This is a genomic window from Flavobacterium myungsuense (assembly GCF_042677265.1).
GTDB lineage: Bacteria > Bacteroidota > Bacteroidia > Flavobacteriales > Flavobacteriaceae > Flavobacterium > Flavobacterium myungsuense.
Window position 1 is genome coordinate 1 of record NZ_JBHTIZ010000026.1, and the last position, 57671, is coordinate 57671.

45 protein-coding genes and 1 tRNA gene (1 of these 46 running past the window's edge) are annotated in these 57671 nt (G+C 32.9%); 28 read left to right on the forward strand and 18 right to left on the reverse strand.

Annotated elements, in window-relative coordinates; translation table 11 throughout:
• Positions 1-190 precede the first annotated feature (190 nt).
• A complete protein-coding gene (locus ACFQ0S_RS10250; RefSeq protein WP_379757198.1) occupies positions 191-394 on the forward strand; it encodes a hypothetical protein in 204 nt (67 codons plus the stop codon).
• A 94-nt stretch (positions 395-488) separates the two neighbouring features.
• Here the strand turns inward: ACFQ0S_RS10250 and ACFQ0S_RS10255 are convergent, their stop codons facing one another.
• Positions 489-2087, reverse strand: coding sequence for a L,D-transpeptidase family protein (locus ACFQ0S_RS10255; protein ID WP_379757906.1), 1599 nt, complete (start codon positions 2085-2087; stop codon positions 489-491).
• Positions 2088-2323: 236 nt separating this feature from the next.
• Here ACFQ0S_RS10255 and ACFQ0S_RS10260 point away from each other — a divergent pair, with 236 nt between their 5' ends.
• The gene (locus tag ACFQ0S_RS10260) at positions 2324-2911 is read left to right on the forward strand and encodes a hypothetical protein (RefSeq protein ID WP_379757202.1); all 588 of its coding nucleotides are present in this window, start codon (positions 2324-2326) and stop codon (positions 2909-2911) included.
• On the forward strand, positions 2908-6267 hold the full coding sequence (gene mfd, locus ACFQ0S_RS10265; RefSeq protein WP_379757205.1) for a transcription-repair coupling factor: 3360 nt from the start codon (positions 2908-2910) through the stop codon (positions 6265-6267). The genes ACFQ0S_RS10260 and mfd overlap by 4 nt, the downstream gene beginning before the upstream one ends.
• A gap of 46 nt (positions 6268-6313) precedes the next feature.
• Here the strand turns inward: mfd and ACFQ0S_RS10270 are convergent, their stop codons facing one another.
• The 6 genes from ACFQ0S_RS10270 to ACFQ0S_RS10295 all read right to left on the reverse strand — a co-directional run bounded on the left by ACFQ0S_RS10270 (position 6314) and on the right by ACFQ0S_RS10295 (position 14906).
• On the reverse strand, positions 6314-6928 hold the full coding sequence (locus ACFQ0S_RS10270; RefSeq protein ID WP_379757208.1) for a transposase: 615 nt from the start codon (positions 6926-6928) through the stop codon (positions 6314-6316).
• A 61-nt stretch (positions 6929-6989) separates the two neighbouring features.
• The gene (locus ACFQ0S_RS10275) at positions 6990-9173 is read right to left on the reverse strand and encodes a M12 family metallo-peptidase (protein WP_379757211.1); all 2184 of its coding nucleotides are present in this window, start codon (positions 9171-9173) and stop codon (positions 6990-6992) included.
• Between the two features lie 110 nt (positions 9174-9283).
• The gene (locus tag ACFQ0S_RS10280) at positions 9284-10216 is read right to left on the reverse strand and encodes a lamin tail domain-containing protein (RefSeq protein WP_379757214.1); all 933 of its coding nucleotides are present in this window, start codon (positions 10214-10216) and stop codon (positions 9284-9286) included.
• Between the two features lie 110 nt (positions 10217-10326).
• Entirely contained in the window at positions 10327-10662 is a 336-nt protein-coding gene (locus ACFQ0S_RS10285) for a T9SS type A sorting domain-containing protein (RefSeq protein ID WP_379757217.1), read from the reverse strand.
• A gap of 109 nt (positions 10663-10771) precedes the next feature.
• Positions 10772-11968, reverse strand: coding sequence for a hypothetical protein (locus ACFQ0S_RS10290; RefSeq protein WP_379757220.1), 1197 nt, complete (start codon positions 11966-11968; stop codon positions 10772-10774).
• Between the two features lie 148 nt (positions 11969-12116).
• Positions 12117-14906, reverse strand: a complete 2790-nt coding sequence (locus ACFQ0S_RS10295) for a TonB-dependent receptor (RefSeq protein WP_379757226.1) — start codon at positions 14904-14906, stop codon at positions 12117-12119.
• A gap of 181 nt (positions 14907-15087) precedes the next feature.
• Here ACFQ0S_RS10295 and ACFQ0S_RS10300 point away from each other — a divergent pair, with 181 nt between their 5' ends.
• Positions 15088-15774, forward strand: a complete 687-nt coding sequence (locus ACFQ0S_RS10300; protein ID WP_379757229.1) for a response regulator transcription factor — start codon at positions 15088-15090, stop codon at positions 15772-15774.
• Positions 15775-16818 (forward strand): sensor histidine kinase, encoded by a 1044-nt coding sequence (locus tag ACFQ0S_RS10305; RefSeq protein ID WP_379757232.1) that lies wholly within the window; start codon positions 15775-15777, stop codon positions 16816-16818.
• On the opposite strand, the gene ACFQ0S_RS10310 is transcribed toward ACFQ0S_RS10305, so the two are convergent.
• Entirely contained in the window at positions 16783-17862 is a 1080-nt protein-coding gene (locus ACFQ0S_RS10310; RefSeq protein ID WP_379757235.1) for a glycosyltransferase, read from the reverse strand. The genes ACFQ0S_RS10305 and ACFQ0S_RS10310 overlap by 36 nt on opposite strands.
• Before the next feature lie 93 nt (positions 17863-17955).
• Here ACFQ0S_RS10310 and trmB point away from each other — a divergent pair, with 93 nt between their 5' ends.
• The 3 genes from trmB to ACFQ0S_RS10325 are packed head-to-tail and all read left to right on the forward strand — an operon-like array spanning position 17956 to position 19594.
• A complete protein-coding gene (gene trmB / locus ACFQ0S_RS10315) occupies positions 17956-18630 on the forward strand; it encodes a tRNA (guanosine(46)-N7)-methyltransferase TrmB (RefSeq protein ID WP_379757238.1) in 675 nt (224 codons plus the stop codon).
• 1 nt (position 18631) lies between these two features.
• Positions 18632-19264, forward strand: a complete 633-nt coding sequence (locus ACFQ0S_RS10320) for a LysE family transporter (protein ID WP_379757241.1) — start codon at positions 18632-18634, stop codon at positions 19262-19264.
• A gap of 6 nt (positions 19265-19270) precedes the next feature.
• Positions 19271-19594: an MGMT family protein gene (locus ACFQ0S_RS10325; protein ID WP_379757244.1), complete on the forward strand. Its 324-nt coding sequence runs from the start codon at positions 19271-19273 to the stop codon at positions 19592-19594.
• A gap of 5 nt (positions 19595-19599) precedes the next feature.
• Here the strand turns inward: ACFQ0S_RS10325 and ACFQ0S_RS10330 are convergent, their stop codons facing one another.
• Positions 19600-21114: a thioredoxin-like domain-containing protein gene (locus tag ACFQ0S_RS10330; protein ID WP_379757246.1), complete on the reverse strand. Its 1515-nt coding sequence runs from the start codon at positions 21112-21114 to the stop codon at positions 19600-19602.
• A 183-nt stretch (positions 21115-21297) separates the two neighbouring features.
• On the opposite strand from ACFQ0S_RS10330, the gene ACFQ0S_RS10335 reads away from it, so the two are divergent.
• The 13 genes from ACFQ0S_RS10335 to ACFQ0S_RS10395 all read left to right on the forward strand — a co-directional run bounded on the left by ACFQ0S_RS10335 (position 21298) and on the right by ACFQ0S_RS10395 (position 40848).
• Positions 21298-22446, forward strand: a complete 1149-nt coding sequence (locus tag ACFQ0S_RS10335; protein ID WP_379757249.1) for an Mrp/NBP35 family ATP-binding protein — start codon at positions 21298-21300, stop codon at positions 22444-22446.
• Positions 22447-22508: 62 nt separating this feature from the next.
• Positions 22509-22748 carry a NifU family protein gene (locus ACFQ0S_RS10340; protein ID WP_151106824.1) on the forward strand — a complete coding sequence of 80 codons (240 nt, stop codon included), beginning with the start codon at positions 22509-22511 and terminating at the stop codon, positions 22746-22748.
• Between the two features lie 68 nt (positions 22749-22816).
• Complete coding sequence (locus tag ACFQ0S_RS10345; RefSeq protein WP_379757252.1) at positions 22817-23134, forward strand: ferredoxin; 318 nt, start codon at positions 22817-22819, stop codon at positions 23132-23134.
• Positions 23135-23391: 257 nt separating this feature from the next.
• Positions 23392-27588 (forward strand): hybrid sensor histidine kinase/response regulator transcription factor, encoded by a 4197-nt coding sequence (locus ACFQ0S_RS10350; RefSeq protein ID WP_379819091.1) that lies wholly within the window; start codon positions 23392-23394, stop codon positions 27586-27588.
• Between the two features lie 188 nt (positions 27589-27776).
• Complete coding sequence (locus tag ACFQ0S_RS10355; protein WP_379757258.1) at positions 27777-30857, forward strand: SusC/RagA family TonB-linked outer membrane protein; 3081 nt, start codon at positions 27777-27779, stop codon at positions 30855-30857.
• A gap of 93 nt (positions 30858-30950) precedes the next feature.
• Positions 30951-32423, forward strand: coding sequence for a RagB/SusD family nutrient uptake outer membrane protein (locus tag ACFQ0S_RS10360; protein WP_379757261.1), 1473 nt, complete (start codon positions 30951-30953; stop codon positions 32421-32423).
• Between the two features lie 38 nt (positions 32424-32461).
• Entirely contained in the window at positions 32462-33550 is a 1089-nt protein-coding gene (locus tag ACFQ0S_RS10365) for a LamG domain-containing protein (protein WP_379757264.1), read from the forward strand.
• A 189-nt stretch (positions 33551-33739) separates the two neighbouring features.
• Positions 33740-35023 carry a hypothetical protein gene (locus tag ACFQ0S_RS10370; protein WP_379757267.1) on the forward strand — a complete coding sequence of 428 codons (1284 nt, stop codon included), beginning with the start codon at positions 33740-33742 and terminating at the stop codon, positions 35021-35023.
• Between the two features lie 11 nt (positions 35024-35034).
• Entirely contained in the window at positions 35035-36093 is a 1059-nt protein-coding gene (locus tag ACFQ0S_RS10375; protein WP_379757270.1) for a glycoside hydrolase family 130 protein, read from the forward strand.
• Positions 36093-37382: an MFS transporter gene (locus ACFQ0S_RS10380; RefSeq protein ID WP_379757272.1), complete on the forward strand. Its 1290-nt coding sequence runs from the start codon at positions 36093-36095 to the stop codon at positions 37380-37382. Before ACFQ0S_RS10375 ends, ACFQ0S_RS10380 begins: the two co-directional genes overlap by 1 nt.
• Before the next feature lie 107 nt (positions 37383-37489).
• Entirely contained in the window at positions 37490-39208 is a 1719-nt protein-coding gene (locus ACFQ0S_RS10385; RefSeq protein WP_379757275.1) for a hypothetical protein, read from the forward strand.
• A 12-nt stretch (positions 39209-39220) separates the two neighbouring features.
• Complete coding sequence (locus ACFQ0S_RS10390; RefSeq protein WP_379757278.1) at positions 39221-39556, forward strand: alpha-amylase family glycosyl hydrolase; 336 nt, start codon at positions 39221-39223, stop codon at positions 39554-39556.
• A complete protein-coding gene (locus tag ACFQ0S_RS10395; RefSeq protein WP_379757281.1) occupies positions 39553-40848 on the forward strand; it encodes an alpha-amylase family glycosyl hydrolase in 1296 nt (431 codons plus the stop codon). The genes ACFQ0S_RS10390 and ACFQ0S_RS10395 overlap by 4 nt, the downstream gene beginning before the upstream one ends.
• 432 nt (positions 40849-41280) lie before the next feature.
• Here the strand turns inward: ACFQ0S_RS10395 and ACFQ0S_RS10400 are convergent.
• From ACFQ0S_RS10400 to ACFQ0S_RS10415, 4 genes are all read right to left on the reverse strand, one after another.
• Positions 41281-41365: transfer RNA gene (locus tag ACFQ0S_RS10400), tRNA-Ser, on the reverse strand.
• A gap of 62 nt (positions 41366-41427) precedes the next feature.
• On the reverse strand, positions 41428-42456 hold the full coding sequence (locus ACFQ0S_RS10405) for an asparaginase (protein ID WP_379757284.1): 1029 nt from the start codon (positions 42454-42456) through the stop codon (positions 41428-41430).
• Entirely contained in the window at positions 42446-43582 is a 1137-nt protein-coding gene (locus ACFQ0S_RS10410) for a 1-acyl-sn-glycerol-3-phosphate acyltransferase (protein ID WP_379757287.1), read from the reverse strand. The genes ACFQ0S_RS10405 and ACFQ0S_RS10410 overlap by 11 nt, the downstream gene beginning before the upstream one ends.
• Before the next feature lie 67 nt (positions 43583-43649).
• The gene (locus ACFQ0S_RS10415) at positions 43650-44417 is read right to left on the reverse strand and encodes a TatD family hydrolase (RefSeq protein ID WP_379757290.1); all 768 of its coding nucleotides are present in this window, start codon (positions 44415-44417) and stop codon (positions 43650-43652) included.
• A gap of 99 nt (positions 44418-44516) precedes the next feature.
• Here ACFQ0S_RS10415 and ACFQ0S_RS10420 point away from each other — a divergent pair, with 99 nt between their 5' ends.
• Positions 44517-44954 (forward strand): retropepsin-like aspartic protease, encoded by a 438-nt coding sequence (locus ACFQ0S_RS10420; protein WP_379757293.1) that lies wholly within the window; start codon positions 44517-44519, stop codon positions 44952-44954.
• A 52-nt stretch (positions 44955-45006) separates the two neighbouring features.
• Here the strand turns inward: ACFQ0S_RS10420 and odhB are convergent, their stop codons facing one another.
• Together odhB and ACFQ0S_RS10430 are read right to left on the reverse strand one after the other, a co-directional pair.
• Positions 45007-46233, reverse strand: a complete 1227-nt coding sequence (odhB, locus tag ACFQ0S_RS10425) for a 2-oxoglutarate dehydrogenase complex dihydrolipoyllysine-residue succinyltransferase (protein ID WP_379757296.1) — start codon at positions 46231-46233, stop codon at positions 45007-45009.
• A 72-nt stretch (positions 46234-46305) separates the two neighbouring features.
• Positions 46306-49077, reverse strand: a complete 2772-nt coding sequence (locus tag ACFQ0S_RS10430) for a 2-oxoglutarate dehydrogenase E1 component (protein ID WP_379757299.1) — start codon at positions 49075-49077, stop codon at positions 46306-46308.
• Between the two features lie 116 nt (positions 49078-49193).
• Here ACFQ0S_RS10430 and ACFQ0S_RS10435 point away from each other — a divergent pair, with 116 nt between their 5' ends.
• Entirely contained in the window at positions 49194-49742 is a 549-nt protein-coding gene (locus tag ACFQ0S_RS10435) for a hypothetical protein (RefSeq protein WP_379757302.1), read from the forward strand.
• Here ACFQ0S_RS10435 and ACFQ0S_RS10440 read toward each other — a convergent pair.
• Positions 49739-49981: a helix-turn-helix domain-containing protein gene (locus ACFQ0S_RS10440; RefSeq protein ID WP_379757305.1), complete on the reverse strand. Its 243-nt coding sequence runs from the start codon at positions 49979-49981 to the stop codon at positions 49739-49741. The genes ACFQ0S_RS10435 and ACFQ0S_RS10440 overlap by 4 nt on opposite strands.
• A gap of 169 nt (positions 49982-50150) precedes the next feature.
• Between ACFQ0S_RS10440 and ACFQ0S_RS10445 the strand changes: the two genes are divergently transcribed.
• Positions 50151-51149 carry a LamG-like jellyroll fold domain-containing protein gene (locus ACFQ0S_RS10445; protein WP_379757308.1) on the forward strand — a complete coding sequence of 333 codons (999 nt, stop codon included), beginning with the start codon at positions 50151-50153 and terminating at the stop codon, positions 51147-51149.
• Between the two features lie 70 nt (positions 51150-51219).
• Here ACFQ0S_RS10445 and ACFQ0S_RS10450 read toward each other — a convergent pair whose 3' ends face one another.
• Positions 51220-51570 (reverse strand): hypothetical protein, encoded by a 351-nt coding sequence (locus tag ACFQ0S_RS10450; RefSeq protein WP_379757311.1) that lies wholly within the window; start codon positions 51568-51570, stop codon positions 51220-51222.
• Between the two features lie 27 nt (positions 51571-51597).
• Positions 51598-52572, reverse strand: coding sequence for a polyprenyl synthetase family protein (locus ACFQ0S_RS10455; RefSeq protein WP_379757314.1), 975 nt, complete (start codon positions 52570-52572; stop codon positions 51598-51600).
• Between the two features lie 159 nt (positions 52573-52731).
• Here ACFQ0S_RS10455 and ACFQ0S_RS10460 point away from each other — a divergent pair, with 159 nt between their 5' ends.
• The 4 genes from ACFQ0S_RS10460 to ACFQ0S_RS10475 form a co-directional block, all read left to right on the forward strand.
• Positions 52732-53328: a TetR/AcrR family transcriptional regulator gene (locus tag ACFQ0S_RS10460; RefSeq protein WP_379757317.1), complete on the forward strand. Its 597-nt coding sequence runs from the start codon at positions 52732-52734 to the stop codon at positions 53326-53328.
• 6 nt (positions 53329-53334) lie between these two features.
• Positions 53335-54687, forward strand: coding sequence for a TolC family protein (locus tag ACFQ0S_RS10465; protein WP_379757320.1), 1353 nt, complete (start codon positions 53335-53337; stop codon positions 54685-54687).
• A 12-nt stretch (positions 54688-54699) separates the two neighbouring features.
• Positions 54700-55839 (forward strand): efflux RND transporter periplasmic adaptor subunit, encoded by a 1140-nt coding sequence (locus tag ACFQ0S_RS10470; protein ID WP_379757323.1) that lies wholly within the window; start codon positions 54700-54702, stop codon positions 55837-55839.
• An 85-nt stretch (positions 55840-55924) separates the two neighbouring features.
• On the forward strand, positions 55925-57671 hold the 5' portion of the coding sequence (locus ACFQ0S_RS10475) for an efflux RND transporter permease subunit (protein WP_379757325.1). The gene runs 1715 nt beyond the window's last position; the window shows 1747 of its 3462 coding nt (coding positions 1-1747); its start codon is at positions 55925-55927; the stop codon falls past the right edge of the window.

Sequence of the window (57671 nt, forward strand, 5' to 3'; positions counted from 1 at the left end):
CTTTAGGATTAAGAATTATATTTGTATAACTATAGTAGGATTTATTTATTAACCTGTATAGTTATTTTAGGACGGGTCATAGTTTCTACGTTACTATAGTAACTGAGAAGATGCTCCGTAGATACCCCGTAGATAAAGCGTACATAGTGGGTATATGTTAAAATAGTAAATAACCCTAAAAAAGGAAAATATGAAAGAACAACAAACTCAAAAAAAATTAATCATCAGAAACGGTGATATTCAAATTATTTTAGAAGTGTCAGAAAGACAAGCCCGAAATAAAATACGTCAAATCCGCCACTACTTTAAAAAAGAAAAACATCAAGTAATAACGGTTAATGAATTCTGTGATTATGTCGGTTTACAATATGAGGATGTAGTTTCAAGGATATAATAAATAAAATACAGGTAAGTAGAGGATGTGGCAGAAATTACAAAAGATAAATCCATAGAGAGGCTTCAAAGAATCAAATTTGTGAGTCTAACAACTATTTCTCAAAGATTAATTCTGCCAAGCGTTCATCTCTATGATATATATCGTCATAAAAATGAATCACACCCTCGCTGTCTACCCAAGCGGTAAAATAGCCAATATAAACTGGAATCTTATTTTTAAGCGTATACCAAGTTTCTTTTCCTTTGTTCATGGCGGCATCAATCTTTTCTGGGCTCCAATCTTTATCATCTTTCAAGAGGAGATTTGCCAGTTCCTTAGGTTTTTCAATTCGAATACAGCCATGACTAAAGGCTCTCTTTTCTTCATTAAACAAACTCTTTGAAGGCGTGTCGTGCAAATAAATATTATTGTTGTTAGGAAACAAAAACTTTACCAATCCCAAGGAATTTTTAGGTCCCGGCTTTTGTCGGATTGCACCATTATTCCATTCCATATTATGCTCGGCTAAATAGTTTTTATTTTTAGCCATGGCAGGAGCAATCTCCTTTTTTATGATGCTTTTGGGCACGTTCCAATACGGACTAAACACGACATACTGCATCATCCCGCTAAAAACTACTGTCTGGTTGAGTGCTTTTCCCACCACAACATTCGACACCAAGACGGGTTTGTTGTCTTTGAAATACGTAAACCGAAACGAAGGAATATTAATACCAATATATTCTTTAGCTTTAGTAATATCGCTAGGAATCCACCTACAGCGCTCCATATTGACTATGATGGTTTTAATGCGATGGGCAATGGGAACATTCATTGTCGCTATATTTTTAGCCGTAATGATAGTATTTGGAATAGCACCGTTTCGCTTTTTAAATTTAATGATGCCCGCTTTCAAAGCATCGTCATACAAAGCACTTTTAGAATTCACGGCAAGATCGCCCACATCAAATAAATGTTGTCTAATTTGCACAATGGTTTTAGAACTGTCGCCGGGCGTAAAGGTTTTGAAAGTGGTATCCAACTCAATCGCACTCCATCCTCCTTTTTTCTCCATATCGCGGTAGTGCTTCAACACTTCTTTAAGGCGATAATATTGCCCTAGTACTTCTCTCTCATCTTTGTTAATCAAGGAAGGATTAGCCAACAACGAATCTAAATAGCTGATGTAAGATTGTTTTTTTCGAGGCAAATGCCATCCTAGTGCTGTAGTCTGTTTTGCATCCAAACCCTGATAAACCTTATTGGCATAAAAAAAGTACAACGACGAAAGCAGCAACTCGGTTGCTATAGTAGGCTCTTGAAGTGCATCTTCGTTCTGGAAAACAGCCTCCAATTCTGCCTTATAAGGTACAGCCGCTTGAACCCCTTCAGAGGCAATATTGGTAATTTTATTGTATAATAAATTTCCCATTTCGTTAATACCCTCTTTATCAAACCATATGTAATGATATTGATGCTTTTTGTATAAGGCTTCAACACTTGGTTGAAACGCTTTGAGATGGGGATGTTTTACAAAAAAGGGCGCCACTAAGGTACTGTCAAAATACACCTCACTGCTTTCTTTTTGAAACCCTTGAGAACTAGTATTTATTGCTCCTAATTCTTTTTCTCGGTTCCCATTTTTACAGGAACTATTGGCAAACGAAAAACCAAAAGCCGCAACGATAAATAGTAAAATAAACTTTCTCATACTCAAAACCCTTTACACTATGTTTTGTATAAAATTACAAAAAAGGAAAAGTAAATACCCGAATTAAATGTTATATAATTACTTGGTGTAAATAGTATCTTTAATCCTTTGAAGACTTAAGAGGTTCGGGAGCAATTATAAATCAGGAAACGAATGGAAAATAAAACAATTAACGTTAGATTGACTTTTAAACTTTCGTTTTACCTTTGTACCTTTGCAAACTAAACCAAGCTTGGATGAAACTTTATTATTCCTATATTCTTTTTTCAATTCTTATACTTGTTTCTTGCAATGACAATGCCGAGAGACGAGAGATTGAAAACCTTAAAGATGCCGAAAAGAAAGAAGTTATATTTAAGACCATTAATAAAGGTTGGAATTTTTCAAACCCTTCAGTATCGCCATCAGTCCAAGCTACAGTAAATACATGGAGCGAATGGCGATCGTTTTTAAATGAATTGAATCTAAAACCTAAAAGTTCTATTGGAGCGTTTCAGAAAAAAGCGAAAACTTTATCTAAAAAAGTGATGGAGTTAAATACCAACATTCCTTACACCTTTAACAAACCTGAAATCAAGAGTAGAATTTCGGTATTGACTACTAAAATCAACTCCATCAATTTATTCATTAATTTAGATGATATTCCTGCACAGAAAGTAGTGACCTTAGTTTCAGAAGTAAATGAAGAATTGGTTTCGTTGACCCAACAAATGGAAGAAATTATCAGAAAAAGTGCTATTCCTATAGAAGAAGGCGAATCAGACATGATACGAATGCTAGATACTACTAGAGCAATTCCTAATAAAATTGTACCGCAACCTTGAGTAAATCAGCCTTATTAAACACCTACGACAATTCGCCAAAAGTCAAGCAAATTGTTGATAGCTTACACAGTATGGAGCAAAAAATCCACTTAAACGGATTGGTTGGTTCGTCGCTCTCGTTTATAATTCAGTCGGTTTTTAAAAAAATAGAGTCTCCTTTTTTAGTTATACTCAATGACAAAGAAGAAGCTGCCTATTATTTGAACGATTTAGAACAATTAATAGGCGAAAAAGACGTCTTGTTTTATCCGGGTTCGTATCGTCGTCCGTACCAAATTGAAGATACCGATAACGCCAATGTTTTGCTTCGTTCTGAAGTCTTAAACCGAATAAATTCTCGCAAAAAACCAGCAATTATAGTTTCCTATCCCGAAGCGCTTTTTGAAAAAGTAGTCACCAAAAAGGAGCTGGATAAAAACACTTTGAAAGTAACGGTTGGCGACAAAATATCAATAGAGTTTATCAATGAAGTCTTATTTGAATACGAATTCAAGCGTGTCGATTTTATTACGGAACCCGGAGAATTCTCTGTTCGTGGCGGAATCATAGATGTCTTCTCGTTCTCCAATGACAATCCCTACCGAATTGAGTTTTTTGGAAATGAAGTCGACAGCATTAGAAGTTTTGATGTAGAAACACAACTTTCTATCGAAAAACAAAATAAAATCGCGATAATTCCCAATGTCGAGAACACCTTTTTTCAGGAAAATAGGGAAAGTTTTCTAGATTATATTGACAGTAAAACGATTATTTGCATTCAAAACACCGAATTACTTTTGTCTAAATTAGATAAACTATTTAGCAAAGCAGAGGAAATTTATAAAAACCTGAACGCGACTATAAAACATGTTTCGCCAGAACAATTGTTTGTAAACCAAACCGAGTTTATAAAAAAAGCCTTAGATTTTTCGATTGTAGAGATGGGTTCAAAAGCTGTTTTTAAAACCAAAAAAACATTCGAATTTCATATTCTCCCCCAACCTTCATTCAATAAACAATTCGATTTGCTATTGAATAATTTAAATGACAATCATTTTAACGGGTACAAAAATTATTTGTTTTGTTCTAATGATGCACAGGCAAAACGATTTCATGATATTTTTGAATCATTAGACGAAGCCAATCACGAAAGCATTCGCAAGCAATACCAAACCATAACCTTACCCATATACCAGGGTTTTGTTGACGAGGAAAACCAAATTGCGTGCTACACTGATCATCAAATTTTTGAGCGCTACCACAAATTTAGCATCAAAAATGGCTATTCTAAGAAGCAAACTATTACACTTAAAGAACTCACGACGCTTTCTGTCGGCGACTATGTTACCCACATCGACCACGGAATAGGCCGTTTTGGCGGTTTACAAAAAATACAAGTAGAAGGCAAAACCCAAGAAGCCATTAAACTCGTCTATGCCGATAATGATATCGTGTATGTGAGTATTCACTCGCTGTACAAAATTTCTAAATACAACGGAAAAGACGGTGCGCCTCCTAAAATATACAAACTCGGCTCGAATGCGTGGAAAGTTTTAAAACAAAAAACCAAAGCCAGAGTCAAACATATAGCGTTCAACCTGATTCAATTGTATGCCAAGCGCCGATTGGAAAAAGGATTTCGATATGCCCCTGATAGTTATTTGCAAGCCGAATTAGAAAGTTCTTTTATTTATGAAGATACGCCTGACCAAACCAAATCGACTGCTGAAGTAAAAGCCGATATGGAAAGTGATCGCCCAATGGATCGATTGGTGTGTGGTGATGTAGGTTTCGGAAAAACCGAAGTTGCTATTCGTGCTGCATTCAAAGCGGTAGATAACGGAAAACAAGTCGCTGTTTTGGTTCCAACCACCATTTTAGCCTACCAACATTATAGAACGTTTACAGAGCGTTTGAAAGAAATGCCTGTTTCTGTTGGATACCTCAACCGTTTTAGAACGGCCAAACAAAAAACAGAAACGCTGCAACAATTAGCAGAAGGTAAACTCGATATTGTTATTGGAACGCATCAATTGGTGAACAAAAATGTAGTTTTTAAAAATTTAGGATTGTTGATTGTAGATGAGGAACAGAAATTTGGTGTGAATGTCAAAGACAAACTCAAAACCATTGCTGCCAATGTCGATACCTTGACCTTAACTGCAACACCAATCCCGAGAACCCTTCAGTTTTCTTTAATGGCAGCGAGAGATTTATCAGTAATTACCACGCCACCTCCCAATCGCTATCCTATAGAAACCAATGTCGTTGGGTTTAGTGAAGAGTCTATTCGAGATGCCATTTCCTATGAAATTCAACGTAACGGACAGGTTTTCTTTATCAATAACCGAATAGAAAACATCAAGGAAGTTGCAGGAATGATTCAGCGTTTGGTTCCTGATGCTCGAGTAGGAATTGGTCACGGTCAAATGGAAGGTGCAAAACTCGAAGAATTGATGTTGGCTTTCATGAACGGCGAATTTGATGTATTGGTGGCAACAACTATTATCGAAAGCGGCTTAGATGTACCCAATGCCAACACTATTTTTATAAATAATGCTAATAATTTCGGATTGTCTGATTTGCACCAGATGCGAGGACGCGTCGGTCGTAGCAACAAGAAAGCCTTTTGCTATTTTATTTGCCCGCCGTATTCAGCCATGACTGATGATGCTAGAAAAAGGATTCAGGCTTTGGAACAATTCTCAGAACTAGGGAGTGGTTTCAATATTGCCATGAAAGATTTGGAAATTCGTGGTGCCGGTGATTTATTGGGAGGAGAGCAAAGTGGATTCATCAATGAAATTGGCTTTGATACGTATCAAAAAATCATGAACGAAGCCATCGAAGAACTCAAAGAAAATGAGTTCAAGGAGTTGTATGCCGATGAAGAAAAACCAGAAAAAGAATATGTAAAAGACCTACAAATTGATACTGATTTTGAGTTATTATTTTCTGATGAATACATTAACAATATTTCTGAAAGACTGAATTTGTACAATGAATTAAGCTTGATTAGAGACGAAAACACTTTAACTGTCTTCGAACAAAAACTCATCGACCGCTTTGGACCGTTACCCAAACAAGCTATCTCCTTACTGAATAGCATTAAAATAAAATGGATTGCCACACAAATGGGAATTGAAAAATTAGTGATGAAACAAGGCAAAATGATTTGCTATTTTGTTTCTGACCAACAAAGCGATTATTACACTTCGTCTCAATTTCATAAAGTGTTACAGTTCGTGCAAAAACAACCGCAATTGTGCAAAATGAAAGAAAAACAAACGCCAAATGGGTTACGTTTATTACTGACTTTTGAACATGTAAAATCGATTCGAAAAGCATTGGAATTGATGGAACTATTGGAGAGATAAAGCCTTTTTTTTCAATGCTTCCAGCCTTTAGAAGGCTGGAAGCTTTCTATAAATAATCTATCAAGAGTTCTTCAACATCATCTAAATTTTGATTATTAGAATGATAGTATATAAAATTTTCTTTATCACCAAACATCTCAATTACTCTTTCCCGTTCTAATTTTGTGGTTTTTACGGAAAGAATTGTTCCATATGATGTCCATGGATATTCAATAATAGTATCTGTAAAATGATGATGCACAGGATTGTTATGAATATAAAAAATTAGTTTTTGAAAATAACTCTCGGAATTAACCACCTTTCTTTTAAAGTTCTTTTCAAATAAACTTCCTGTTCTTTTATATCTTTTATTTACAGCTAACGTGTAAGCGTTAAATAAATTTGAAAATTGTTTTGAAGCACTAATTAATTTTGGCTTATCGGTTGAAGAATATTCTAATTTACTTGGGTCTATCTCCGATTTTTCTTTAATATAAACTAAAATATGGAAATGATTTTTCATTAAACACCAAGCATACGTATCGGCAATTGGATTTATATACTTCTCATATAGTCTTAAAAAATGGTTGTAGTTTTCACTTTCAAAAAATAAATCAGTACTATTATTGCCTCTATTATAAATATGATAATAATTACCCTCGAGAATAGGAATCTGCTTCATTTTTATATTATACTTATTTCGAAAGCTTCCAGCCTTTTGAAGGCTGGAAGCTTTGTTTATACTACAACTTCACTATTTTAAAATTGGCCTCTTTTTCATTGAATTTCAATTTAAAAAAGTAGGTTCCATTTGCAAATGAAGCCATGTCCACTTTTGTATCTAAACTATTAACTGCTTTTTGATACAAAAGGCGCCCCTGCGGATTATAGACAAATATTTCTTTTATTTCAGTCTTTGAAGTAATTGCAACAAAACCTTTACTTGGATTTGGATAATACGTAAAATCAATATTGGGTAGAAATGACTTGCTGTTAAGATTCGAAACGCAATCAACATTGGCTTCATAACCTGCCCCAACTTCATATTGGTCAGAAAAAAATTCAAGTGTTAGAGAGCCGTCTATTGCTGACGATTCATATGTTCCAGGAATCGTGGCGCCAGTGAATCCGCCTTGGCTCAAATCGGTTGCCGATGTTGAATTGCCATCATACAAATATAAATAATCGTATTTGTCCTCTAAATCAAAACTAGTAAAAGACAATCTAATTTTTTGATCTGGACTATTTGGAATAATGGTTCTAACATAACTTTCTAAACTTGAATAGTTTCTAGAAACTCCGCCTGTATCTGTGATTGTTACTCCGTTGCAATAATTCGTAGGTGTAACAAGAATAGCATTTCTGCTTGGCGAAATTAAACCAAAATCACAAACAGGGCGAACTTTGATACTATAATGGGTATTAGGCAATAAATTAGTTGCTGTGTAATTAGTTGCTGTTGTTTGAAACCAATTATTTGAACTCGACGAAAATGGTGTAATAGAAACTTCCCAATTAGTAGCACTTCCTATTTCTATCCATGATAGTGTTGCCGAAGTATTGGTAACATTCGTAATTATAATTTCCGATACCGTATTGATACAAGTATTAATACAATCAAAACTCAAGCAACTAGCATTGTTTACTTGAGAAAGCATTTCTGCTGCAGGTTGTGGTCCAAATCCATTAGCCAAATTAATCCCAACACCAGAAACCAAATGACAATAACTCATAATTGTACCGCCACTTTCCGTTGAAGGAATTGGCCCAATAGCACAATTGCCTTCAAAATATTGATCTCCTTTTGAAGGTCCGCAACCATCAATTGCTGTGTTGTCTCCGTTCCAAACACAAGTATGAGTATGAGGCGAACCAAATAAATGACCCAATTCATGAGTAATTACCAAAACGGTCCATGAATAAGTAGGTACAGTATTAAAACTAAAATCAACATCTGAATAACTAAAATTTTCTTCGGTACATAAACCATTTATTGTTGCCGCAACTCCTCCCAAGCTTCCGGAATCTTCTCCTATTAGCTGTCCTAAATCTCCATCAAATACAGGCCTAACTTCATTAAACTTATATAAATAATTAAAAGATTCTTCGCCAATTCCTTCATAAGGATCTTGGGTTGTCCAAATGTAAAGTGATTTTAAAGAAATGCTTATACCATCATTAGTATACAATGTTTGAACATTATTGAATACTGAAGTCATCCAATTTGAAGTAGTTGTTGTGTTACTATTATTGTCTAGAAATAAATTATAATCTATTTCGAAATACATGGTTACACATCTTTGACTGGTAGTTTTTGCATTTCTTTGGGCGTTTAAAATTGGTTTACGAACGCCTTCTTTTGTATGACATTGTAAATTATTTAGCACTTTCAAATCAGCATCAGAATAAATGATATAATCCGATATATTGAACTTTGTAGTTGTTTTTCCTATTACAACGTTTTTAAAACGGTTATTAGAAAAAATGCCATTCATTTCGTCTTTAAAAAAATTGAAAGAGGCAGTAGAATTGGAATCGCCATTTATTATACCTCTATAATGTAAGCCCTGCTCGTAAGAAATTGATTTTGTTTTGTCTGTATCTACGTGAAACCCATCGGCAAACAAATTAACTTTATACAATTGCAGTGTAATTGTTTCCCCTTGGTAAGGAATTTGAACCTCAATGTTTTCGTCTTTATTGGCGATTACTTCCGCTAAAGATTGGGTGTTCAATTTTGCAAGAGTCGCTTTTTTTAGTGTTTTTTGAATAGCACTACTAGGTTTTGTTACTTCAATAGTTAAAGGAGAATAGGTTTTAAAAGTTGTTTTTTGCGAAAGCAATGCATTCACTTTTTTGGAGACTTCATTTTGAGCAAATGCTACAAAAGAAAAGAAAAAGACAAAAATTAATAACCCTTTCTTCATGGTTTTTATTCTAAAAAGAAATCAAATGTAACGAATATTTTTTATCTATTTCTTAAATAAAAAAACTCCAACTTTTCAATTGGAGTTTTCTTTATGATATAAAAAAGGAATTATTTGATAACTAATTTTCTAGTAGCAGTTTTTCCTTCTTCAGTGATTTTTAAGATATAAACACCGCTAATAAGTTTTGAAACGTTTACCACTTGATTAGAAACAGTAGTTTTTATAACTTGTTTTCCTAAAACATCAAATATTGCTACTGATTTTGTTGCACTAGAATTAGATGAAGTAATGAATAAATTACCGTTAGCTACAGGGTTAGGATATACATTTAAGCCTGATATAGCATTTTGCTTTGTATTTAAACCGGAGTTGTTTCTTGGCACAGGTAAAGCGGCTGTAAAATCGTTTTTATTATCATCAGTATCTGTCGCTCCAGCATTATTTCTTTGTGCAGAAGTTGTTGCTGACAAAGCAGTTCCTGTAGGACCGCTACCCTCAAAACCTGCAGTTGGGGTTGTTCCGTATGCAACTTTATCAATAATTTGAGATCCAGTAGGGTTTGGTGTTGTTTCCTGAACAGTACTGCTAACAAGTATAACTTTTCCATTCGATCCACTCATTGCTATACCACTTGGCGTTGGGTCTGTATTTGAAACAACTGCAGGACTTCCATTACTCCCTAAAGTAGCCAATGTAACGCCATCTAAATCTGGAGTAGGTAAAGCTGGAGCACCAGCAACTGTTCCCGCACCTTGTTTTATTAAAAAGTATTTACCTGGTTCTAAAACAAAAGCTGGAAGAGGTGTCATTGCCCAGTTAGTATTAGGCGCAGTCGCAGAAGGTCCATTTTGTGAAGTGTATTGAACACTCCAACCCTCTAAGTTTTGAGGAGTTGTCCCTCTATTATACAACTCGATAAAATCATTTGCAAATGTTGCACCAGTGTTACTACCACCTCCATAAATTTGGCTAATTACTACTTGAGCTTGTGAAGCAGTAGCTACTAAAACAACTGATAATAAAGTGTAAAGTTTTTTCATAATTATAATTTTAAAATATTTAGACAACAAATATATAAAGAATTTTTACTTAAAGATATAAATCAGTGTGAAAAAAACAACAAAAAAAGGTTAAGACTGAATTTTATTAACTATTTTATTATTAATTTTCGTGTAGCACTTGCATCGCCTTCCTTGATTTTTATGATGTAAACTCCTGGAGAAATACTAGAAATATTCAGCTCTCTTGCGCTCAAAGAAGTTTGTAACACTTTTTTCCCTAGAACATCAAAAATGGTGATTTCTTTATTTGCAGTCGTTTTTGAAGTAATGTATATTTTGCCATTACTAACTGGGTTAGGATAAAAACCAAGTCCATCCGCAGTTTCTTGGGGTTTAGGCTGTTGTTTAGCATTGTCCTGAGCAGAAGCTGTCAAGGCAAACAAACATAGGGATAGTGTAAGTATGTAAAAGTAATTTTTTCTCATAAGTACTTGTAATAGTGCAAAGATATGAATATTAATTCAAATATTGAGCCAAAAAAAACCGCCTCAGTTTTGAAGCGGTTAGTTTATAGAATATTAAACTTATTTAATTCTAGTTATTTAATAAATTAACTCCATCAATAACAGCCCATGCGCCTGGAGTTATTGAAGCACCTGTTGCTGTAGTTGAAGTCACAAAAAATCCTTCTGGGAAAGTAACTGTTATAGTTGCATCTTTATATGCAAACGGGTTTGTACCGTCATTAATTTTGATGTCAGTTAATTTAATTTTATTTGCCTTTACTTGTGAAGTATTTGTTCCTTCATCCTGAATTCTTACAGCTGTTGCGCTAGGATTTGTATATCCAGAAATTAAGATATTTGAATAAAATCCATTACCACGACTTTTAAACTGTATAGCATCATATTGTGGGGTATTATCTTCAGTAACTGTGCCAGCAGCTCTTTTTAAAGTAATTCCAGAAATAACTGGCCAAAAATCATTATCCTCGTTTTTAGATTCTATTTCCATACCATAATTTCCAACTCCTGTTTGGTATGCATACCAATTCGTATTTTCTTGTCCTCTCCATCCATCTTGCCAATCAAAAGAGTCATCAGCATTTCCGTAAGAAATTAAGTTTTTTGCACTTACTGTACCACCATAAAATTCAAAACCATCGTCATTCCCTTTATATGAAACTAGATTTTCTAATACAGTACCTGAGCCTACTGCATAAAATGAAAATCCATTTAATTCGCTTGAACCGTCAGCAATTTTTTTACCAGCATATTCAACACGAACAAACTTTAGAGAACCGCTATTATCAGTAGCATTTGAACCTCCATAAGTATAAGCTTTTCCTTCAGATGAAGTAATTCCGTCTTCAGAATTAGCTGATGTCACTTTTTTTGAACCAACTATAGGAGCATCACCATAAATGATTATACCTCCCCAAGAACCCGCAACCTTTGTTGCATGAGTACAAACAATTGGTTCAGCAGCTGTACCATTCATTATTATTTTTCCGCCTTTTTCTACTAAAATTGCATCAAAAGAACTTCCTGAAGCCGTATTCGCAGTTATTACTGAACCTGCATCAACTGTTAAAGTAACACCTGATTTTACTTTCAATACTCCTTCTAAAGTATAATTTCCTTTGATTAAAGTTTTACTAACAGTTACATCTCCTGTTAATTCGCCGCTATCTACAGGAGGAGTAACTACTGGCGTTGTTTCATCATCATCTGAAGTACAACTTGCAAATAATAATCCTACGATTGCTAAACTAAATACTAATTTTTTCATTGTGTGTGTGTTTAAATTATTTGACGCAAAAGTAAATTCGTAACTATTGAAAAGTGTTATCAATATATTATTAAAAATTTATGTTAACTTAAATGTTGAGTTAAGCTAATGTTATGCAAAAACTTTAATCTAACATTAATTTTAAATTCTAAAACGTGTAGTTAACACCAAGAGAAAAACCTGTTCCTCTTTTAAAATCTCTCACGGTTAAGTCGGTTTCGTTTATTACTTGTTTACTATTGTTTCCTAGTACTCTTTTGAATGAGGGATTTAAAATATTGTCTACAGCAAATTTTAAATTAATGTTTTTCGATAAATTACTAATCCAAATAAAATCAAGTTTATTAAAAGGTTTTTCATAAATATGATCCAATCCAGCAGTTCCTACTGAGAAAATTCTTTCTCCTGCAACACCATAAACTAAAGAAATTGAATTCTTCATGTCTTGATTGAATTCAAAATCATACTTTAAATCTGAATTTATAAGCCAATTTGAAGCCCCTTGTAATGCTCTTGACGAATTGTTTTCTAAAGGATTTTTTAATAAATCAACATCAACTTTAGTATTCATTACTGAGGTATTAAATCCCCAAGATATGTTTTTTAAGTATGGTGAAATTCTTTTTAGGTCTAACAAAAATTCTAATTCCGCTCCGTACAAAAGGGCTTCTTTAGAATTTTGATATGTAGTAATTTGACCCCCGCTACTTGCAGTAGGTATAAAAATTCTTTCAATCGGATTTGTAATTTGTTTCCCAAAAATACCAAACACAACCATTTCATTCGTTTTAGGAAACAACTCAAATTTTAAATCAAAATTGGTATTATTACTATTATCTAAATTTGGATTTCCAATTTCTACCGTTCCATCAGGATTGATGTATTGTATAGGCATTATTTCAATTGATATGGGTCTTGTAAGTGTTCTTGAAGCAGCAAAACGAATGTTGCTTTTTTCATTTAAAGCATATTTTGCATTTAACGAAGGCAATAATTCTGTTTTGTTTTTTTCGATTTTTCTAAATTTAGCAGTTGCTGCATCAGTAGTAAATCTATATTTTATTTCTCTCAAGGTTTGTTCGGTTCTTAAACCTCCGTTTATTTCAAGTTTAGAACCAATAGTAAAAAACACATTAGCATAGGCTGCATTATTGTTGTTATAAAGTTTGGTTTTATAATCAGCTGTAGATTCTTCGGTAAAATTTATTAATCCAGAGTTCACATTTGTATTAATAAGTGAACTCGGCGAATTAATATCTATTGTAAATAAACCCAACGGAATGAATGGCCTTCCGAAAACAAATCGATAAGACGAAACTTCTTCATTGCTTAACATATTATAACCAACAGATAGTTTATTTGATTTCCCGTTTTCTTTTACATTAAACTTTAAATTGTACTCTAACATTCCTGAAAAAAAGCGATCTCCTGATATGTCTAAAAATTGACGAATTAAATTGTTACCACCAATTGTAAAATTGGTTTGAGTATCATTTATTTTCTCACCTCTTAAAAACTTTCTATCCGGTTGACCAAAAGTTGTTTTAGCAAATGAAAAACCGCCTTTTATTGCATTATTACCGTCTTCAGTTAAGTTGTAGTTTGCTAAAATCTGATTGTTCCAATATTTAGATTCTTCAAATTTATTTTCACGTATAAAAAGGTTTTCTAAAGCGGATGAATTATTAATATCTCCTAATTGATCTTGAATTACACTTGAGGTAGATCGTAAGAAAAAGGAATTTAAAGCTAAGCCAAATCTTTTTGATTTGTATTTAACTCCAGCTAAACCTGAAAATGTGGTGTTATAGCTGTATTTAGAAGTAAAGAGATTATTATCATAGTCTCCTTGGTTTAATAAAAATGTGCGGTCTACTCCTTTTTGAATTTGATATTTATTATCTCCGTTTATAGAAAAGATATAAGTTATATTCTTTTCATCTTTTAAATTAAACTTTTCAGTGTGTAAAAAACCAACACTGTTGTTTATAGGACTACTTGTATTTATAACATCCCATGAGTTTTGACCACTTGTTTCATTATGTTGCCCAGCTGTTAATATTTTACTTGCAGGGAAATTTCCAAATGCCGATGGTAAAGCTCTATCTTTTCCTAACAAACCAAAAAATCCTTGAGTGGAGTTTGCATCTTTAGAAAGTAAAAAATCAACACCATTGTTATTAGTTGTATATCCAAAACCTGTTGAAATTTTAGTAACACTGGCTCGTGGTTGACTCGTTTCAATATTAATTGTAGCACCTGCAAAATCACCAGGAATATTAGGATTAAACGTTTTATATACATTTAAAACACCTACAATATCAGTTGGAAATAAATCTAAAGGAACTATTTTTTTAAAAGGGCTACTAGAAGGCGCTTGCAAATCGTTAATCAACAAATTATTATATCTTTCTTCTAAACCTCGAACAAATAAACCTCTTGATTCTACTTTAGAAATTCCAGTAATTTTTGTTAAACCACTTTCAACATTGCTTACTCCTTTTCTTGCCATTTCCTGCGCACCAATACTTTGTTTAATTTCTACCGCTTTTTTTTGGTCTAACAACAGTGCAGTTTCTTTTTCGCGACTTCCTCCATTCGATTTAATTACAACATCCTGTAATTTATAACCTCCTGAACCCATTGCTTTATTAATATTTACTTTTTCTCCTGCTGCTACGGTAACAGGAACTTCAATATTGTCATAACCAAGAAAACTAAAAACAAGGGTGATACTTCCTGGATTTACGCTTATTGTATATTTCCCTTTCTCATCTGATGTTACTCCTGTAGAAGTATTTTTAATTACTACATTAGCAAAAGGTAATGGGGCATTGTTAGCTTCTTTATCAGTAATTGTTCCGTAAATTGTTCCTTTAGTTTGTGCATTTGCTAAAGAGCAAATAATCAGAATTGTAAATAAAAAGTTAAATTTCATGTAAAGGGTGTTTAAATTTTTTGCAAACTTACACCTGTAAAGTTAAGTTGATGTTACTTGCTTGTTACTATTAAGTTTCTTTATTATTACGGAATTGTTAAGAGATTAAATTAGCGTAAAAAAGTTTGTTAGTATTGTTTTATCTTTACTTTTACATTCGAAATCAATCAATTTTGCAATCATGAAGAAAAAAGACATTACCATTTTATTAGTTGATGACGAACAAGATATTCTTGAAATTGTAGGATATAATTTAAGTCAAGAAGGGTATAAAATTGTTACTGCAGTAAACGGTAAAGATGCTATAGCAAAAGCTAAAAAAGAGTTACCTCATCTTATTATAATGGATGTTATGATGCCCGAAATGGACGGTATGGAAGCCTGCGAAGCTATTAGAAAAATCCCTGAATTAAGTCAAGTTATTATTACTTTTCTAACTGCAAGAAGCGAAGACTATTCGCAAGTGGCTGGTTTTGATGCTGGTGCGGATGATTACATTACTAAACCTATAAAACCAAAATTATTGGTTAGTAAAGTTAAAGCCTTATTGAGACGTCTTAAAGAAGATGAAAAGGTAAACTCTGAAACCCTAAATGTGGGCGGAATAGAAATAAATCGAGAAGAATATAAAATTAAAAAGGACGATATCGAAATTGTTTTACCAAGAAAAGAATTTGAATTGTTTTATTTGTTAGCTTCTAAACCTGGAAAAGTTTTTAAAAGAGAAGAAATTCTTGATAAAGTTTGGGGTAATGAAGTAATTGTTGGAGGAAGAACGATAGACGTTCATATCCGAAAATTAAGAGAAAAAATTGGCGATGATTTTTTCAAAACCATAAAAGGTGTAGGATACAAGTTTGAAGTTTAAATGACAATAAGTTTTAAAAAAACATACAAGTTTGCAGTAGTTTCTTCTTTATACATTACTCTTTTTTCGAGTGGTTTGGTGGCGCTATTAACCTATTTTTTCTTCGAATTTTCGTTGCTGTTTACATTCTGTTTTGCAATGGCTATAGCCACTTTTTCGTTTTTTGTAATGCAATACCGCGTAGAACATTTCATCTATAGAAGAGTAAAAAAGATTTACGATGATGTTTCGTTACTAGAATCCTCCAACTTTAGAAATCAGCCCATAACCACAGATATGGCAACCCTTACTAGAGAAGTTAAGAAATTTGCCACGGATAAAAAACTTGAAATAGAAATGCTTAAAGTACGTGAAGAGTACCGTCGCGAATTTTTAGGCAATGTTTCCCACGAACTTAAAACGCCTCTATTTACTGTTCAAGGATACATCTCTACGCTATTAGATGGAGGAATAAATGATAAAAACATTAGAAAAAAATATTTAGAACGCGCAGAAAAAGGAGTTGAGCGTTTAATTTATATCGTCCAAGATTTAGATATGATTACTAAACTTGAAGCAGGTGATTTAAATATTGAAATGGTTCCGTTTAACATGGTAAGTTTAGTTCAAAATGTTTTTGACTTACTAGAAATGGAGGCTTCCAAAAAAGACATTTTACTCTTGTTCGACATGAAATACAACAAACCTATAATGGTTATTGGTGATCGGGAAAAAATAGAACAAGTGGTAATTAATTTAGTTGTAAATTCTATAAAATATGGTAAAGAAAAAGGCTCAACCGAAGTTAGTATAGAAAACCTTACCGATGATAAAGTTATAGTTCGGGTAAAAGACAATGGAGAGGGCATTGAAGCCAAAAACATTCCTCGCCTTTTTGAACGGTTTTTCAGAGTCGACAAAAGCGGTGCGAGAAGTCAAGGTGGTTCAGGACTAGGACTTTCAATTGTAAAACATATTATAGAAGCCCATCAGGAACGCATTTATATAGAAAGCGAATTTGGGGTTGGTTCAGAGTTTTCCTTCACTCTTAAAAAGGCAAAATAAATTCTTCCAATGAATGGGTTTTTCTTCTATTTGTAATCCTTTATAAACTAATGTTTGCGACACATCCTCTATTGTAAAATCGTCTTGCTTTGCATAAGGAACCAAACCTGTTTTTTTTAATTTTCGGGCTAAATACTCCTGTTCATATTGCCCCGGAGTAGGAATAAAAAAAGCTTTTTTTCTTAGCTTTGCTAAATCCATAATGGTGGTATATCCTGATCGGCAAAGCACTACTTTACTTTCATTAAAAGCTTGTTCTAATTCATTAGATGTCATGAAGTTATAATACAATATATTTCCTACCTGTTCTTTAGCTTGAACACTTTCTACTTTACCTTTTATAAAAATTACTCTTTCTTTATAATCTAACAATTTTTTCGATAAAATTTCTTCAAGCATGCCACGTTGAGGATCAGGACCTGATAAAATTACCATTAAATCATATTGTATTGGACACTCTTTTTTTTCAAAACGGCTCAAAGGTCCTATATACTTTACCTTAAAATATTCTTTTTTCAAATGACCTAATTTTCCGGTTAAGTTTGGTTCCTCTTCAAAATCAGGCACCCAACATTCGTCAAATTTATCAATAGCTTGTTGATGTAACATACTTGTTAGCCAGGTTGTATTGCCTGTTAAAACATTCAATTGATGCGTAATAAAAACCGATTGTACTTTTTTATTAAAAACTCCTAACCTATTGTCTGAGATGATTCCGGTTAAATTATATTCTTTTACCCATTTTTTCACCATTTTTTTTTCGACTAAAATGGCTTCTATCATTTTTGGAGTGTTTTTAAGCATTTTCCATTTAAAATTGGCGCCATTTTTAGCATATTCTATTTCGTATGAAGGCAATTCTAAGGCTTGAAGATGGGGAAATTCTTTTCGTAACATAGCTAGCGCCACTCCATCTGAAGCAATTATTGGGGTAAATCCATTTTCTCCCAATGCTTTTATAATAGGAATACAACGTGTAGCATGACCTAAACCCCAGTTTAGTGGAGCGACTAAAATATTTTTAGAAGGTATTGGTAAATTCATTTTTTTGTAATGCGTCTATTTTTAAAACTGCAAGATAAAAACATTTCTAGTCTTGTATATTTCCTTAATTTTGTGAAAACATTAAATTAAATCGTGGGAAGTAAAAATAAGTTAAAAAGATTCAAGGAAAACGAAACATTCGAAAATGTTTTTCAACCAACAAGAGAGGAAGTGGTATCGGGTGCTTTTCCGCTGAAAGGAAAATGGAATGCTGAATTTTTCAAAAATAACAATCCTTTAGTTTTAGAATTGGGTTGTGGTAAAGGAGAATACTCTGTTGGTTTAGCCGAAAAATATCCTGATAAAAATTTTATTGGAATTGATATCAAAGGAGCGCGATTCTGGCGTGGAGCAAAAACTGCTGTTGATGACGGTTTGCATAACGTAGCTTTTATAAGAACTCAAATAGAATTGATTGATTACATTTTTGCCGAAAATGAAGTCGATGAAATTTGGATCACTTTTCCCGACCCACAAATTAAATACAAGCGAACCAAACACCGAATGACCAATTCAGAGTTTTTGCAATTGTATAAAAAAATTTTAAAACCTGAAGGAATCATGAACCTCAAAACCGATAGCGAATTCATGCATGGCTATACACTAGGAGTGCTTCACGGAGAAGGTCATGAGGTTTTATACGCCAATCATAATGTGTATGTAAATGAAGGGGCTCCTAATGAAGTAACGGCTATTCAGACGTTTTATGAAAAACAATATTTGCAAATCAACAAAGCGATAACATACATTCGTTTTAAAATTAAGTAGAATGAATTTTGTTTTGCCGCTCATTTTCGGATTTATTTCAGCTGCCATTGGCATAGCTCTTCCTGGGCTAATCAATATGACAGCTGCCAAAGTGAGTATTCGCGACGGACGAGAACGAGCAATGCTTTTTATCTCTGGAGCGGTAATCATCATTTTTTTTCAAACCTTAACGGCTATTCTTTTTGCTCGTTTTATAGATTCTAGGCCTGATGTGGTTATCTTACTAAGAGAAATTGGGTTTGCTATCTTCTTGTTTTTAACCATTTATTTTTTGGTACTTGCAAAAAAGCCAAAAATTAAAAAAGAAGAAATTAAAATGCGAAGCAAAACGAATCGTTTTTTTCTTGGTATGTTACTCTCGGCGCTAAACTTTTTCCCTGTTCCTTATTATGTTTTTGTCACTATCACTTTATCGTCTTATCGTCTTTTTCTTTTCGAAAGAACTTCTATTTTTTTATTCCTTGTGGGTGTACTCTTAGGTTCTTTCATGCTGTTTTATTACTACATTGCTTTTTTTAAAAAAATTGAAAATAAAACCGATTTTTTCTTCAAAAACATGAATAAAATTATAGGGTCAATTACAGGAGTCATTGCATTGGTCACTTTATTTAATATCATTAAATATTATTATTAAAAAAATTTGGAAGTTAATTTTTTTGAAAGAGTATACGCGGTTGCCAGACAAATTCCTTACGGAAAAGTAACTTCTTATGGAGCTATTGCCAAAGTTTTAGGAACTGCTCGTTCGGCAAGAATGGTAGGTTGGGCCATGAATGCTTGTCATAATCTCGAGGACGTTCCTGCGCATCGTGTGGTAAACAGAAACGGATTATTGACAGGAAAACATCATTTTGACGGCACTAACTTGATGCAACAACTTCTAGAAAACGAAGGTATTACAGTTATAAACAACCAGATTGTAGATTTTGAGAAGCATTTTTGGGAGCCAGAACTGATTCCTTAATTTACTTATTCTTTATCCTCGTTTTCTATAACCTTTATAATGTCTTTTATTTGTTCTACTCCTATTCTTTTGGCTTTTATGGTTTTATTTTTATCTAGCAGGTAGATAACAGGTGTCGAATAAATATCGTATTTTGTTTTCAAATCGGTATAATGTGCTCCATCATAAACATTAATCCAATCTAGCTTTTTCTCAGCAACATATTTTTTATATTTTTCAATATCATGTTGGGTATAAACGCCAAATACTTTTACATTCTTATTTTCCTTGAGTAAATCATGATATACTTCTAGCAATTTCGGAATTTCTGTTTGGCAATGCCCACAATCGACATCCCAAAAAACAAGAATTAGAAAATCAGCTTGTACCGAATGTAATCTTAAAAACGTTTTCTGTATTTCGGCGTTATTGGCATAAAATATTTTTGTGGCTTCCTCACTTGTTTTTGCCGATTCAAAACCCATTTTAGCAATTTTATCGCCTTCTTCTATTGGAATCATAGGAATGTCGGGAGCAATTTTTCCTAATAAAATAGGTCTTAAAAGATCGGCACGGTTAATTATATTTTTTACAATATTGTCGTCATTATAAAGTTCATTGGCTTTGCCCGTTTTGAAATAAGTATCAGAAATATGCACAAATACTTTATCAAAACCCATTAGTTTTGAAGTTTCATAAGTAGAAGTAAAATGAGCCAATAGTAACTTGTACATGATGCTATTTGGAGCTGTTTTACTCAAAATTCGGTCAACGGCAACACTAACAGAGTCTGGATGTATGGTTACTAGATTTTCAAAATAGCGTTTCAATTTAGGCGCAAAAAATGGAGAACGTATTAACCCGTCATTTTTAAAATCGACGTTGTCCCAATAATGGTTTTTATAATAATTAAAAACGGCAACACTATCAGGTCTGCCATTTGAAGCTTTAGGGATTTCTTTAAGGACTTTTTCAATTTTTAAATTAAGTACTTCACCTATAAAAGTTCCTTTATTTTGTTCATAAAAATGCTCTTCATAAGCAACAATATTGTCGTTTAATTTTTTTTGTTTTGAAGTCATAAAAGCAGTAGAGTCTGCCTTTGTCATGCCTTTGGTTTTAATTTTCAAATCGTTAAATTCTTTTTTTTGAGTATTGATGTATTTTATATATTCAAAAAAATCATTTTCACGTTTAGAAGTTGGGCTACTTAAATCAGAAGAGGCATTATTAAAAAGATCACTGTTTAAAGTCATTATTTGATTTTCATCATCTATATAAAAATCAAAATAGATTGATTTGGCTTGACTTACTAAGGAATAAACTCCTTTTTCTAATTTCTTTTTCCCTTTAAAAATAATTTTCCCATTCTTTATATTCTTGCACGTATCGGCAATCATGTTTTTATCAAATTGATAAAAAGTAAGATAAACTAGAGTATCATTGCAATTCTTTAAATTAATTTTAATTTCATGTCCTTCTTGCGCATGAATGGAGGAAGAAAACAATACAATAAAAAAAGATAAAAGTAATTTTCTCATAATTGAACTAGTATTTTCAAAAAATAAATAATTTTCAAAAATAGAGTAAAATTTAAAATTGAACAACATCGTTTTATTTCATTTAACATTAATAACATTTTGATTTCTTTAACTGTTATTTCAAAAGAATTCGTATTATCTTTGCAATCTAAAATAAGTCTTAATTAAGACAAGAATCAGGTTATGAAAATAGAAAAGAAAGACATTCTTAAAGCTTTAGAAACAATTACTGTTGCTGGCGAAGGGAAAAATATGATTGAAAGTGGTGCTGTCACTAATGTAGTTACATTTGCAGATGAAGTGATAGTTGATTTAGTTTTATCAACACCAGCCATGCACATCAAAAAAAGAGCTGAAGACGATATTAGAAAAACGATTCAGGACTTAGTATATGCTGATGCAAAAGTAAAAGTAAATATTAAAATCGAAGCGGCTCCAAAAACTACTACAGATGCGAATACCATTAAAGGAAAAAATATTCCTGGAATAAAAAACATTATCGCAGTAGCCTCAGGAAAAGGTGGTGTAGGAAAATCTACAGTAACAGCAAATTTAGCAGTAACTTTAGCTAAAATGGGTTTTTCAGTAGGTATTTTAGATGCTGATATTTACGGGCCGTCTATGCCCATTATGTTTGATGTAGAGTCTGCAAAACCAGTTTCGGTTGCTGTTGACGGAAAATCAAAAATGAAACCAGTAGAAAGTTACGGCATAAAAATACTTTCCATAGGTTTTTTTACAGCTCCTAGTCAGGCAGTAATTTGGCGTGGTCCAATGGCTTCAAAAGCATTAAATCAAATGATTTTTGATGCCGATTGGGGCGAACTGGATTTTATGTTATTAGACTTACCTCCAGGCACGGGCGATATTCATCTATCTATAGTACAATCGTTACCAATTACTGGCGTTGTAGTTGTTAGTACACCTCAAGCAGTAGCTTTAGCCGATGCTAAAAAAGGGGTTTCTATGTTTATGTCAGAAGCCATAAATGTTCCCGTTCTTGGAATTATAGAAAACATGGCCTATTTTACCCCAGAGGAATTGCCAAGCAATAAATATTATATTTTTGGCAAAGAAGGCGCTAAAAATTTAGCAGAAGATTTACAAGTACCTTTCTTAGGAGAAGTTCCTATTGTTCAATCCATTCGTGAAGCGGGAGATTACGGACGCCCTGCAGCTATGCAAACTGGTTCAGTAATTGAAACCGTTTTTGAAGAAATTACTCGAAATGTGGTTCAGGAAGTAGTGAGCAGAAACGAGAATTTGCCTCCTACAGAAGCAGTAAAAATAACTACAATGGCTGGTTGTTCAGCTGTTAAAGGTAAAAAATAGATTGTAAAGGAATTTACTTTTAAAGATAATCCAACAATCAAAAAATACTAAAATCGAATACCATGACAACAGAAGAATTAACAAGTAACGTACTGAAAGCACTAGACGAAATTAGACCTTTTTTAAATTCTGATGGAGGAGACATTTCACTCATTTCTATAGAAGACAACAAACATGTAAAAGTGCGTCTAGAAGGGGCTTGTACCAGTTGTAGTGTAAACCAAATGACACTTAGGGCTGGGGTTGAAACTACTATAAAAAAGTTTGCTCCACAAATAGAAACTGTTGTCAATATTCTTTAAAAACAATCCTAACTTAAATACAAAACATTCAAGATGATAACAATCGTTAGCAGCTTAAAGTAAACATTATGGACGTATTAATAAAAATAAAAGATAGAGAAGGAGTAATTCATGAATTGCAAGCACCAACAGATATGGCAATGAATATCATGGAATTGTGCAAAGCCTATGAGCTTCCCGTTGAGGGCACTTGTGGTGGTATGGCCATGTGTGCTTCGTGTCAGTGCTATGTATTAAATGATGTTTCACTTCCTGAAATGGGAGAAGATGAGGAAGCCATGCTTTCAGAAGCTTTTTATGTAAAACCCAATAGCAGACTTGGATGCCAAATTCCAATAACAGAAAGTTTAGAAGGATTAGAGTTAGAGTTGGCTCCTGAAAATTAAAAAAAAGCTATCATAGTGTAAATTATTTTGGGTTAAAATTTCTAATCGAATACTTAAAGAAAAGCTTCTCTTTTTAGAGAGGCTTTTTTTATTGAGTTTATGTTCTTTCATTAAAATAAAATAGCTCGCTCTTTTTTCCTATATTTGAAGTAATTAAGTTACATCGATTTCGGTCCATTTTCTATTCATTCAACGAAATTAGAGATGTATTTACCCAAATAACATACAAAATAATCAATGTGCTGAAAATCAAAAATTTGCTAATTAGTATTATTTGTATAGCATTTACTTCTTGTAACACTAATGACAAATCTTTAGCTCTAAACATTGCTTCTAGTAAAGATTCAGAATCTATAAATTCTAAAATCCTCACAAAACAAACCGCAACACCTTTAGATTCTAGTAAAAATATCAACTCAAAATATTTTGTCGAGCAATTAGACAATACTAAGGGATTATCAAACAGTTCTGTAAACTCCATTTTTCAGGATTCTGAGAATTTAATTTGGATAGGAACTTGGGATGGATTAAACCGCTATGATGGTAATAATTTTAAAATTTTCAGACCTGAATTAGACAATCAAAATAGTTTAAGCAATCAGGTAATACTTAAAATTGAGGAAGACTGTTCGGGTAAGATTTGGATAGTAACTATGCATGGAATCAATCGATATGATAAAAAAACAGATTCCTTTAAACGATATTATTTTACAAGAAAAAACAAACCCCCATTATCAGAATCAGAATTCAACATCGCTCTTGATGCTTCAAAAACAGTGTTTTGTGCGGTAAAAGATTGGGGAATAGGCTACTTTAATGGAGAGCGTTTTCAATTATTAAAAATTAAAAACCTTTCTACAAAAGCCGTTAAAAAAATGGAATTTACCTCAACTGGCGAATTGCTTGTCTTATTTGAAAACAATGAGCTCTACTCTTTGTCATTTAGAACAAAAAATAATGGTGAAAAATATATTTCTAAAGCGGAAATGATTTCTAACAAAATTCAAACATTTAGAACAATTTCCAATAAAAAAGCTTGTTTGATATCAATAGATGGGAATGTTATTTTTTATTCCTTATCTGATAAAAAAAGCCAATCTATTCTTGATAAAAAAGTGGAGGACATCATTGGGGATATCTCCGAAGGACTTGTTTTCTATAGTAAATCAGGATATTTTATTTTAGATGATGCGGGAAATACCATAAGTAATTCATGGATGAAATATCTAAACAATCAAAAAATTACCACTTTAATTCAAGGAAATGAAAATATAATTTGGACAGGAACTGATGGAGATGGTATTTTTAAAATGTATCCGCTTAAAAAATCATTCAACCTAATTTCAAACAAACAACTCCCAGAGTTAGACGGTGGAATTGTTAGAGCCTTTTTAGAGGTAGATGAAAATTCTTTTTTGGTTGGTACAAAAGGAAAAGGATTGTTTCGATTTCCATCAAATTTCTATAAAAATCCTGAGAAACCTTTACAATACGAAACCTTTAATGAAAGTAACAGCTCTATTAATAATGCAGTGTATGCTTTATGCAAAGGTCAAAACGGTCTAATTTTTATTGGTTCTGATGGAAATGGAATTACGATTTTCGATACAAAAAAGTCAAAAATCGTTGATTGGAAAACCATCGAAGGAAATGAAAAATGTGATTATTTTAAATCTACTTATACCATTTCGCAAGATAATAAGGGTTTCATTTGGCTTGGAACTAATGGCTATGGCATGATTCGTTGCAAAATTGAACGTTCAGGAGAAAAACTAAAAGTAACCGAATTCAAGAGATATCTCGCAGATGATAATCAAGTAGCATCCTTAAGTAGCAATATTATTTTTTCTATAGTTCCAAGGAATGAAAACCAACTTTGGATTGGCACAAGACTAGGCGGATTAAATCTGTTTGATAAAAAATCAGAGCTATTTCAAACCTATAAAAATATAAGCAATGATTCTGAAAGTTTATCCAACAACGACATACTTTGTCTCCATACCGATACCTTAAATAGACTTTGGATAGGCACCAGCTTTGGTTTGAATTTGCTAGAAGATTTAAAAAGCAACGGAAAAGCAGTATTTAAAAGTTTTACCGTTAAAGACGGATTGCCTAATAATACCATTCACGGAATTGTCACTGATAAAAAATCTAATTTATGGATAAGCACCAATTTTGGATTATCAAATTTTAATCTTAGAAAATATAAATTTATTAATTATACCAAAAATGAAGGACTACAAAATAACGAATTTGCTGACGGAGCATTTTATCGAGATTTTAAATCCGACTTTATTTTTATGGGGGGAATAAAAGGATTTAACTATTTTCTACCTGAAAAAATTAAGGAATCATCTATTATTCCGGACTTGCTCATAAATAAAATTAGTGGACAAAACCAAACCATTCCTTATTATCAAGGATTAGTAATTACTCCTACAGCCAGCACTTATCCTTCGATTGTTTTAAATTACAATCAAAACTTTTTTGATATAGAACTTGCTGCTTTAACCTATTTCAATAGCGAAAAATGCAAGTATGCGTATCAATTAACGAATTTTGATAAAAATTGGAATTTCATCAACAACAGAAGAACTATTTCCTTCACTAACGTTCCGAAAGGAAATTATTCTTTGTGGATAAAATGGTCTAATAGCGACGGTATTTGGAGCAAACCCGTTCATGCTGTTGATATTCGTATTAAGCCCGTCTTTTGGCAGTCTAATCTTGCTATAGCAATCTATTTTGCATTGATTGTGCTTTTTATATTATTTGTTTTGAGCTATTACAAAAAACGAGAATCCTTGAGCCAAAATATACTTTTCAGAAAAAGAGAAGAAGAACTTCATGAAAACAGACTTACCTTCTTTACAAATATTGCTCATGAATTTCAAACACCTTTAACTTTAATTGTTGGTCCTATACAAAAATTAGCTGAAACTTCGAATCTTAGCGAAAGAAACCAGAAATTCATTCACATGATTCAACGTAATTCGTCCAGATTATTATTCTTAACCCAACAATTACTAGAATTTAGAAAGGCCGAATACGATTATTTAGAAGTTACGGCAAGAGAATTTGACATGGTAAACTTAGTCGAACAAATCGCTGAACTATTTGACGAATGGGCATTAGATAAAAATATTAATTACAATCTTGATATTCCATCTACATTGCCTGGGTGGTTTGACAAAGATAAAATTGAGAAAATAGTTTTTAATTTGATGTCAAATGCTTTTAAATATACTCCTGTAAATGGAAGAATTAATCTTAAATTCAGCATTGAATACAAAGCTGTAAAAACATTAAACATTACCATCGTCAATACTGGAAAGGGAATACCAAAAGAAAAAATGGAATCTTTATTTGATCGATTTTTCTTGTCAGACACTAATAGAGCATTAGATAACGATATGTTTAGAACGGGTATTGGGCTTGCTTATACTAAAAAACTAGTTACTGTATTAAGAGGAGAGATATTGGTTTCGAGTATTCCTAACAAAGAAACGATTTTTACTATTTTGGTTCCTTGTGGCGAAGAATCATTTAGCGAAAAAGAAATGGATGCTGAGATAAGTCCTATTTTAATTTCTCATCATCTTAAAAATATTCTTGAAGAAATTCCTACTAAATCTGATGAAACTCCAAATAAAATTTCATCACTAGAAGTATTAGAAGACAATCGTAAAACGATATTAATTGTAGAAGACGAGAAGGAAATTCACCTATTCCTTAATGATTTATTAGATGAGAAATACAAAATTATGACGGCATACAATGGTTTAGAAGCCTTAGAAATTATTGAAAATCAGATTCCTGATATTATCATTAGTGATGTAATGATGCCCATTATGGATGGCGTAGAACTTTGTAAAAAGATAAAAACCAACATTAAAACTTGCCATATCCCTTTTATTATGCTTACTGCAAAAGATTCTGTTGTACATCGAATTGAAGGTCTGGAAAGTGGTGCTAATTCCTACATTCCTAAACCCTTTTATCCCGACCATTTACTAGTAAGAATTCAAAAACTGCTGGAAGAAAAAGAACTAATTTTAAAACACTTCACCCAAGATACATTGGTCGAAAACATTGCTACTCTTCCTATAAATAATGAAGAAAAAGATTTTATAAAAAAAATAATTGAAATTATCCGCAAAAATATAATTAACGAAAATCTTCAAAGCTTATTTATCGAAAAAGAATTAGGCATCAGTAATTCACAATTGTACCGAAAAACCAAGCAAATTTTTGGTTTAACTCCTGGAGATTTAATCCGAACAATTCGTTTAAAACATGCCGCAGAACTTTTACGTAAAAATATATTTACAGTTTCTGAGGTTTGCTATCAATCCGGCTTTAACAATCGTTCCTATTTCTATCGTGAATTTAAAAAAATGTATGCCACAACTCCTAAAAACTATCAACTTAAATACATTTTAAAGAATTAATTTTTTTTAAAACATTGTAAATCAATGCTATTATTTCTAGTGTACACTTTTGATGAAATAGTGTACACTTTCTTTATACTCTTCAATTACTTTTATTGACAGATTACTACAACGATATATTAACCTATTAATCTTACGTAAAATATGAGCAAATTGTACCTAAATAGTAATGATTTTAAAAACTTAAAATGAAAAATAGTATTATATATAAATTAGTTTTTCTGTTAAGCCTCTTTATTGGAGCTATAATCAATGCTCAAACCGTTAAGGGTACTGTTTCAGACAGCAATGGTCCGCTGCCGCAAGTAAATGTTTCTGTTAAAGGTACTAGTACAAGCACCGCTACCGACTTTGAAGGAAATTTTACAATTAACAATTTAGATGCAAATGCTGTTTTAATTTTTAGTTTTACTGGATATCAAAATCAAGAAGTTGCAGTTTTAGGCAAAACAAATTTACTCATTACTCTAAAAGAGGATATGAAATCTTTAGAAGAAGTTGTTGTAGTAGGTTATAGTACACAAAAAAAGAGCAGTGTAACTGGGGCTATCTCTACGGTGAATTTAGAAACTCTAAGTAAATCTGTTTCTCCTTTTATATCGCAATCGCTACAAGGCTTGGCTGCTGGTGTAGCTGTTACTTCAAATACTGGAGCTCCTGGAGAAGGAGCTAGAATCAGAATTAGAGGAGTTGGATCAATAACTGGTAACAATGCCCCAATATACATTGTAGATGGCGTTCAGACTCAAAACGCAATGGACTTTCTATCTCCTGAAGACATTGAAAATATCAGTGTACTTAAAGACGCTGCAACTGCCGCAATATATGGCTCAAGAGCTAATAATGGCGTGGTGCTTATAACTACTAAGAAAGGTAAAAAAGGACAAGCAGCTAAAATTACATATAGTTCTATTTTCGGTGTACAATCACACGGCAAGTTAACTAAAATGGCTAGTACTGAGGATTATGTAAAAATATTCAATGAAGCAGCCGATAATGATAACGCACTATTGCCAGTCGAGCAGGCTATTTTGTACAGAAAAAAGATTTCTCCAGAATTAGCTGCGACTTTGCCTAATGTAGACCATTTGTCTTCTGTTTTTAGAAATGCAGCGATGCAACAACATCATTTAGGAGTAAGTTTTGGTACTGAAAAAACTACGGTTAATCTTTCAGGAGGTTATTTCAATCAAGACGGAATACTGTTGAATAGTTCTTATAAAAGAATAAATGGTAAAATTGGTTTAAATACCGAGGTAAAAGATTGGTTGAATATTGGAATCAATTTAAATGTTTTTAATGATAAGAATCAAATAGTAGGAAGTTCAGGAGATGGTTTTGGTGGAAATGGAGGAAGTGCTATTCGTTATGCTTTTTTTAGAACTCCTGCAATTCCTACTTATGGCGCAGATGGTAGTTATCTTGATTTACCAGAAAACTCAAACTTTTTTGGAGATGGGTATAATCCTGTTGGATTACTAGAGAATACTGACAATGTCAGAATAAATAATGGTGTTTTTGGAGATGTTAATTTCAAAATCAATTTTACTAAAGATTTATTTCTAGTTTCTACTTTTGGTTTAGACCGATCGAATTCTAAACAAAATAGATTCAATAAAACTTGGGGAACTAGAAACAGAATAAACAACCCTAATTCACTTACGGTTTCTAGCAATTTGATATCTAATTTATCATCAAGCAACGTATTGAATTTCAAACATGTTTTCAATGAAAACCATCATTTTAATGCGTTAATCGGAACAGAGAGAATTGATGATAATACCGAAATAGTTGAAGCTAATGATAGAGATTTTATTGATCAAAATAGAATTTTGGTACAATTAGGTAATGGTCGAGGTCTTAAAAATAATAGCGAATTTAAAGCTAAATCAATATTATTGTCCTATTTTACTAAAGCCAATTATGATTATGATTCTAAATATTTTGCGTCTGCAGTAATAAGAAGAGATGGTTCTTCTCGATTTAAAGATGGCAACAGATGGGGTACTTTTTATTCTGGCTCTATCGGTTGGAGAATCGATAAAGATTTCTTAAAAAACAGTGAAGTAGTCGAAAAATGGATGTTACGTGTAGGATATGGATCTGTTGGAAACCAACAAATTCCAAATTTTGCCTATACATCTAAAATTGGTACAAATTATAATTATCCTTTTGGAGGTGTTAACCAACAAGGAAGTACAGTAGTTTCATTAGGAAATGAATTATTGAAATGGGAAACCAGTAATCAAATAGACATTGGTACTGACATTAGCTTCTTTAAAGGAAAACTTGAATTTACATTTGATTATTATCAAAAAACTACCGAAAATCAGCTTCTAGGAATTTCTATACCTTCCTCTTTAGGCAATGTATCTCCTCCTATTCTTAACGCTGGAAAAGTATTAAACAGAGGCTATGAATTTGATGTAAAATACAATAGCAAAGGAAAAGGAAACTTTAGTTATTCTTTAAAAGCTAATGCTGCTCTGCTACACAATGAAGTTTTAGAATTGGATAGTCCTATTTTAGCGGGTCGTATTGATAATAATATCTATGCCACAAAAACAGAAGTGGGTCAACCCATTGGTTCCTTTTTCTTATACGAACAAGAAGGTATTTTTCAAAACGCTACGGATATTTTCACACATGCTTTTCAAGGAAATAGCATTCGTCCAGGCGATGTAAAATATAAAGATCAAAACGGTGACGGCACTATAAACGATTTAGATAGAAAGCATCTTGGAAGCTCAATTCCTAAAATAACTTATGGTTTTAATGCTGAGTTTTATTATAAAAATGTCGATTTATCCTTATTTATTGCTGGGGCTTCTGGACAAAAAATATACAATCAAATAAATACAGATATAGAAGGTTTTTATCGCCCTTTTAATGTAACTCAAAGATATGTAGATGAACGTTGGACTGGCGAAGGAACCAGTAATACACAACCTTTAGCTTCTTGGGCAGATAAAGCAAATAATACAAAACCCTCTACCCGATTCTTGGAAGACGGTTCCTTCTTGAGATTAAAAAATATTCAATTAGGGTATACTTTTAATAAAAAAATGATTGAAAAATTTCATATTTCTAAATTAAGATTTTATATATCAGCATCAAACTTACTAACGTTGACAAAGTACACAGGACTAGATCCGGAGTTTTCAACTAATGACAACTCAAGATCTGAAGGAGATTTAGCTGCAGGCATTGATTTTGCAACTTATCCAAATGCTATAGTGTTACAATCCGGATTTCAAATAACATTTTAATATAATGAAAGGAGCATGACCAAAAATTGGTCGCAAAAACCAATGTTGATTCGCAAATTACATATGACCTTAAAAAACAATAAATATCAACAAATGAAAATTAAAAAAACATTTTGTGCTATAAGTTTAGTACTGCTATTTGTAAGTTGCAGCACTAACTTAGACACAGAACTACAAGGAGAATATACAACAGAAACATTTTTCAAGACTAAAGATCATGCGGTTCTAGCTATAAATGCTACTTATAAAATCGCTTCTTTCAATAGTACAAATAATCTTTTATGGGTTTTTGGAGATGTAGCATCAGATGATACCGTTAAAGGAGGAAATGACGGTGACCAAAGTGATATTAACTTTATTAATAATTTTACAGCAAACCCTGATAACGGGGCTGTAGAAGCTTTTTGGAAACACTATTACGAAGGAATTTCAAGAGCTAATAACGTAATTTATTATGTGCCAAATATTCAAATGGAATCTGTTCTAAAAGATCGAATTATTGCAGAAGCAAAATTCTTAAGAGCCTATTATTATTTTCATTTAGTAAATATTTACGGAAACATACCTTTACGATTGACCCCTGCACTAAATGTAAATGATTTAAGTATTCCGCTTTCTACAGTAACCGTTGTTTATGCGCAAATGGAACAAGACCTTAATGATGCTTCAGCTTTATTACCCATAAATTATCCAGCTACAGAAACTGGAAGAGCTACAAAGGGAGCAGCGTTAGGCTTACTTTCTAAAGTATATCTTTTTCAAGAAAAATGGCAATTGGCTTTAACAACCGCAAATGAAATAGACGGTTTAGGGTATGGATTAAGTCCAATTTATAGAAATAATTTTGAGATTGCTCATGAAAATAAAATAGAATCTATCTTCGAAATTCAACATGTAGGAGGTCAGATTCCTGCTGCGGGCTCTTTTCTTAATCAATATGTATCTCCAAATGTCTTAAACGGCTATTTCTTTAATGCACCAACAGCAAATTTTGTTAATGAATTCGAAAAAACGGCAACCGAAATTGTTGATCCAAGATTGGATTATACAGTAGGAAGAGCTGGTAATAAATGGGTAGACGGACAAGATTTTATGTCAGAATGGTCTCCCGCAACCGGTTATTTAGATAAAAAACAAGCGCAACCAGTGGCTGTTGACCCAATTGGAGATGGAGGATTGAACTATGTTTTCATGAGATATGCCGAAATACTTTTAATAAAAGCAGAAGCCCTAAATGAATTGAATAGAGGTAACGAAGGGACAACTCCATTAAACGCTATAAGAAAAAGAGCTCGAGAAAGCTATTTATTTGATAATGCAATAATTGGTTTCGGAACGATTCCAGCAGATTTATTGCCTGATATTACTTACACTAATCAAACTTCTATGAGAGATGCTATTCGGCATGAAAGAAGAGTAGAATTAGGATTAGAGTTTCATCGATTCTATGATGTAATACGATACGGAAAAACGTATGCAGAACAAGTACTACAAAATTTTAATTATGAAAAAAACAGGTATTTCCCTATACCACAAAGCGAAAGGGACACTAATTCAAAAATTTAACAAACCTTAATATTAAACACTTTTAAACATTAAACACTATGAAGACTACAAAAAAATTTAAATCGAAAGCATTCATTCTTGCCTTTCTTATCGCAGGAATGACCTTTGTTCAAAGTTGCAGCAATTCTGATGACGACCCTGCTGTTGTAATTAACAAAACAAGTTTAGAAGCCGCTATCGCGACAGCAACAGCTACTTGGACAGCTGCTGTTGAAGGAAGCGCAAAAGATCAATATGTAATTGGGTCAAAAGCTCAGCTGCAAACTTCTTTAGATTTAGCAAAAGCAGTATCAGCTAATGCTTCGTCAACACAAGTTCAAGTTGACAATGCAGTAATTGCATTAAACCAAGCGTTAGCAACATTTGCAACTAAAAAAATTGTTCCTATAGACGCGGCAAATTTATTAGGGCAATGGACTTTTGATGAAGGCACTGGATCGACAGCAAAAGATTATTCTGGCAATAATTACAATGGAACTTTTGGATCTGCTGTTGCAGGTTTAGGTGGTCCAGCAGCTGGAGTAACAGGAACTGCATTACCAACTTGGACAACTGATAGATACGGAAATGCAAATAAAGCATTGGCATTTGACAAAGGCGCTAAAATTACAATTCCTTACACATCAGCTTTAAATCCTCAAAAAATGTCAATCTCTGTTTGGATAAATGTAGCTGAGAAAAAAGACGGAAACAGATTTATGGGATTACATTCTTGGAATGGATTTAAATTTGAAATTCAAGGTGGTAATTTACCTTTCTTTACAGGTAATACAGCTGATGGAACTTATGATAGAGATAATGCTGGAACTGCTGTAGATTTAAATAAATGGTACAATTTAGCTGTTACTTTTGGTGATGGAAAAACAACTTTCTACATCAATGGTGTATCTGTAAAAGCTTGGGACAACACACCTGGAACATTAAAAGCAGTTATAGGACATGATTTAGTATTTGGTGTAGACTCTAGTAAATATGCTGCAACTCCAGCAAACTATGATGCTGATAAAATTATTCCTGCAGAATGGGGTGGATTTTTTCATGGTTCATTAGATGATATCAGAATCTACAAATCGGTATTGACTGATTCACAAGTTAAAAGTATCTATGATGCTGAAAAAGCTCCTTAATACTATTTCTTTTTTAGTATTTTAAAGAAAACAAATAGGGAAGTGTATAGCCAAATCACTTCTCTATTTTTTTAATTTTTTTCTAAATAATTGCTCTGTAATTCCACGGAAAATTATTTTAATGCCCATTTTTTCAAAAATCATGCAATTCCTTTTTGATTTCAAACAAAATTATTTTATCCGAAACTAATGAAAAAGTTATTCTTAAACACAAACCATAAAATAAGACTTGTTTTCTTGCTTTTATTCTTTGTTTCTTGTTCAAAAAGCGAAGTTTCAAATCCTCCACCAGTTCAGCCTATTGATAATTCAGTAAATCTGAGTCATTTTAATAAACTTTATAAGGAGATTGATTTTAATGGAAAAAAAGCTGCAATGATTTATATCTATAGTGATTTTCCAAATTACGAGCCTGTTATTGCTCCTGGAGAAGGGATTTCTTGTGTAGATGATGTAGCAAGAGCAATAATTGTATTATCAGAATACATTGATGTTTACGGAACAACTCCTGATTTAATTGATAAAATTAAAAAGTTAACCGAATTTGTGTTAGGCATGCAAAACGAAAATGGTTATTTCAACAATTTTGTTTTTAGTAATTTAAGTATAAATACGACTTACTCCACATCTATTGCAACTCTCGATTGGTGGTCTTTGCGTGCTTTATGGGGATTAGAAACAGCTTATCCTTTATTGCAATCGGATGACGATTTAAAACAAAGAATTGAACAATCTATAAGTAAGTTAGTATCAAACATAAAAAGAGATTTGCCAATTACCAATCTACAAACTGAATTTATAAACGGTATTAAATATCCAACTTGGTTGCCACAAAAATATGCTTCGGATCAATCTTCGGTATTAATTCTTGGCTTATTAAAAAATTATGAAAGAACGGCTGATACTAGTGACAAATTATTGATTGATGCTCTTGCTCAAGGAATTATGGTATTACAAAAAGGAGAAGGAGATAATTATCCTTATGGCGCTTTTATGAGTTATAAAAATTTATGGCATGCATGGGGAAACGATCAATCTTATGCTTTATTAAAGGCAGGAATAGCATTCAACAATCAAATTTATATTGATAGTGCTCTCAAGGAAATAAACGGATTTTATCCTAAATTAATAAAAAGTGGTTACGCAGAAGCCTTTTCTATTCAAGCATCAGGCAGCAATTTTTCAGAAATTTCGAGAATTAAATTTCCTCAAATTGCTTATGGAATTAGACCCATGGTTTCAGCTACAGCTACAGCCTATCAATACACAAAAAATAATAGTCAATTAACGCTTACAAAAAACATAGCCGCTTGGTTAACAGGAAGTAACGAGGCTAGTTTGCCCATGTACAATTCTGAAACGGGTGTTTTCTATGACGGAATTGTTAGCGCATCAGAAATAAACAGAAATTCAGGAGCTGAATCAACTATTGAAGGCTTGTGGATATTATTACAATTAGAAAAATTAAAATAATACATAACAAAATGAAAGATATAGCAAAACGGTTTCCTCAAAATCCACTATTATCTCCATCCGATTTACCTCCAAGTACCTCAGGTTTAGAAATCACCTGTTTACTTAATCCAGGCGTTTTTCGGTTTGATAACAAAACTTGGCTTTTAGTTAGAGTTGCCGAAAGACCCAAACAAAACGATACTTTCATTTCTTTTCCAATATTGACTGATTCTGGTAAAATAAAAATAATTGAAATCCCTAAAAATGATCCTGAACTAATTGCCAGTGATGCCCGAATCATTAATTATAAAGGAATCGATTATTTAACTACACTTTCTCATTTGCGATTAGTTTGTTCGGATGATGGAATTCAGTTTTATGAACCTAAAAATTATCCTACTCTAGTTGGCGAAGGAATTTTAGAAGCTTTCGGAATTGAAGATTGTCGCGTTGCATTGATTGATGGAACGTATTATTTAACTTTTACTTCTGTGTCAGATAACGGAGTTGGAGTTGGTTTAAGAACGACTACAGATTGGAAGGAATTTCAAAAACCAGGAATGATTTTACCTCCTCATAATAAGGATTGTGCCATTTTTGAAGGAAAAATTAATGGACAATTCTATGCTTTACATCGTCCAAGTAGCGTAGAAATTGGAGGTAATTATATCTGGATTGCTTCATCACCAGACGGAATACATTGGGGAAATCACAAATGTATAATTAAAACTAGAAATGGACTTTGGGATTCAGCAAGAGTTGGCGCAGGAGCCTCTCCAATAAAAACCGAAAAAGGTTGGTTAGAAATTTACCACGGAGCGAATCACGATCATCAATATTGTTTGGGTGCTTTTTTAATGGATTTAGAAGATCCTTCTATGGTAATCGCCAGAACAGAAGAACCCATTATGGTGCCTTCGACAAGCTATGAATTAAGTGGGTTTTTCGGAAATGTTGTGTTTACCAATGGGCATGTTGTGCATCCTGACGGAGATACGATTACCGTTTATTATGGAGCATCCGACGAATTTGTTTGTGGTGCCGACTTTTCAATTGCAGCAATTTATTCACTTTTAAAATTTAACTAATGCTAAAAAAAATTAGAAACGAAATTAGTCACTTTAAAGGCCAGTCTCACAATTTTCAAATTCTGATTTTAACGAATATGGTTTATGCCTTGGTTCTGCCGGTAATAGATATTTTTGTAGCAGCATATATTATGCGAAACTCTAGCGATACTTCAAAAGTAGTTATTTACCAATTGGCCATTTATACTGGAATTCCGCTTACTTTTTTGCTGAATGGTTTTCTATTAAAACATTTTAATATCCGAAAACTATACTCTGCTGGAATGATGCTTAGTGGTGTTTCGATGATTATCATGATGTCATTAAAAACGCTAGATTTAACCGGAATAGGAATAGCGGGGATTACTATGGGACTTTCCTTTGGTTTGTATTGGTCCAATAGAGATTACCTTGCACTTGCTATTACGAATGATAAAAACAGGAATTATTATTATGGGTTAGAGACTTTCATTTATACCATTATTGCAATAGCTATCCCAGCAACTATCGGCTGGTTTATTCAATCCAAAACAGGAGAAGCCGAAAAACATACCGCTTATTTAACTATTACTGGAATTGTTTTTTTGATTACTATTACGGCTTCGATTGTTTGTTTTAGAGGAAATTTTGAAAATCCCATTCAAAAAAAATATATCTTTTTTAAGTTTCACTCTTTATGGTACAAGCTATTGTCTTTAGCAACATTCAAAGGTTTAGCACAAGGATTTCTGGTAACTGCACCAGCAATGTTGATATTTAAATTATTAGGAGAAGAAGGCGCTTTAGGAAAAGCACAGTCCATTGGAGCAGTTCTGGCGGCAATAATTATCTATTTATTAGGGAGATTTTCCAAACCATCAGATAGAATAAAAATATTCACGGCTGGATTAATATTGTTTGCTTCAGGAGCTTGCTTAAACGGCTTTCTATATAATAAAACGGGGGTAATAATATTTCTCTTATTATTGCTTATTGCAAAACCATTGATGGATTTGGCTTATTTTCCTATTCAATTAAAAGTTATTGATATTGTTTCGCATATTGAAAAAAGAGGAGAATTCACTTATATTTTAAACCATGAAGCTGGTTTGTATGCTGGACGATTATTGGGGGCTGGAACATTTTTAGTGTTGTATTATACCATATCCGAAGACTTTGCACTACGGTATGCGATAGGAATAATTGCCTTATTACAATTATGTTCTATTTATATCAGCAAAAAAATCATTGCCGAAGGAAATTTACTTTCACCGGAAGAATCCGTAATTGACAGCAAGGTGTTGAGTGAAGTTGCCGAGAAATTAGTTTAAAATTTTTATCTTACGTCAGTTCGAGTTTTTTTTGTGTAGTAAAACGGAACAAAAAATGTATCGAGAACAAATAACCTATCTGGTTTTTCAACTAAATCAAACAAAATATGAATACTATTTTCAAAATCCCTTTCGTTGGTCTGTTTTTTATCCTTTTCGGGATAAACGGAATAGCACAAGTCCAACAACAAAAGATTGCTCGTGTCGATCAAATGCCCAACTTACCGCAACCACTGGAAATCATTGACTATAAAAAACTGGCAGTGAGTTTTGACAGTACGGTCTATGATTTCAATGCCAAAGGTAAATTTTGGCCAATGGTATGGATTGACAGTACTAAAAAGAATTTCTCTCAAAATGTTGTAGGATTATATACTGCTGTTGGTGACGTTCGGCAAGGAACCAACAACAAAGGTATGTTTCATGAAGCTCTTGCCACAATGGGAGCAACTTTAGGAGCTAGTTTGATTGGGATTGATAAGAGTAAGCAAAAAAATTATGTTGGAATGCTCAAAAACTATTTCAATTCAGAAACTAGTTGGAATATTATGATGAATAATACCTGTCCCGAAGTCGCTTTATTGGGCGGTGGTTACGGTCGTGACTGGTGGTATGATGTGTATCCGAATCTTTTGTTTTATGCCGTTTATGACCAGTATCCAAATGAACCTGGTTTTGACGAAATTGCCAGAAGCATCGCCGACAAGTTTTATGAAGCAGATATAATTTTGAATGGAAACTATGATTATTCCTATTTTGATTATGGCAAAATGAAACCCATGAAAAATAACATCTGTACTCAGCCAGATGCCGCTGCCGGACATGCTTGGGTTTTATATTCTGCGTATAAAAAATTTGGTGATACAAAATATTTGAAAGGTGCGATTAGCGCATTGACGGCTCTGCAATCGCAACCCATAAATCCAACGTATGAATTGTTGATGCCTTTTGGAGCTTATTTGTCGGCAAGAATTAACGCTGAAGAAGGCAAGAATTTCGATACCAATAAAATATTAGGTTGGACTTTTGACGGAACAGCGATATGTCGTGAAGGTTGGGGCGTTTTGGTGGGCAACTGGAATGGAATAGATATTTCGGGAACAGTTGGTAGTACCGTAGATCACGGCGGATATGGTTTCTTGATGAATACTTATGATATGGCTTGGCCAATGGTGCCTATGGTGCGATACAACCAATCCTATGCAACGGCCATTGGAAAATGGATGTTGAACGCCGCAAATGCATCACGATTTTTTTATCCACATTACATGCCAGACGAACATGAAACGATTCCTCAACTGGCCGAGGTTACCAAGGGAGTAATTGGCTATGAAGGGATTATTAAAAAGTCGAGTTATAAGGCGCATGAAAATTTGGAAGGGCCTGTATCTCAAGGAGATGGTCCGCTTTGGATGCCGGGTCAAAATCCCGAAGAATCCCAGTTCAGCGTTTATGGTAGTGGACATGTTGGTATTTTTGGAAGTATTATCCGCACAACCAATGTTAAGGGGATTCTTCAATTAAACTTATTGGCAACGGATTTCTTTAGCGAAAAAGCCTATCCTTCTTTTTTATATTACAATCCCTATAATACCAAGAAAAAAGTTTCCATTAATGTAGAACATGGGACGAAAGTAGATTTATACAATACTGTCACCGGAAGTTTTGTGGCGCGCAACGTTTCTTCTTCCAAAATAATTTCACTGGCTCCCGAAAGTGCAGCAGTAATTGTTTGTGTCCCTTCAGGCGGAAAAATTACTTATGAAGGTGCTAAAATGCTGGTAGATGGTATTGTAGTAGATTATATGGTGAAGCAAAAAAAATAAAAGCACTTACTAATGAATCCTAAAATTGTAATTGCAACATTCATTTATTTTCTCTTGTTTAACATTAATTATGTAAAAGCACAACATGTTGCCGTTACCAAAAAATGGTGGAAAGAAACTGTTTTTTATCAAATCTACATGCCCAGTTATGCCGATAGTAATGGCGATGGATTTGGTGATTTTAGAGGGATGACCCAAAAGTTGGATTATTTACAAGGAATAGGAGTCAAAGGAATCTGGCTTACACCTTTTTTTACCTCGCCAAAAGTGGACAACGGTTATGATATTGCCAATTATTATGAAATTGATCCCACCTATGGAACCAAAGCCGATTTTGATTTTTTTTGAAGGAAGCTCATAAAAAAGGAATAAAAGTAATTATGGATATGGTTTTGAATCATACTTCCACGGACTGCAAATGGTTTCAAGAATCTAAAAAATCTTTAGATAATCCCTATCGGGATTATTATATCTGGAAAGACACAACAAATAATTGGGAATCTTTTTTCGGGGGAACTGCTTGGCAAAAAGATACTTTAACGAATCAATATTATTATCACAAGTTCGATAAAAGAATGGCAGACCTCAACTGGTCTAATCCTAAAGTGATTAATGAGGTTCAAAAAGTATTGCGGTTTTGGCTAGATTGTGGAGTCGATGGATTCCGATTGGATGTCATCAATTTTTTGACTACCAACGGCATTACAACCGATAATCCCATGAAAGATGGAGTTCAAGAACATCTCAATGACAGCAATCAATTGGGCGTTTTAGCTGCCATGAAAAAGATAAAATCGGTGGTCAATAAATATGAGAATCGTTTTGTTGTGGGAGAAATTGGAAGTGATAAAATTGAAGTTTTAAAACAATATCAATCTCCTGATTTGCTGGACGTGGTTTTTAACTTTAATTTCGGAAGCATAGACAAATTCTCTGCCCAACGTATTTTTAACGAACTTCAAAGTATGGAAAAAAACATGAGCAATTATCCAACTTTGTTTTTTGGAAGCCATGATATGCCTCGAATGATAGACCGACTCGCCGATGGTAATCCAGAGAAAGCGGTAGCATTAGCTGCATTGATTCTTACAGCAAAAGGAGTTCCTTTTATATATTATGGAGAAGAAATAGGAATGCATAATATCGTAGCTGAAAATATCGAAGAAATGGTCGATATTCAAGGGAAAACCTATTATCAATTGGCATTGAATAAAGGTAAAAATTCTCAGGAAGCACTCCTGGAAGGCAACAAACACAATAGAGATAAATCGCGGAGTCCAATGCAATGGAACAGCAATGCTTTCGCGGGATTTTCAACTGGGAAATCCTGGATAGAAATTAATTCGGATTACAAAGAAATCAATATTGAAAATTTAGACCACAAAAAAAATTCAATTCTCAAAAACTATAAAAAACTAATCCATTTACGAAATAATGAAAAAGCATTACAATATGGTTTATACTACAAATTGGAATATATTGATAATCAAATATCTTTCACTCGGATTTTTGAAAAGGACAAGATAACCGTAATTGTAAATTTTGGATTAGAAAAGAAAGTGAGTCTTCCAAAAAGAGCAAAAATACTAATGGGAAATTCAAATTTGAAACCAAACAATTTTATTATTTACAAAAGCTGAGATAGCTTTTTGTTATAGATGAAAGCCAAGCCAACACTTTTGTCGCTAAATTTTTCCTTACCTCGAAATATCACAAATTCAGATTACTAATACATTGATTCCAAAGATTTTGGTAGTGGTTACAAACAAACGTTTATCCCAACAATATCTCTTACGAAGAGTCGACAAACAGGAAACTTTCTGGTATTGATTGGGGGGGGGGGGGGGGGGAATCAGTCATACAGATGAAGAGCGAGAGATTCAAAAACTCACTTCAGGAACTTTTATCCAAATGGACATAGGGGAACATCATATCTGATTGGTCATGATTTGTGGGAATCATTTCCGAAATATGGCTAGATACAGATGCCAAAAACCCTTCTAGTGAAAAGGATATCATTCGTTTATATGATGGTATTGGGAGATAATAAATCGGCTTAAAGATTTTTTATGCAGAGAGGAAGGGATTCGAACCCTCGATATGTTGCCATATACACGCTTTCCAAGCGTGCGCCTTCAGCCACTCGGCCACCTCTCTAATTTATTTTAGGGTGCAAATAACCATAAAAAATCCGAGTAAATAAAATTTAACTTAAATTTTTATGATAATTCGCCTCTTATCGAAGTTTCGAAAATTGTTTTAAAAAGACTTGGCGCTACTTTTTGTCCTAGTAAATACATCAACTTTGTAATTGCAGCCTCAGTAGTACAGTCTTTCCCTGAAATAACACCTGCTTTTTTGAGCATGATGCCTGTTTCATATTGCCCCATATTTACACTTCCGCCTGAGCATTGGGTAACATTTACAACATGCAATCCTTTTTTAATTGCTGTTTTTAATGCTAAGAAAAACCACTCCTCTGTTGGAGCGTTACCCGAACCATAGGTTTCTAAAATTACTCCTTTTAGGTCTGGAATATTTAAAATAGCTGAAAATATGGATTCATTTATTCCCGGAAACATTTTTACAATAACCACATTATTATCTAATTCTTTATGAATTTGTAATTTTTTCTTTTTGCTTTTTGATAAAAATAGTTCTTGATTTATTTTTAAATGAACCCCTGAAATAACCAAAGGCGGATAATTTGGTGATGAAAATGCATTAAAGTGTTCTGCATTTATTTTTGAGGTTCGGTTACCTCTATATAATTTATATTCAAAATACAAACATACTTCTTGAATTACAGCTGCGTTTTTATTTTGCAACGAAGCTATTTGAATGGCTGTAATTAGATTTTCTTTAGCATCTGTACGCAAATCTCCTATTGGCAATTGTGACCCAGTAAAAATGACAGGTTTAGTAAGATTTTCAAGCATAAAACTCAATGCCGATGCTGAATATGACATCGTATCTGAGCCATGCAATACAACAAAACCATCGAATTTAGAATAATTATATTCAATAATCGTAGCAATTTTAATCCATTCTGAAGGATTCATATTAGATGAATCGATAGGAGTGTCAAATGAAATCGTTTCTATAGTACAATCTAAGAGCTTTAATTCGGGGATTTTTTCAGATATTTGACTAAAATTAAAAGCCTTTAAAACTCCAGTTTCAAAATCTTTCATCATACCGATAGTTCCACCAGTATAAATTAAAAGAATATTGGGTTTAGATGACATTTTGATATTTTAATTTATTGACCACCGGATTGGCATACATATTTAAAAAACCTTCTAAAGCGACGGGATTATTTCCGTCTATTTTAATTTCTAAACGCCTTTCAAAAAGAGACTTCTCATTTTCAGTATAAAAGTTGCTGAATTTATCTGTTTTATAAAGAATGTCATAAGCAATAAAATTGGTAGGCCAAAGTTTATAACTTTTTAAAATTGAATCATCAATCACCTGAGCTAAAGCTTGAATTTGTTTATTTGAATTATCAAATTCTTCATTAATAAAATCTAATTCAGTATTCAAGACTTCTCCAACATGGATGTGGATATGCTTCTTTTGACCTATAATTCCGCTCAATAAGGTCGTGAAATCTTCATTTTTTTCTTTGATGTAAATTTCATTATTTGCTTCAGCCATTAATTGAGGCATTTTCAAAGCATCTGTTGGGTCGTATTCGTAAGAAATGGATACTGGAACAATTTTTAGTTTTTTAAAATATCCCATCAAATTATCTTCGGTCGAACCCATAGAAAGCATCTTTAAAACTCCTGAGTGTGTAGCATCATTTCCATCTTTAGTTCTGCCTTCGCGCTGTGCAATCCATACAGAACGATTTTCTCTCAATAGTAATTGTCCAATATAATCAGACATTAGCTTAGAACTTAAAAGCATTTCTCTTGGCGATAAACCTCGTTGAACAAGAAAGTTTCTGTTTAATTTTGCTAAAGTATGCATAAAAGCCTTTTTGACTAAATTGTCGCCAATAGCAGATGCTGTCATTACTAAACCATTGTCAAATAAGGAAGCATTTAACAGAGAGGTATCTAAAATAATATCTCTATGATTGGATATATATAAATAGGCTGTGTTTTTTTCTAATTTTTCAAAACCAGAAGTAGACAATCCATCGGAACTTTTTTCTAAGACTTTCTGAACAGATTGATAAATAAAATTACATTGAAAATCTCTTATTGAATGTGTCTTTTTGAGTTGCTCTTTCCAAACATTGTCCTCAATATCAGGAAATGTAAAATTCATCAATGCTTTCATCATAGGATGATTTAAAGAAGAGCATATCGCTTCATTTATTTCAGCATCATAGAAAGGACGAATTTTATCAAACTTTTGCATTTTTTAACATTTTTTTAAAATATACACAAATGAACGAAAATAAATTTAAAATTACCATTTGATTGCATTAAATCCCAAAAATTGCTTTAGAATTTTCTGTTGTAATTCGAGCAATTTCTTCAATGGGAACTTCATAAATTACAGACAGTCTTTCGGCAACAAGTTTGGTATAACTGCTTTCATTTCGTTTGCCACGAAAAGGAACCGGAGACAAATAGGGAGAATCCGTTTCTAAAACAATATTTTTAATATCAACATCTTTTAGAAATCGGTCTATTTTTCCATTTTTAAAAGTAGCAACACCTCCAATTCCAAGTTTCATGTTTAAATCGATGGCTCTTTGTGCTTGTGAAAAATCACCTGTAAAGCAATGGAAAATTCCATACAAGTCAGCAGCATGTTCACTTTCCAAAACTTCAAAAACTTCATCAAATGCATCACGACAATGAATATTAATAGCGAGTTTATACTTTTTTGCCAATTGAATTTGATGTTGAAATGCATCCTGTTGCTGCTTCAAAAAGGATTTGTCCCAAAACAAATCAATCCCAATTTCCCCAATCGCATAAAACTTCTTTTTGGCAAGTTCAGCTTCAACATGCGCTAATTCTTCTAGATAATTTTCTTTAACGTACGTTGGATGTAAACCCATCATTAAGAAAATATTCTCAGGAAATTGAGCTTCCAAATCGTACATTTTTTGAGTATAATTAGAATCTATTGAAGGTATAAAAAACCGTGACACACCCGCTTCTATAGCACGATGAATCATTACTTTTCGGTCTTCATCAAATTCTTCAGAATAAAGATGGGTATGTGTGTCAGTGAGAATCATTTTTTTCTTGTTGATAGTGACAAAAATACTTCAAAAAAGGTTAAAAAAACGATGTACTTTTGTTACCTTGGATATTATAACCTTTGTTCAATATAAAAAATGAAAACCCTTCCTGACCTTCTTAAAAAAGAAAATTACAAAAGAATTAAATTTAAAGTTTCAAAAACCCAGCATTTACTATTAAAAGCTAGCTTAAATGGCATAAAAGGAAATTTTATATTAGATACAGGAGCCAGTAATAGTTGTGTAGGTTTTGAATGTATTGAATTATTTCAATTAACCGCTGGAAAATCAAAAACTAAAGCGGCAGGAGCTGGAGCAACTGGAATGTTTACGCAAATTGCAAAAAACAATACATTACAACTTAGTACCTGGAAAAAAAATAACTTTCATTTGGTGATTTTTGATTTATCGCATGTAAATGAGGCTTTGATACAACACAAAGCAAAGCCAGTTCATGGAATTATTGGGGCTGATATCTTATTGGAAGGAAAAGGAATTATAGATTATTTTAATCATTATTTGTATTTGAAATAAAAAATCCCAAACTTTTTGAATTTGGGATTAGATTTACAAAAAATAAAATTATTTACAATTCAAATGCTTTTTTTGGATTATTATCGCAAAGTAATTCTACTGGATTTTCCAAAGCTTCTTTAACAGCAACTAAGAAACCAACAGACTCACGACCATCAATAATTCTGTGATCATAGGATAATGCCACGTACATCATTGGGTGAATTTCTACTTTGCCATTTACTGCAATAGGTCGCTCAATAATATTGTGCATTCCTAATATACCTGATTGTGGAGGATTAATAATTGGAGTACTTAACATACTTCCAAAAACACCTCCGTTAGTTATGGTAAATGTTCCGCCGGTCATATCGTCAACGGTTATTTGTCCGTCACGTGCTTTTATAGCTAATCTTTTTATATCAGCTTCAATGCCTCTGAAAGTTAAATTTTCTGCGTTTCGAACTACAGGAACCATCAACCCTTTTGGCCCTGAAACGGCTATAGAGATGTCGCAAAAATCGAATCCTATTTTATAATCACCATCCATCATTGAGTTTACATCTGGATACAATTGTAAAGCTCTTGTAACTGCTTTTGTAAAAAAGGACATATAACCCAAACCTACTCCACCGTGTTTTGCTTTGAATGCGTCTTTGTACTCGTTTCTTAAGGTATTAATTGGCGTCATGTTTACTTCATTAAAAGTAGTTAACATGGCAGTTTCATTTTTTGCAGCTACCAATCTTTCGGCTACTTTTCGACGTAACATAGATAACTTTGTTCTTTCAGTACCACGAGACCCTCCTGTTGGAGTTCCCATTGATGGGACAGCATTAACGGCATCGTCTTTAGTGATTCTTCCGTCTTTTCCTGTACCAACTATATCTGATGGTTGAATGTTTTTTTCTTCTAATATTTTTCTAGCGGCAGGAGAAGGCGTTTGGGATGAATAAGTTGTAGGTGCCACAACAGGTTTAACTGAATCTGCCTTTACTTCAGCTTTTGGGGCTTCAATTGGTTTTACAATTTCGGTAGCTGTAGCAGCTCCTGATGGTTTTGCAGCCCCTGTATCTATTAAGCAAACTACTGCCCCAACAGCAACAGCGTCGCCTTCTTCAGCTTTTAGCGTTATGATTCCGCTGGCTTCTGCTGGCAATTCTAAAGTTGCTTTATCAGAATCAACCTCAGCAATGGCTTGGTCTTTTTCTACATAATCTCCATCTTTTACTAACCATGTTGCAATTTCAACTTCTTTTATTGATTCCCCTGGCGATGGGACTTTCATTTCTAAAATCATAATTTTTTTGTTTACTATTTTGGTTATTTAATGATAAAAGTTCTAAACAGAAATTTTAAACCTTAAACTATTTTATCGATATAAATCTTTATCAAAAACCATCTTTATGGCATCTGCATGACGACGTTTGGCTCTGGTATAACTTCCTGCTGCAGGTGCTGCATATGCTTTAAGCGAGGCTAATCTCCATTTTACTAAGTCAAAATTCATCAATAAATAACTATAAGCCCCCATGTTTTTTGGCTCTTCTTGTGCCCAAACATAATCGTTGGCATTTGGATATTTTGCAATTATTTCTTTTAATTGATCTACCGGTAATGGGAATAATTGTTCAATTCTTACCACTGCCACATCTTTACGACCATTATTCTCTCTTTCAGCAGTAATATCATAATAGAATTTTCCTGTACAGAAAACTAGTGTTTTTACATCAGCCTTATTTAATGTAATGTCATCAAATGTTTCTTGAAAACTTCCGTTTGCCAACTCTTCTTGTGTAGAGACACATCTTGGGTCTCGCAACAAACTTTTGGGAGTAAATACAACTAATGGTTTGCGGTAATTGGTTAACATTTGTCTTCGTAACAAGTGAAAAAAGTTAGCTGGAGTGGTACAATTAGTTACAAACATATTATGCCTGGCACACAATTGTAAATAACGCTCCATTCTTGCTGAAGAGTGCTCAGCACCTTGCCCTTCATATCCATGAGGCAACAACATAACAATACCATTTTGGTTGTTCCATTTGTCTTCTCCACATGAAATGTATTGGTCAATCATGATTTGAGCTCCATTACTAAAATCACCAAATTGTGCTTCCCAAATGGTTAAGGATTTAGGATTAGCCAATGCATATCCGTAATCAAACCCTAAAACACCATATTCTGACAGCAAAGAGTTAAAAATATTAAACCTCCCTTTTTTGTTTTGTATGTTATTTAATAAAACAACTTCTTCTTCAGAATCTTCTACTTTTACTACTGCATGACGATGAGAAAAAGTGCCTCGTTCAACATCTTGTCCTGAAATACGAACATCATATCCTTCCGTTAATAAAGTTCCATAAGCTAACGTTTCTGCGGTTCCCCAATCAATAGTATTGTTGTCGTACATGGTTTTACGATCGGTAACAATTTTCGAAATTTTGTTGATGAATTTCTTATCGGATGGTAAAGTAGAAACGGTTTCGATTATAGCATCTAAAACATTTTTATCAACTTTAGTACCTATTTTTTGAAGCATTTGAGTATCGGTAACTTGCTCGAAACCTTTCCATTCATTTTGCATAAATGGAGTTATTACAGTCAAATTCTTTTTTCTAGACGCTTGCAGATTATCATCTAAATCTTGCTTGTAAGCGGTTTCTAAATCTTTTACAAAATTAGCTTCAATAACTCCTTCCGCTAATAATTTAGCAGCATAGATATCTCTTGGGTTTTGATGTTTTGCAATAATTTTATATAAAACAGGTTGTGTAAATCGAGGCTCATCACCTTCGTTATGACCGTATTTTCTATATCCTAATAAATCGATAAAAACATCACTGCCAAATTGCATTCTGTAATCTAATGCAAATGACATCGCGTGGACAACTGCTTCTGCGTCATCAGCATTAACGTGTAAAACAGGTGACAAAGTTACTTTTGCAACGTCTGTACAATATTTAGAGGAACGTGCGTCTAAGTAATTAGTTGTAAAACCTACTTGATTGTTGATTACAACATGAATTGTCCCACCTGTTTTGTAGCCATCTAATTGAGCCATTTGTATGATTTCATAAAGAATACCTTGACCAGCTATTGCTGCATCTCCGTGAACGGCAATGGGTAATACTTTCGAGAAATCGTTAGAAAAATATTTATCTTGTTTTGCTCTTGCAATACCTTCAATTACAGCACCTACAGTTTCTAAATGCGATGGATTTGGCGCTAAATTGATGTTTATTTTTTTTCCTGTACTTGTTACTTTATCTGCGGTAAGCCCTAAATGGTATTTTACATCACCATCAAAGTACTCTTGATCATAATCTTTTCCGTCAAACTCCCCAAAAATATCTTGAGTAGATTTTCCGAAAATATTTGCTAAAACATTTAAACGCCCGCGATGAGCCATTCCCATTACAAATTGCTCTACCCCTTTTTCGGCTGCTTTTTCAATCAAGGCATCTAAAGCAGGAATTATAGATTCTCCTCCTTCTAATGAAAATCGTTTTTGACCAACATATTTGGTGTGCAAAAAGTTCTCGAAAGAAACTGCTTGGTTTAATTTGTTAAGAATTGCCTTTTTTTCATCTGTTGAAAAATTAGGTTGATTATCGTTTTTGCCAATTTTACTTTGAATCCATTCTATCACCTCAGGATTTCTGATATACATGTATTCAACACCAATGTGTTGGCAGTAAATAGAGTCAAGATGTTTTATAATTTCTTTTAATGAACAAGGGTGTATTTTAATGACTTTTGCTGCATCAAAAACAGTATCCATATCAGATTCTGAAAGACCAAAATTTACAATATCTAATGATGGTGAAGATGACCTTCTTTCGCGAACTGGATTTGTTTTCGTAAATAAATGACCTCTAGTTCGATAACCATCAATTAGTTTTAATACTTTAAACTCTTTTTGAAGTTTTTCTGAGACATGAATGCTTTCCACATCACTTGCGGCTGCGTTAGCTAAAAAAGCAACTGGATTCTCATCACTATAAATAGTTGAACCAAAATCGAAACCTTGAAAAAAGCTTCTCCAGCTAGGTTCTACACTATCTGGATTGTCAGTATATTGGTCGTACAATTGGGCAAAAAATTCAGTGTGGGCTGCGTTTAAAAATGAAAACCTATCCATAATTGATTATTAATAACCTGATTTGTTAAAAATGCATGGCAAAAGTACAATAAATCAATATATTTATAAATTTTTTTAGATACTTTTATGTTTTAAAAATTAAACTATAAATATGCATGAAAAAAACGCTTTCTTTTAAACATTTAAAGCCACTATTTATATTTTTTGGATTAATTATTTCATTCGTTTCAAGCGCGCAAACTTCAGTTAACGCATCGAAAAATAAAAGTGAGTTTTGGCAAAAAGTACAGTTTGGAGGTGGAGTTGGATTAAGTATTGGTAATAGGTTTACAGATATTACTTTAGCGCCAAATGCTATTTACAATTTTAATAAATACGTAGCGCTAGGTGTTGGCTTACAAGGCGGTTATGTTTCGAACAAAAATGTTTTTACTTCAATTCATTATGGAGCCAGTTTGATAACGCTTATAAATCCTATTGAAGAAATACAACTTTCAGTAGAATTAGAACAAATCAGAGTAAATAATGAATTCAAGTCGTTTTCGGGGAATTTTAAAGATAATTTCTGGAATACCGGTTTGTTTCTTGGAGGTGGTTATAGAACAGGGAATGTAATAGTTGGCATGAGATATAATATACTACACAACTCAAACAACAACGTTTATAATGAGGCTTTTATGCCGTTTGTTAGGATTTATTTTTAGATGTTTTGTGAAGTTTCGAAAGCAAATAGCAAAGCTGTACTTACTTCTAATCCTTTTGCTAATGATTTAATTGTACAGATTGTTGGGTTTATAGCCCCTCGTTCTATTCTTGTAATTTGAGGCAAAGAGACTTCCGCCGAATTAGCTAGTTCCTCTTGGGACATACCTTTGCCCTCTCGCATTTTTTTTAAATGTTTCCCAAACAATAGTAAATACTCTTTGTCCTTTGTATATATCAATTCTTACAGTGTATTAAATCGTAAAATTGATTTAATCATATATGATTTATCTAATCATGTATGATTAGTGTTAAAATTATTTATATATTTACCTCAGAAAATTATTTTACTGTAAACCAGCTACAGTAGAAGTGCTTATATGTGATAATTAACTTAAAATAACTTTACAATGAAAAAACTTTTACTTTTAATAGGGTTTGCATCCCTTACAATGAATGCTCAAGTACCGTCTTATGTTCCTACTAATGGTTTGGTTGCTTATTATCCTTTCGATGGAAATGCTAATGATATAAGTGGAAATGGATATAATGGAACAAATAATGGTGCGAATTTAACAACTGATAGATTTGGAAATCCTAATAGTGCGTATAGTTTTAATGGTACAAGTAATTATATAACGCTTGGGTCAAGCTTTACTAGTGGATCTAGTCCAAAATCATTTTCTGTCTGGTTCTATGTAAATTCAGCTACATATAGTTGGATTTTATCTGGTGGAGCCCCTTTAAGCAATGGACAAGCTTTTGGTTTATATTATGATGAATCAAGGTATGTTGGTAATTTACCTCACAAGTTGATTTTTCATGGAAATGGATTAAATTATGATTATGGATTTGGTGAAATCGTATTCCAATCTTGGAATAATGTAGTTATAACATATGACGGAAAATCAGTGTCTTCATATTTAAATGGGGCATTTATTGGAAGTAGTAACAAGACGTTAAATACAGCTTTAAACAGTTTAGTTAGGATTGGATCAAGAAGCAATAACACCGCATACTTAAATGGTAAAATTGATGATATCGGAATATGGAATAGAGCTTTAACACCAAGTGAAATAACAACTTTATATTATTCTGAAAGTTGTCAATCTCTAATAATAAATACGGGAGTTTTAAGTTATAATCCTCCAAAATATAACAATACAATTACAATTTATCCAAATCCAGCTCAAGATCAAATTACTATTGATTGCGGAACATTAGCAAATGTGGTTGGGTATCATTTAGAAATCGTAAATACTTTAGGTCAGGTAGTTTTCAATCAACCTATGAATACACAACAATATAAAGTTGCATTAAACACTTGGAGTGGTGAAGGAATTTATTTTGTAAAAATTTATGATGCGTCCAATAATTTACTAAATACTAAAAAAATCATTTTACAGTAGAATTACAATTTTATCCTATTCAAAAAACGGAAAAGTTCAAAAGCTTTTCCGTTTTTTATTTATTGTTGAATCAATACTTATTTCGAAACCACACTTTTTGCCACTCTCTTCTTAATATTAAATAGGTAACTTGTTCTGATAAAACAATAATATCCGACCCGTCTAATTTTCTAATTTGATCTTCTGGCACATCAATTATATATAGTAGGTTTAAATACTCAGCAAATTTGTATTGAATTAATCTATATATTTTTTCGTGCAATTGAATTTTTAATTCATTTGGAGAGATGCTCTTTGGAAAATCTATTCCTTCGTTTGCCAAATTAAAATCTTTATTAATTTGCTCAATCAATTTAAGGTATAAATTTTCTTTTTCTGCCTCAGAAAGTAATAAATCAGTATTAAGCGGAGCAATAAACAAAATGATTTTATTAAGTATTAATGAAATTTAAACTTTTCTAGCCATTAGGTTTTCACCAAACGATTTCAGTTTGTCCTTTTTAGTATTATCAATATTTATTTTTTGGAGGGTTTCAAAAGCCTTGAATGTATAGTCTTGAATGGCTTGCTTTGTAGCACTCGAGGCTCCAGATGTGTTAAAAATATTCTTAACTGTATTTATTTTCTCGAAATTGTCTTCTAAATGTATGGAAAATAATTGATTTAATTGCAACTTATCTGATGGAGAAGCAAATTCAATTGCCTTCAAATATAAATAGGTTTTCTTATTTTCTATAATATCGCCACCTACTTGCTTTCCGAAGGTTTCTGGGTCGCCAAAGGCATCTAAATAATCATCCTGCAATTGAAAAGCCAAACCTAAATTTAAACCGAAATCATAAATTAAATTGGCGTTTTCGGTTGAAGTTTCTGCAATTATGGCACCCATTTTCATAGCTGCACCTACAAGAACAGCGGTTTTATATTGAATCATTTTTAAGTATTCAGGAATGGTAACGTCTTCTCTAATCTCAAAATCGACGTCCCATTGTTGTCCTTCACAAACTTCGAGTGCTGTTTTACTAAATAATTTTGCTAAATCTTTAAAAATAGCAGGCTCATATCTTTCAAAGTATTGATAGGCTAAAATAAGCATTGCGTCACCTGAAAGAATTCCAGTATTGATATCCCATTTTTCATGAACGGTTTCGTTTCCTCTCCTCAAAGGTGCAGCATCCATTATATCATCGTGAATAAGAGAAAAATTATGAAAAACTTCAACCGCTAATGCTGCAGGAAGGGCTTTCTTATAATCGACATCAAAAACCTCAGCACTCATTAATGTTAAAACTGGGCGCATTCGTTTCCCGCCAAGTTTTAAGATATAATGTATCGGCTCATAAAGATTTCGAGGTTCTTTTTCTTCGTATTGCTCTTGCAAATAATCTGAAATAAACTGCTGATATTCGAAAATGGAATGCATGCTATTAATTTTTTGCTAATTTACAGTATTCATACTTCTATACAAACTGCTATTCTTAATCATATGTTAAATAATTGTAAATACTTTGGAAACTATTTTGGTATTCAAAGTTTCCTGTTTAAATTTGCACCCACATATAAATTTGATTGTTGTTTAGTGATGAAAGAAAAGATAATATCAAAAGCTAGTGAATTGTTTTTAAAACTTGGTTTTAAAAGCATTACTATGGATGATATTGCCGCAGACATGTGCATTTCTAAAAAAACAATTTACAAATATTTTTGCAATAAAGAAGTGCTAATTGAAGAAAGCACGACTATGGTTCATAAACAAATTCATGAAAGTATTAATACTATTATTTGTCTTAACCATAATGCCATAGAAGAGAATTTTGAAATTAGAAAAATGTTTAAAGAAATGTTTAAAGTTTCAGATACTTCACCTGTTTATCAATTAAAAAAGCACTACCCAGATATTTATGAAAAAGTAATTAAAAGAGAAATTGATGAATGCAAATCTGTGTTTAAACAAAACATAGAGAAAGGCATAACTCAGGGGTATTATCGAGAAGGAATTAACATAGAAAGTTTTATTCGATTTTACTACACTATAATTTTTAATATTAATGAAACTACAATATCTGAAAAAGAAGCTCAAAAATTAGAACTCGAAGCCCTAGAATACCATACCAGAGCGATGGCAACTCTAAAAGGAATTATTGAACTAGAGAAACATTTACAAAACCTTAATATATAATCATCAATGAAAAATAAAATAATAATAATAATCCTTTTCTTGATTGCATCGACACTTAGTGCTCAAGATAAAAAACAAGACTCCTATAGTTTTAACTTAAAAGAAGCTATAGATCATGCACTGCAAAATAATTATTCAGTAATAAATGCTAACAGAGATATTGATTCTGCCAAAGAAAAAAAGTGGGAAACCACAGCAGCAGGATTACCCCAAATAAGTGGTAGTGTAGGATACCTAAAAAATTTCGACTTTACATTACAAGGGGTTTCTGGAAATGCATTTAATCCTACAGGAAATCCAAATGATATTGCTCTTTTTGCTTTTGGAACCAGACAATCTATGAATTCTGGCCTAACTTTAAGTCAATTAATTTTTGACGGTTCTTATATAGTAGCACTTCAAGCGTCAAAAACCTATTTAAAGTTTTATGAAAATGCCAAGCAAAAAACCAATCTCGAAATTAGAGAAATGGTTGTCAATGCTTATGGCAATGTTTTACTAGCGGAAGAAAGTATTTCTATTCTTGAAAAAAACAAAGCTACTTTATCTAAAACACTTGCAGATACTCAAGAAACGTATAAAAACGGATTGATTGAAGAGGAAAATGTAGAACAACTTCAAATTACTTTGGCTTCGATTAACAGTAACTTAAGCAACACTAAAAGACTACTTGATATTGCAAATAAAATGCTGAAATTTTCTCTAGGAATTGATATTAATGCCGAGTTAAAACTAACCGATAAATTAGATAATTTAACCGTTTCTAATCTAGATTTAGCTCTAACAAAAAACGGTTTTGAAGTTTCTAATAATATAAATTATCAAATGGCGTCTAATTTTCAAGAACAACGTTCCTTAGAATTAAAATTGCAAAGAAGTAAAGCTTTACCGTCATTAGGTGCTGCATTTAATTTTGGGTACAATTCGTTTGGTAATGATTTTGTTTTTTTTGATAGCACTCAAAAATGGAATAAATTTTCTAATCTTGGTGTAAGTTTAAATGTACCCATTTTTAGTAGTTTTGGAAGAACAGCTAAAACACAACAAGCTAAAATTGCATTCGAACAAGCTAAAACCCAACTCACTCAAACCGAACAACAATTAAAATTAGAATTCGAAAGAGCTAAAAGTGAATACGATTTTAGTATTGAAGAATATGCGACTTCAAAAAGCAATTTGAATCTGGCGGAGCGCATCGAAAAAAAGCAACAAATAAAATTTACCGAAGGTTTATCGTCAAGTTTTGATTTTAGTGAAGCTCAAAGACAATTGTATACAGCACAACAAAACTATCTTCAATCGATGGTTCAAATTATAAATAAAAAAGCAACATTAGAAAAAATAATAAATAAAAATTAATCTATAATAAATATGAAACAAATACTATATATTACTGCTATAACCCTGTTTTTAGTGTCGTGTTCCAATACTAATAAAACAGAAAACATAGACGATTTAATAAAATCAAAAAACATAAAATCTTTACAAGAAAGGAAAGCTACATTACAAGCCGACATTACAAAAATAGAAGACGCTTTAGCAACTCTAGATGTAAAAAAAGAAGAGGCTTTGGTTTCTGTTATGACTTTAAAAGATACGCTATTCAATCATTATCTCGAAGTTCAAGGAAATGTAGACACAAAAGAAAACATTTTGGTTCAACCAGAATTTAGCGGAACTTTAACATCACTTACTGTAAAAGCTGGGCAAAAAGTTGCTAAAGGACAAATTCTTGGGCGTGTAGACGATGCTGGGATGAGTCAACAAATTGCGGGATTAGAAAATCAATATGCATTAGCCAAAACTACATTTGAAAGACAAAAAAATCTTTGGGACAAAAAAATTGGTTCTGAAATTCAATTTCTTCAAGCACAAACACAAATGGTGGCAGCGCAAAAAGGCGTTGCACAAATAAAAGCACAACTAGCAAAAACGGTTATTCGAGCTCCCTTTTCCGGAACAATTGATGAAGTGTTTGTAGAAAAAGGGCAAGTAGTTGCGCCAAGCATACAAGGATTAATGCGAATTGTGAATTTAGGAAGTATGTATGTATCTACATCTGTCCCTGAAACCTATATTGGCAAACTAAAATTAGGAGATCAAGTGGACGTTTTCTTAGCCTCATTAAACAAAACCTATAAAGGAAAAGTTCGCCAAGTTGGTAATTTTATAAATCCAAACAACAGAAGTTTTGGAATCGAAGTGAGTCTTCCTAACCCTGATAATTTACTGCGTCCTAACCAAGTGGCAAAACTAAAAATCATTGATTATACTAAAAAAGATGCAATTGTAGTGCCAACAAATGTTGTTCAGGAAGACGGTGAGGGCAATAAATTTATTTTTACAGTTGAAGCAAGCAATGGCAAAACAGGAACTGCTAAAAAAGTAATTGTTGAAGTAGGAAAATCATCTGACAATGTAACTGAAATTCTAAGTGGTTTAACAGTAGATGATGTTATTGTAACTGAAGGTGTGAACGCTATTTCTAACGGAATGAAATTGAATTTTTAATAACTAATTGTTTCAAGTTTGACGTTTCAAGTTATAGATTATTCTTAACCTGAAACCTGAAACTTGAAACCTGAAACAAATTACTATGTCACATCAAAATAAAGAATTCGGCATTTCGAGTTGGGCGATAGAAAATCGTGTAACGGTATATATTTTCACGTTGCTTATTGTAATTACGGGCTTAATTGCCTACACAACAATGCCTCGTGAAGACTTTCCAGAAATTATTGAAAATAAAGTGTATATCTCCTCTGTTTTTCCAGGAAACTCAGCCGAAGATGTAGAGAAATTAATAGTAAAACCATTAGAAAAGGAATTAAAAAACATTAGTGGTGTCGAAAAAGTAACGGCAAGTTCTTTTCAAGATTACGGAATGATTATCGCTGAATTTTCGGATAAAGTTTCTATTGATCAAGCCAAACAAAAAGTAAAAGATAAGGTAGATATTGTAAAAGCTGATACCGATTGGCCCAATCTTGATAACGGGAGTAAGGTAGAACCAAGTGTTTTTGAGCTAAACATTTCAGAGGAAGTGCCTATTTTAAATATTCATTTGAAAGGAAATTACACCACACAACAACTTAAAAAGTATGGAGAAAAACTGCAAGACGATATCGAAGAAATTCCAGAAGTAAAAAAAGTTGAAATACTTGGTGTTGACGATAAAGAAGTAGAAATCGCTGTCGACATCTTCAAAATGACTGCTGCTCAAGTATCGTTTGACGATATTCAAAACGCAGTAAAATATGAAAACATGACTCTTTCAGGAGGAAACTTAATATCGCAAGGTTCTAGAAATAATATTCGAATTGTAGGAGAAATCAAAGACCCAAAAGAGCTAGAAAACATTGTTATAAAGCACAACGGCGGTACGGTATACCTAAAAGACATAGCCGTAATCTCTTTTAAAGAAAAAGAAAAAACGACTTATGCACGCGAAAAAGGAAAAGAAGTAGTGATGCTTGACGTTAAAAAACGCTCGGGTCAAAACATGATTTCAGCCATCGATCAAGTAAAAGAAAAACTAGAGCTAGCACACGAAAATTATTTACCTAAAGATTTACAAGTTGAGCTTACCAACGATCAATCGGCTCGTGTAGAACATCAAGTTGATGAGCTTTCAAACCATATTATTTTTGGTATTGTACTCGTAATGATTGTGTTAATGTTTACCATGGGATTGCGAAATTCATTATTCGTAGGTGCGGCTATTCCGCTTTCTATGATGATTGCTTTTACCATATTAGCTGCATTTGGGTTAACACTAAACACAATGGTGCTTTTCGGATTGGTAATGGGATTGGGTTTATTAGTTGATGACGGAATTGTGGTCGTAGATAACGTTTTTGCTAATATGAAAAAAGGAATGCCACGAATACAAGCCTCAAAAATTGGTATAGGCGAAATTGCTTGGCCCGTAATTTCTTCTACAGCAACAACGTTAATGGCGTTTTTACCTTTTGCATTATGGCCAGGAACTATGGGTAAATTTATGATTTACTTTCCAATTACTTTAACGGTAACACTAACCGCTTCTTTATTTGTAGCAATGGTAGTAAATGCAGCTATGACGGGTGGCTCTATGGATATCGAAGACAAAAATGTAACACTCAAAACAGCCAAAACATACACTTTAATTCTAGGAATAATAGGAGTGCTTTTTGTAATCATTGGCAATGTAAATGACAGTAAATTTGCAAGAGGAATTGGTCATTTTGCATTAATTTCATTAGCACTTATGTGGCTTTATAAATGGAAAATGTACCAATGGACACAAGATTTTCAACACAGTTTTTTTCCGAGGTTAGAAGAAAAATACAAGACCTTTTTAG

What these genes read in the sequence shown, in the direction of transcription:
- ACFQ0S_RS10275 (WP_379757211.1), bottom strand. Translation starts at nt 9,173, where the DNA reads ATGAAGAAAGGGTTATTAATTTTTGTCTTTTTCTTTTCTTTTGTAGCA.
- ACFQ0S_RS10405 (WP_379757284.1), bottom strand. Translation starts at nt 42,456, where the DNA reads ATGTCATCTAAACCCAATATTCTTTTAATTTATACTGGTGGAACTATC.
- ACFQ0S_RS10340 (WP_151106824.1), top strand. Translation starts at nt 22,509, where the DNA reads ATGACAACAGAAGAATTAACAAGTAACGTACTGAAAGCACTAGACGAA.
- ACFQ0S_RS10380 (WP_379757272.1), top strand. Translation starts at nt 36,093, where the DNA reads ATGCTAAAAAAAATTAGAAACGAAATTAGTCACTTTAAAGGCCAGTCT.
- ACFQ0S_RS10375 (WP_379757270.1), top strand. Translation starts at nt 35,035, where the DNA reads ATGAAAGATATAGCAAAACGGTTTCCTCAAAATCCACTATTATCTCCA.
- ACFQ0S_RS10455 (WP_379757314.1), bottom strand. Translation starts at nt 52,572, where the DNA reads ATGCATTCCATTTTCGAATATCAGCAGTTTATTTCAGATTATTTGCAA.
- ACFQ0S_RS10445 (WP_379757308.1), top strand. Translation starts at nt 50,151, where the DNA reads ATGAAAAAACTTTTACTTTTAATAGGGTTTGCATCCCTTACAATGAAT.
- ACFQ0S_RS10310 (WP_379757235.1), bottom strand. Translation starts at nt 17,862, where the DNA reads ATGAATTTACCAATACCTTCTAAAAATATTTTAGTCGCTCCACTAAAC.
- ACFQ0S_RS10330 (WP_379757246.1), bottom strand. Translation starts at nt 21,114, where the DNA reads ATGAGAAAATTACTTTTATCTTTTTTTATTGTATTGTTTTCTTCCTCC.
- ACFQ0S_RS10420 (WP_379757293.1), top strand. Translation starts at nt 44,517, where the DNA reads ATGAAAACCCTTCCTGACCTTCTTAAAAAAGAAAATTACAAAAGAATT.
- ACFQ0S_RS10260 (WP_379757202.1), top strand. Translation starts at nt 2,324, where the DNA reads ATGAAACTTTATTATTCCTATATTCTTTTTTCAATTCTTATACTTGTT.
- ACFQ0S_RS10290 (WP_379757220.1), bottom strand. Translation starts at nt 11,968, where the DNA reads ATGAAAAAATTAGTATTTAGTTTAGCAATCGTAGGATTATTATTTGCA.
- ACFQ0S_RS10370 (WP_379757267.1), top strand. Translation starts at nt 33,740, where the DNA reads ATGAAAAAGTTATTCTTAAACACAAACCATAAAATAAGACTTGTTTTC.
- ACFQ0S_RS10355 (WP_379757258.1), top strand. Translation starts at nt 27,777, where the DNA reads ATGAAAAATAGTATTATATATAAATTAGTTTTTCTGTTAAGCCTCTTT.
- odhB (WP_379757296.1), bottom strand. Translation starts at nt 46,233, where the DNA reads ATGATTTTAGAAATGAAAGTCCCATCGCCAGGGGAATCAATAAAAGAA.
- ACFQ0S_RS10345 (WP_379757252.1), top strand. Translation starts at nt 22,817, where the DNA reads ATGGACGTATTAATAAAAATAAAAGATAGAGAAGGAGTAATTCATGAA.
- ACFQ0S_RS10295 (WP_379757226.1), bottom strand. Translation starts at nt 14,906, where the DNA reads ATGAAATTTAACTTTTTATTTACAATTCTGATTATTTGCTCTTTAGCA.
- ACFQ0S_RS10305 (WP_379757232.1), top strand. Translation starts at nt 15,775, where the DNA reads ATGACAATAAGTTTTAAAAAAACATACAAGTTTGCAGTAGTTTCTTCT.
- ACFQ0S_RS10470 (WP_379757323.1), top strand. Translation starts at nt 54,700, where the DNA reads ATGAAACAAATACTATATATTACTGCTATAACCCTGTTTTTAGTGTCG.
- ACFQ0S_RS10300 (WP_379757229.1), top strand. Translation starts at nt 15,088, where the DNA reads ATGAAGAAAAAAGACATTACCATTTTATTAGTTGATGACGAACAAGAT.
- ACFQ0S_RS10465 (WP_379757320.1), top strand. Translation starts at nt 53,335, where the DNA reads ATGAAAAATAAAATAATAATAATAATCCTTTTCTTGATTGCATCGACA.
- ACFQ0S_RS10335 (WP_379757249.1), top strand. Translation starts at nt 21,298, where the DNA reads ATGAAAATAGAAAAGAAAGACATTCTTAAAGCTTTAGAAACAATTACT.
- ACFQ0S_RS10285 (WP_379757217.1), bottom strand. Translation starts at nt 10,662, where the DNA reads ATGAGAAAAAATTACTTTTACATACTTACACTATCCCTATGTTTGTTT.
- ACFQ0S_RS10435 (WP_379757302.1), top strand. Translation starts at nt 49,194, where the DNA reads ATGAAAAAAACGCTTTCTTTTAAACATTTAAAGCCACTATTTATATTT.
- ACFQ0S_RS10430 (WP_379757299.1), bottom strand. Translation starts at nt 49,077, where the DNA reads ATGGATAGGTTTTCATTTTTAAACGCAGCCCACACTGAATTTTTTGCC.
- ACFQ0S_RS10270 (WP_379757208.1), bottom strand. Translation starts at nt 6,928, where the DNA reads ATGAAGCAGATTCCTATTCTCGAGGGTAATTATTATCATATTTATAAT.
- ACFQ0S_RS10250 (WP_379757198.1), top strand. Translation starts at nt 191, where the DNA reads ATGAAAGAACAACAAACTCAAAAAAAATTAATCATCAGAAACGGTGAT.
- ACFQ0S_RS10410 (WP_379757287.1), bottom strand. Translation starts at nt 43,582, where the DNA reads ATGCAAAAGTTTGATAAAATTCGTCCTTTCTATGATGCTGAAATAAAT.
- ACFQ0S_RS10385 (WP_379757275.1), top strand. Translation starts at nt 37,490, where the DNA reads ATGAATACTATTTTCAAAATCCCTTTCGTTGGTCTGTTTTTTATCCTT.
- ACFQ0S_RS10320 (WP_379757241.1), top strand. Translation starts at nt 18,632, where the DNA reads ATGAATTTTGTTTTGCCGCTCATTTTCGGATTTATTTCAGCTGCCATT.
- ACFQ0S_RS10390 (WP_379757278.1), top strand. Translation starts at nt 39,221, where the DNA reads ATGAATCCTAAAATTGTAATTGCAACATTCATTTATTTTCTCTTGTTT.
- ACFQ0S_RS10280 (WP_379757214.1), bottom strand. Translation starts at nt 10,216, where the DNA reads ATGAAAAAACTTTACACTTTATTATCAGTTGTTTTAGTAGCTACTGCT.
- ACFQ0S_RS10365 (WP_379757264.1), top strand. Translation starts at nt 32,462, where the DNA reads ATGAAGACTACAAAAAAATTTAAATCGAAAGCATTCATTCTTGCCTTT.
- ACFQ0S_RS10460 (WP_379757317.1), top strand. Translation starts at nt 52,732, where the DNA reads ATGAAAGAAAAGATAATATCAAAAGCTAGTGAATTGTTTTTAAAACTT.
- ACFQ0S_RS10415 (WP_379757290.1), bottom strand. Translation starts at nt 44,417, where the DNA reads ATGATTCTCACTGACACACATACCCATCTTTATTCTGAAGAATTTGAT.
- ACFQ0S_RS10255 (WP_379757906.1), bottom strand. Translation starts at nt 2,087, where the DNA reads ATGAGAAAGTTTATTTTACTATTTATCGTTGCGGCTTTTGGTTTTTCG.
- ACFQ0S_RS10360 (WP_379757261.1), top strand. Translation starts at nt 30,951, where the DNA reads ATGAAAATTAAAAAAACATTTTGTGCTATAAGTTTAGTACTGCTATTT.